This is a genomic window from Lysinibacillus sp. BPa_S21, from assembly GCF_023337795.1.
Classification (GTDB): domain Bacteria; phylum Bacillota; class Bacilli; order Bacillales_A; family Planococcaceae; genus Lysinibacillus.
The window spans coordinates 230687-288357 of record NZ_JALIRS010000003.1 but is presented as its reverse complement, the minus strand read 5'-3'; the positions used below and the strand labels follow the sequence as shown (position 1 = coordinate 288357).

The 57671-nt window shown below is 36.0% G+C and carries 56 protein-coding genes (2 of these 56 running past the window's edge); 45 read left to right on the top strand and 11 right to left on the bottom strand.

All coding sequences use genetic code 11. The annotated features are described in order from the left end of the window. A protein-coding gene (locus MOK21_RS07285; RefSeq protein ID WP_249073277.1) for a S8 family peptidase crosses the window boundary here: on the bottom strand, window positions 1-60 show its beginning. Its footprint begins 1371 nt before the window's first position; 60 of the gene's 1431 nt are visible here — the first part of the coding sequence; the start codon lies at window positions 58-60; its stop codon lies off the left edge, out of view. A 370-nt stretch (window positions 61-430) separates the two neighbouring features. On the opposite strand from MOK21_RS07285, the gene MOK21_RS07280 reads away from it, so the two are divergent. The 11 genes from MOK21_RS07280 to MOK21_RS07230 all read left to right on the top strand — a co-directional run bounded on the left by MOK21_RS07280 (window position 431) and on the right by MOK21_RS07230 (window position 12799). Further along, the gene (locus MOK21_RS07280; protein ID WP_249073276.1) at window positions 431-619 is read left to right on the top strand and encodes a class II lanthipeptide, LchA2/BrtA2 family; all 189 of its coding nucleotides are present in this window, start codon (window positions 431-433) and stop codon (window positions 617-619) included. 56 nt (window positions 620-675) lie between these two features. Next, window positions 676-864 carry a class II lanthipeptide, LchA2/BrtA2 family gene (locus MOK21_RS07275; protein ID WP_249073275.1) on the top strand — a complete coding sequence of 63 codons (189 nt, stop codon included), beginning with the start codon at window positions 676-678 and terminating at the stop codon, window positions 862-864. A gap of 56 nt (window positions 865-920) precedes the next feature. Then, window positions 921-1103, top strand: a complete 183-nt coding sequence (locus tag MOK21_RS07270) for a class II lanthipeptide, LchA2/BrtA2 family (RefSeq protein ID WP_249073274.1) — start codon at window positions 921-923, stop codon at window positions 1101-1103. A 32-nt stretch (window positions 1104-1135) separates the two neighbouring features. Continuing rightward, window positions 1136-4258, top strand: a complete 3123-nt coding sequence (locus MOK21_RS07265; RefSeq protein WP_249073499.1) for a type 2 lanthipeptide synthetase LanM family protein — start codon at window positions 1136-1138, stop codon at window positions 4256-4258. Then, complete coding sequence (locus MOK21_RS07260) at window positions 4259-6457, top strand: peptidase domain-containing ABC transporter (protein ID WP_249073273.1); 2199 nt, start codon at window positions 4259-4261, stop codon at window positions 6455-6457. Beyond that, entirely contained in the window at window positions 6399-6647 is a 249-nt protein-coding gene (locus tag MOK21_RS07255) for a plantaricin C family lantibiotic (protein WP_249073272.1), read from the top strand. Before MOK21_RS07260 ends, MOK21_RS07255 begins: the two co-directional genes overlap by 59 nt. A gap of 73 nt (window positions 6648-6720) precedes the next feature. Continuing rightward, window positions 6721-9852, top strand: a complete 3132-nt coding sequence (locus MOK21_RS07250) for a type 2 lanthipeptide synthetase LanM family protein (RefSeq protein ID WP_249073271.1) — start codon at window positions 6721-6723, stop codon at window positions 9850-9852. Between the two features lie 328 nt (window positions 9853-10180). Continuing rightward, entirely contained in the window at window positions 10181-11083 is a 903-nt protein-coding gene (locus MOK21_RS07245) for an ABC transporter ATP-binding protein (protein WP_249073270.1), read from the top strand. 9 nt (window positions 11084-11092) lie between these two features. Next, window positions 11093-12034 (top strand): ABC transporter permease, encoded by a 942-nt coding sequence (locus tag MOK21_RS07240; protein WP_249073269.1) that lies wholly within the window; start codon window positions 11093-11095, stop codon window positions 12032-12034. A gap of 246 nt (window positions 12035-12280) precedes the next feature. Beyond that, window positions 12281-12505 (top strand): helix-turn-helix transcriptional regulator, encoded by a 225-nt coding sequence (locus MOK21_RS07235; RefSeq protein ID WP_249073268.1) that lies wholly within the window; start codon window positions 12281-12283, stop codon window positions 12503-12505. Beyond that, complete coding sequence (locus MOK21_RS07230) at window positions 12506-12799, top strand: hypothetical protein (protein ID WP_249073267.1); 294 nt, start codon at window positions 12506-12508, stop codon at window positions 12797-12799. It begins immediately after the preceding gene. A 510-nt stretch (window positions 12800-13309) separates the two neighbouring features. Here the strand turns inward: MOK21_RS07230 and MOK21_RS07225 are convergent. Continuing rightward, window positions 13310-13513, bottom strand: a complete 204-nt coding sequence (locus tag MOK21_RS07225; RefSeq protein ID WP_249073266.1) for a YlaI family protein — start codon at window positions 13511-13513, stop codon at window positions 13310-13312. Between the two features lie 11 nt (window positions 13514-13524). Continuing rightward, on the bottom strand, window positions 13525-14025 hold the full coding sequence (locus tag MOK21_RS07220) for a molybdopterin-binding protein (protein ID WP_249073265.1): 501 nt from the start codon (window positions 14023-14025) through the stop codon (window positions 13525-13527). A 182-nt stretch (window positions 14026-14207) separates the two neighbouring features. On the opposite strand from MOK21_RS07220, the gene MOK21_RS07215 reads away from it, so the two are divergent. Genes MOK21_RS07215 through pyc form a run of 3 tightly spaced genes read left to right on the top strand, consistent with a single transcriptional unit; the run spans window position 14208 to window position 19175 of the window. Beyond that, the gene (locus MOK21_RS07215) at window positions 14208-14489 is read left to right on the top strand and encodes an Fpa/YlaN family protein (RefSeq protein WP_053483432.1); all 282 of its coding nucleotides are present in this window, start codon (window positions 14208-14210) and stop codon (window positions 14487-14489) included. Between the two features lie 60 nt (window positions 14490-14549). Then, window positions 14550-15728 (top strand): FtsW/RodA/SpoVE family cell cycle protein, encoded by a 1179-nt coding sequence (locus MOK21_RS07210; protein ID WP_249073264.1) that lies wholly within the window; start codon window positions 14550-14552, stop codon window positions 15726-15728. A 12-nt stretch (window positions 15729-15740) separates the two neighbouring features. Next, entirely contained in the window at window positions 15741-19175 is a 3435-nt protein-coding gene (gene pyc / locus MOK21_RS07205; protein ID WP_249073263.1) for a pyruvate carboxylase, read from the top strand. Window positions 19176-19403: 228 nt separating this feature from the next. Here pyc and MOK21_RS07200 read toward each other — a convergent pair whose 3' ends face one another. Continuing rightward, window positions 19404-20327, bottom strand: coding sequence for a COX15/CtaA family protein (locus MOK21_RS07200; RefSeq protein WP_249073262.1), 924 nt, complete (start codon window positions 20325-20327; stop codon window positions 19404-19406). 336 nt (window positions 20328-20663) lie between these two features. Between MOK21_RS07200 and cyoE the strand changes: the two genes are divergently transcribed. From cyoE to MOK21_RS07165, 7 genes are all read left to right on the top strand, one after another. Beyond that, the gene (gene cyoE, locus MOK21_RS07195) at window positions 20664-21581 is read left to right on the top strand and encodes a heme o synthase (protein ID WP_249073261.1); all 918 of its coding nucleotides are present in this window, start codon (window positions 20664-20666) and stop codon (window positions 21579-21581) included. 100 nt (window positions 21582-21681) lie between these two features. Next, entirely contained in the window at window positions 21682-22770 is a 1089-nt protein-coding gene (gene coxB, locus MOK21_RS07190) for a cytochrome c oxidase subunit II (protein WP_249073260.1), read from the top strand. 41 nt (window positions 22771-22811) lie between these two features. Further along, the gene (gene ctaD / locus MOK21_RS07185; protein WP_249073259.1) at window positions 22812-24695 is read left to right on the top strand and encodes a cytochrome c oxidase subunit I; all 1884 of its coding nucleotides are present in this window, start codon (window positions 22812-22814) and stop codon (window positions 24693-24695) included. Continuing rightward, window positions 24695-25321, top strand: a complete 627-nt coding sequence (locus tag MOK21_RS07180) for a cytochrome c oxidase subunit 3 (RefSeq protein WP_249073258.1) — start codon at window positions 24695-24697, stop codon at window positions 25319-25321. The genes ctaD and MOK21_RS07180 overlap by 1 nt, the downstream gene beginning before the upstream one ends. Before the next feature lies 1 nt (window position 25322). Next, a complete protein-coding gene (locus MOK21_RS07175; RefSeq protein WP_249073257.1) occupies window positions 25323-25667 on the top strand; it encodes a cytochrome C oxidase subunit IV family protein in 345 nt (114 codons plus the stop codon). A gap of 600 nt (window positions 25668-26267) precedes the next feature. Beyond that, the gene (gene ctaG, locus MOK21_RS07170) at window positions 26268-27191 is read left to right on the top strand and encodes a cytochrome c oxidase assembly factor CtaG (RefSeq protein ID WP_249073256.1); all 924 of its coding nucleotides are present in this window, start codon (window positions 26268-26270) and stop codon (window positions 27189-27191) included. 41 nt (window positions 27192-27232) lie between these two features. Next, window positions 27233-27694 (top strand): DUF420 domain-containing protein, encoded by a 462-nt coding sequence (locus tag MOK21_RS07165; RefSeq protein ID WP_249073255.1) that lies wholly within the window; start codon window positions 27233-27235, stop codon window positions 27692-27694. 33 nt (window positions 27695-27727) lie between these two features. Here MOK21_RS07165 and ytvI read toward each other — a convergent pair whose 3' ends face one another. Further along, entirely contained in the window at window positions 27728-28792 is a 1065-nt protein-coding gene (gene ytvI / locus MOK21_RS07160) for a sporulation integral membrane protein YtvI (protein ID WP_249073254.1), read from the bottom strand. A gap of 207 nt (window positions 28793-28999) precedes the next feature. After that, window positions 29000-29365, bottom strand: a complete 366-nt coding sequence (locus MOK21_RS07155) for a YugN family protein (RefSeq protein ID WP_249073253.1) — start codon at window positions 29363-29365, stop codon at window positions 29000-29002. A gap of 145 nt (window positions 29366-29510) precedes the next feature. Here MOK21_RS07155 and MOK21_RS07150 point away from each other — a divergent pair, with 145 nt between their 5' ends. Continuing rightward, complete coding sequence (locus tag MOK21_RS07150; protein ID WP_249073252.1) at window positions 29511-30635, top strand: CAP domain-containing protein; 1125 nt, start codon at window positions 29511-29513, stop codon at window positions 30633-30635. A 191-nt stretch (window positions 30636-30826) separates the two neighbouring features. Then, entirely contained in the window at window positions 30827-32302 is a 1476-nt protein-coding gene (locus tag MOK21_RS07145) for a UDP-N-acetylmuramoyl-L-alanyl-D-glutamate--2,6-diaminopimelate ligase (RefSeq protein WP_249073251.1), read from the top strand. On the opposite strand, the gene MOK21_RS07140 is transcribed toward MOK21_RS07145, so the two are convergent. Beyond that, the gene (locus tag MOK21_RS07140; protein ID WP_249073250.1) at window positions 32277-32783 is read right to left on the bottom strand and encodes a PaaI family thioesterase; all 507 of its coding nucleotides are present in this window, start codon (window positions 32781-32783) and stop codon (window positions 32277-32279) included. The two genes, MOK21_RS07145 and MOK21_RS07140, sit on opposite strands and share 26 nt — an antisense overlap. 87 nt (window positions 32784-32870) lie before the next feature. Between MOK21_RS07140 and MOK21_RS07135 the strand changes: the two genes are divergently transcribed. The 3 genes from MOK21_RS07135 to MOK21_RS07125 all read left to right on the top strand — a co-directional run bounded on the left by MOK21_RS07135 (window position 32871) and on the right by MOK21_RS07125 (window position 35361). After that, on the top strand, window positions 32871-33317 hold the full coding sequence (locus tag MOK21_RS07135; protein ID WP_249073249.1) for a YlbF/YmcA family competence regulator: 447 nt from the start codon (window positions 32871-32873) through the stop codon (window positions 33315-33317). 167 nt (window positions 33318-33484) lie between these two features. After that, complete coding sequence (locus MOK21_RS07130; RefSeq protein WP_249073248.1) at window positions 33485-34537, top strand: tartrate dehydrogenase; 1053 nt, start codon at window positions 33485-33487, stop codon at window positions 34535-34537. A gap of 527 nt (window positions 34538-35064) precedes the next feature. Then, window positions 35065-35361 (top strand): DUF1871 family protein, encoded by a 297-nt coding sequence (locus MOK21_RS07125; protein ID WP_249073247.1) that lies wholly within the window; start codon window positions 35065-35067, stop codon window positions 35359-35361. A 495-nt stretch (window positions 35362-35856) separates the two neighbouring features. On the opposite strand, the gene MOK21_RS07120 is transcribed toward MOK21_RS07125, so the two are convergent. After that, entirely contained in the window at window positions 35857-36756 is a 900-nt protein-coding gene (locus MOK21_RS07120) for a glycerophosphodiester phosphodiesterase family protein (protein WP_249073246.1), read from the bottom strand. A gap of 233 nt (window positions 36757-36989) precedes the next feature. Between MOK21_RS07120 and MOK21_RS07115 the strand changes: the two genes are divergently transcribed. Then, on the top strand, window positions 36990-37262 hold the full coding sequence (locus MOK21_RS07115; protein ID WP_132357596.1) for a YlbG family protein: 273 nt from the start codon (window positions 36990-36992) through the stop codon (window positions 37260-37262). 2 nt (window positions 37263-37264) lie between these two features. Here MOK21_RS07115 and MOK21_RS07110 read toward each other — a convergent pair whose 3' ends face one another. Continuing rightward, window positions 37265-37654: a DUF7147 family protein gene (locus MOK21_RS07110; RefSeq protein WP_249073245.1), complete on the bottom strand. Its 390-nt coding sequence runs from the start codon at window positions 37652-37654 to the stop codon at window positions 37265-37267. A gap of 56 nt (window positions 37655-37710) precedes the next feature. Here MOK21_RS07110 and MOK21_RS07105 point away from each other — a divergent pair, with 56 nt between their 5' ends. The 3 genes from MOK21_RS07105 (at window position 37711) to coaD (ending at window position 40413) form a co-directional block, all read left to right on the top strand. Beyond that, window positions 37711-39138, top strand: a complete 1428-nt coding sequence (locus MOK21_RS07105; RefSeq protein WP_249073244.1) for an RNA polymerase II — start codon at window positions 37711-37713, stop codon at window positions 39136-39138. A 157-nt stretch (window positions 39139-39295) separates the two neighbouring features. Then, window positions 39296-39856 (top strand): 16S rRNA (guanine(966)-N(2))-methyltransferase RsmD, encoded by a 561-nt coding sequence (gene rsmD / locus MOK21_RS07100; RefSeq protein ID WP_249073243.1) that lies wholly within the window; start codon window positions 39296-39298, stop codon window positions 39854-39856. A gap of 65 nt (window positions 39857-39921) precedes the next feature. Further along, window positions 39922-40413 (top strand): pantetheine-phosphate adenylyltransferase, encoded by a 492-nt coding sequence (gene coaD / locus MOK21_RS07095; RefSeq protein ID WP_249073242.1) that lies wholly within the window; start codon window positions 39922-39924, stop codon window positions 40411-40413. Between the two features lie 85 nt (window positions 40414-40498). On the opposite strand, the gene MOK21_RS07090 is transcribed toward coaD, so the two are convergent. Next, entirely contained in the window at window positions 40499-41416 is a 918-nt protein-coding gene (locus MOK21_RS07090) for a hypothetical protein (RefSeq protein ID WP_249073241.1), read from the bottom strand. Between the two features lie 101 nt (window positions 41417-41517). Here MOK21_RS07090 and MOK21_RS07085 point away from each other — a divergent pair, with 101 nt between their 5' ends. Further along, entirely contained in the window at window positions 41518-42564 is a 1047-nt protein-coding gene (locus tag MOK21_RS07085) for a SepM family pheromone-processing serine protease (protein WP_249073240.1), read from the top strand. A 685-nt stretch (window positions 42565-43249) separates the two neighbouring features. Here MOK21_RS07085 and MOK21_RS07080 read toward each other — a convergent pair. Then, a complete protein-coding gene (locus MOK21_RS07080; protein WP_249073239.1) occupies window positions 43250-44461 on the bottom strand; it encodes a nucleotidyltransferase in 1212 nt (403 codons plus the stop codon). A gap of 195 nt (window positions 44462-44656) precedes the next feature. Here MOK21_RS07080 and MOK21_RS07075 point away from each other — a divergent pair, with 195 nt between their 5' ends. The 14 genes from MOK21_RS07075 to murD form a co-directional block, all read left to right on the top strand. After that, window positions 44657-45190: a YceD family protein gene (locus MOK21_RS07075; RefSeq protein ID WP_249073238.1), complete on the top strand. Its 534-nt coding sequence runs from the start codon at window positions 44657-44659 to the stop codon at window positions 45188-45190. A 24-nt stretch (window positions 45191-45214) separates the two neighbouring features. Further along, window positions 45215-45388, top strand: coding sequence for a 50S ribosomal protein L32 (gene rpmF, locus MOK21_RS07070; RefSeq protein WP_010858320.1), 174 nt, complete (start codon window positions 45215-45217; stop codon window positions 45386-45388). 163 nt (window positions 45389-45551) lie between these two features. Beyond that, complete coding sequence (locus tag MOK21_RS07065) at window positions 45552-46319, top strand: enoyl-CoA hydratase/isomerase family protein (protein ID WP_249073237.1); 768 nt, start codon at window positions 45552-45554, stop codon at window positions 46317-46319. Window positions 46320-46429: 110 nt separating this feature from the next. Beyond that, a complete protein-coding gene (locus MOK21_RS07060; RefSeq protein WP_249073236.1) occupies window positions 46430-46807 on the top strand; it encodes a transcriptional regulator in 378 nt (125 codons plus the stop codon). A 348-nt stretch (window positions 46808-47155) separates the two neighbouring features. Further along, window positions 47156-48058 carry a ketopantoate reductase family protein gene (locus MOK21_RS07055; RefSeq protein WP_249073235.1) on the top strand — a complete coding sequence of 301 codons (903 nt, stop codon included), beginning with the start codon at window positions 47156-47158 and terminating at the stop codon, window positions 48056-48058. Continuing rightward, window positions 48055-48450 (top strand): DUF3397 domain-containing protein, encoded by a 396-nt coding sequence (locus MOK21_RS07050; protein WP_249073234.1) that lies wholly within the window; start codon window positions 48055-48057, stop codon window positions 48448-48450. Before MOK21_RS07055 ends, MOK21_RS07050 begins: the two co-directional genes overlap by 4 nt. Window positions 48451-48689: 239 nt before the next feature. Beyond that, entirely contained in the window at window positions 48690-50306 is a 1617-nt protein-coding gene (bshC, locus tag MOK21_RS07045; RefSeq protein WP_249073233.1) for a bacillithiol biosynthesis cysteine-adding enzyme BshC, read from the top strand. A 201-nt stretch (window positions 50307-50507) separates the two neighbouring features. Next, window positions 50508-50939 carry a division/cell wall cluster transcriptional repressor MraZ gene (gene mraZ / locus MOK21_RS07040; RefSeq protein ID WP_249073232.1) on the top strand — a complete coding sequence of 144 codons (432 nt, stop codon included), beginning with the start codon at window positions 50508-50510 and terminating at the stop codon, window positions 50937-50939. Between the two features lie 60 nt (window positions 50940-50999). Next, window positions 51000-51950, top strand: a complete 951-nt coding sequence (gene rsmH / locus MOK21_RS07035) for a 16S rRNA (cytosine(1402)-N(4))-methyltransferase RsmH (protein ID WP_249073231.1) — start codon at window positions 51000-51002, stop codon at window positions 51948-51950. After that, window positions 51951-52316 (top strand): cell division protein FtsL, encoded by a 366-nt coding sequence (ftsL2, locus tag MOK21_RS07030; RefSeq protein WP_249073230.1) that lies wholly within the window; start codon window positions 51951-51953, stop codon window positions 52314-52316. Next, window positions 52313-54508: a penicillin-binding protein gene (locus MOK21_RS07025; protein WP_249073229.1), complete on the top strand. Its 2196-nt coding sequence runs from the start codon at window positions 52313-52315 to the stop codon at window positions 54506-54508. Before ftsL2 ends, MOK21_RS07025 begins: the two co-directional genes overlap by 4 nt. 57 nt (window positions 54509-54565) lie before the next feature. After that, complete coding sequence (locus MOK21_RS07020; protein ID WP_249073228.1) at window positions 54566-56482, top strand: stage V sporulation protein D; 1917 nt, start codon at window positions 54566-54568, stop codon at window positions 56480-56482. Between the two features lie 125 nt (window positions 56483-56607). Further along, window positions 56608-57582 carry a phospho-N-acetylmuramoyl-pentapeptide-transferase gene (mraY, locus tag MOK21_RS07015; protein ID WP_249073227.1) on the top strand — a complete coding sequence of 325 codons (975 nt, stop codon included), beginning with the start codon at window positions 56608-56610 and terminating at the stop codon, window positions 57580-57582. Continuing rightward, window positions 57579-57671, top strand: the 5' portion of a protein-coding gene (gene murD / locus MOK21_RS07010; protein WP_249073226.1) for a UDP-N-acetylmuramoyl-L-alanine--D-glutamate ligase. It continues 1257 nt past the right edge of the window; the window shows 93 of its 1350 coding nt (coding positions 1-93); the start codon lies at window positions 57579-57581; its stop codon lies off the right edge, out of view. The genes mraY and murD overlap by 4 nt, the downstream gene beginning before the upstream one ends.

Here is a 57671-nt window from a genome sequence, read left to right as displayed (position 1 = left end):
CTCATTTCCAATAATAATAATCCCAAAAAACAGAAATAAAATACTAGCCAGTTTTCTCATAATTATATACCTCCCTTTTTGTTGATAATATAACATTTAAACTAATATTTGTAAAATTAGTTTAAGTAAGGTAATATATGGAATGCGTTGTAAAAAAGTATTTACTTATCGAATTTCATAAGTTATGATATTGGTAAATAAATGGTAGGGGAGGTAATAAAAGGTAATTTTGACTCTAGAACTTAAATGAGTAAACAGATGTACAGTAAGTGAAGTAAGTAGGTTATGGGAAAGACTATAACACTTTAGATTATCTCTGACTCAATTGATTTAAGAAGGTGCATCAAGATGATAAAACTATAGGTTGTAAATTTATAGTCTAAATGTTTTTTCTTAAGTACTAGAAATAAATTAAGGAGATGAATGGAAAATGGAATGTAATTTAAAATTTGATGCAATTGGCGAGATAGACGAAGCGGAATTAAAATCATTATCGGGTGCAGGAGAAGTAAATCCTCGTAGTTCATGGGGATGTGTAATAGACGTGACAATCTGGACTATCACTGACTCGATGAATTCATGTCCGTCTACAGCATGCTCAACAAGATGTGGTAAATAAAACGGAGAACATTTCTTAAAAATTATTCAATAATTAAAAAAGGAGATGAATAAAAGATGGAGTCTAATTTAAAGTTTGATGCAATTGGTGAGATAAATGAAGAGGAATTGAAATCATTATCGGGTGCTGGGGAAGTGAATCCTCGTAGTTCATGGGGATGTGTAGTCCAAGTGACAATCTATACGATCTCTGACTCGATGAATTCATGTCCGTCTACAGCATGCTCAACAAGATGTGGTAAATAAAACGTAGAATCATTTCTTAAAAATAATTCAGTAATTAAAAAAGGAGATGATTAAAGATGGAGTATAATTTAAAGTTTGATGCAATTGGTGAGATAAATGAAGAGGAATTGAAATCATTATCGGGTGCTGGGGAAGTGAATCCTCGTAGTTCATGGGGATGTGTAGTCCAAGTGACAATCTATACGATCTCTGACTCGATGAATTCATGTCCGTCTACAGCATGCTCAACAAGATGTTAATTTAATTTAAAGGGGGATCTTAAGTGTTAAAAATGAATGGGGACATCAACCAATTAAAATTAAATAAAGCAAACTACCTTTTTGAAAGAACACCCAATCATTTGAGTTCTGTAGAGATTGGATCATCAATTTTGAATTGGATGGAACAAACGGAACTAGGATTTGATGAATTCAAGGAAAGACTTATGCATAAAAAAATAGACTTCAATAATTTTGTTAAAATCATTAACGACCAAGATCCCCAACATTCTCAACAAATTTGGTGTGAGCTCTTTAAAAATATTTTTTCTTCTATCGATAATGAAGATTTTGAGAATATGGATGCATCATTAGGCTTTGGGATACCGATTATTCCATTTACTCGATACTTCAGAAAAAAATTAGAGGAGACGATAAGTGTAAGAGTTAAAGAGTATAGCAATTGGAACAGTGTACTCGATGGGTTAGAAGCAAATTTATATCAAGAATTAAAAACAGTTTCTTGTAAATTGTTTATATCTGATTTTTCTAACAAAAAAGAAATGATTGGAAATAATTCGGAAGAGAATCTGTTAAATACCTATATACGTGATTTTTTAAAATCAAAGATATATCTAACAAAAGTTTTCGAAAACTTCCCAGTTTTAACTCGATTATTAACAGAAATTACTGATCGATATTCTAAAAACTGTATTCTTTTATTAGAAAGATTTGCTTGTGATTATTTAGACATCAACAACACTATGGGAATTGGTAAAGAATACCCAAAACTAAAGGGGATATCACTTGGTGAAGGGGATACACATAAGGGTGGACAAACAGTAGCGATTTTCACCTTTGATAACGAGAATAAAGTAGTTTATAAACCAAGATCTTTAGATATAGATATTCAATATAACTCCTTTTTAGAGTGGGTTAATAACCATTCAACAATTAAACATCATCTACGTAAAATAATCACTATTGATCGAGAAACTTATGGATGGCAAGAATTTATTGAACATGCGGAATGCGAAAGTCTTCAAGATATAGAAAAATATTATTATAGAGTAGGTATTTTAATAGGGGTTTTTCATTTATTTGGTACTACTGATATGCATTATGAAAATCTTATTTCATCTGGGGAACATCCAAATATTATTGATTTAGAGACTTTATTTGCAAATCATATTAATGGCTCAGAAAGTTTTAAGTTTCCTATGGATCAACTTTTAGATTCAGTGCTTAAATCAGGATTATTACCAACAGGTCAACTATTTAGAAGTAATATAGATTTTGATTTAAGTGCCATCACAGGAATCCCAAATCAAAAATCAGATAACATGAAAGGATGGGTTCTTGTAGATGATAATTCAGACCAAGTGAAATTTGAAAATGTTAGTTTTATAACAACAGAAAGTAAGCATCTTGTTTTCAATCAAGGAGTGCTTATTGACCCTCGTGAATACATAGAATTTATTAATAGAGGATTAAAAGATATCTATATGGTATTTCTTGAGAACAAGGAAGAGCTAACTAATGTTCTAACAAAGTTATTCTCTAAGTGCGAGTGTCGAACAATACTACGTCCTACTTATATTTATGCCCGTTTTTTAGTTGCATCATATCACCCAAAGTATTTAAAAGATGGGTTAGATCGGGAAAAGTTGTTGGAAATGCTTTGGAATATGGTGAAAACGGAACCAAAGTTCGAAGGGATTGTAGATTTTGAAATAAATGAAATTTTGAATCACGATATCCCATTTTTTACATTTCGGATGAATTCAACTAGTATTTTTTCTAGTAACGGTGATGAAATCATCAATATTTTTAGAGAGACAAGCTTAAATAGGTTAATAATGAAATTACAAAATTTAAATCATGAGGATTTAAAACGACAATTACAATATACTGAATTAATGCTTGAAAGTAATCATATAGCTACAATGGAATCTTCTGAAGTAGAAGCACTTGAATATAAAATAAATATTCCTTCTTATCAAACAAATAATATTCATTTGGAAAAAGCTATCGAAATTGGTGATTATCTCATTAATCATGCTATTGGTAATAAATCAGACGGTCCTGTCACATGGATTGGAATGGATACAAATCCAGAAACTAATCGATTAAATCTTAAAATATTAGATCCAACTCTATATAACGGTGTTTTAGGAATTTCCCTTTTTTTAGCTCAACTTGGAAAGATAACAGGGAAAGAGATTTATACAGACTACGCTCGACGCGCTACTGTATATGTAATAGATATCATTGAAGAATTTGGAAATTCCCTACCGCCTTCAATGTATAGCGGATTAGGATCTGTTCCATATACATTACACTATCTTGGAGAGATATGGGACGATAAGTTTTTATTCGATAAAGGGTCTGAATATTTAAACGAAATCAACCAGCTGGATTTTACTTCTGAAGATGTTATTGATTTTCTAGGTGGGATAGCCGGATTTATTACTTATTATATAGAACTTTATAAATTAAATAATAATGAAGAGTTACTATACAAGATTAATGAATTGTGCACGATACTAATACAAAAATTACAAGAACAAGAAATTAAAATAAAAGATAATACTTTCCTTACAGGTTTTGCACATGGAACTTCAGGTATCATCTATTCATTATCACAAGCTAATAAATACATTCCTAACGCATTAGTGTCAAATTGGGTTAACAAGTTAATCCAATATGAAGATACTCATTATAATTCATTACAATTAAATTGGGCAGATTTAAGAGATAATGCGACAGATATTTGGAATTCTTATTATTGGTGTCATGGAGCACCAGGAGTATTACTTAATCGTTCAATTATGTCAAAGAACTTCGAAAAAAATGAAGTAATTCCAGTGAATATCAGTGATATTGTTGAATCTTTCTATACTCAGGAGAATTTTGACAATAGGATTTGTCTGTGTCACGGGGCTTTTGGAAATGTAGATATTATCTATTCGGTCTCGGAGAATTTAGGTAATAAATATATGCAAGAGCACTGTTTGAATCATTCAAATAGTTTGTTACAGGATGTAGAAGTCCTGGGTAAAATTGAGGGGATGAAAAAGAGCGGATTAATTGGCCTATTTACTGGTATTACAGGGGTAGGATACTCCTTATTAAGACTAATTGATAGAACAGTACCTAACATTCTTACATTAGAATTACCCAAGAGGGTGGAATAAATGAAAAAGGTTCCTTATATAGAGCAAATGAGCCAAACTGAATGTGGTATAGCTTGTTTGGCAATGATAGCTGCTTATTATAAATGTAATATTCCATTATATGAATTAAGGGAAAAGTTAGGTAACGGTCGGGATGGAAATACTTTATATGATTTGTATCAAGTTGCTAAAGAATACAAATTTGAAACTAAATGTTTAAAAGCTTCCGTTAATAATATTTCTCAAGTTGATTTACCGGTAATTATATTTTGGGAACATAAACATTATGTTGTATTAGAAAAAATAAAAAATAACCATTTCTATATAATAGATCCTTCTTTTGGTAGAAAAAAAGTGGATCAAATAGAGTTCGAAGAGAAATTTTCAGAGTACATTCTTCTATTATGTCCCGGAGAGTCTTTCCAAAAAAGAAAAGAAGAAAGTTTATGGAAGCCTTATTTAAAACTGCTTACTTTAAGACCGAGCATAATGTTTGGGTTACTGGGTATAAGTTTAATCTTGCAATTATTTGTACTCATTACACCTATATTAACCCAGAAGTTGGTTGATAACCTAGCTGGTAAAAATGGGGATATTTCGATAATCCTTGTAGGGATTATTCTCTCTTTTATTTCTTATTTTATATTTAATTTACTGAAGAGTGAAGTTTCTCTTAGGCTATTTAAATTCTTAGACTTTACTATGTCATGGGATTTCTTTAAACATTTACTCGACTTGCCTTATAGCTTTTATCAAGTAAGACAATCCGGAGATTTATTATATAGATTCTCTAATTTAAGAGCCATTCGATCTATTTTATCTAACCAAATTATGAAGAATATTTTAGATTTGTTCCTTCTTATCTTTATAGTTGGTTATATGTTTTATAAATCTTTCATATTATCTTTGTGGATCATTGGGCTTTCAATAATTATATATTTAGTTGTATTAGGATTAAGGCCGTTAATACATGAATTAAATAGAAGTGAACTGTTAAAGGACACAAATCTCTATTCTTTTCAAACAGAATCAATTCTAGGAATCTTAAATATAAAAACTTCAGGATCTGAAAAGCAAATACAAGATAGATGGAAAAAGTTTTATTTGGAGTTTGCGAATGCATTTGTGAAAAAGGAAAGAGTATTTAATTTTATGACCTCGTTTACAGGGTCTTTGACATATTTTGCACCTTTACTAATTCTTTGGATTGGTTCCCATAGTGTATTGAATGGAACATTAAGTATGGGAGAATTAATTGCATTCCAAACAATATCAACTTTTTTTATATCCACTTCTAATTCTTTCATAATGTCGATAGACTCATTTTTTCAACTAAAGGTATACTTGCGAAGAATTAGAGATGTAATGGATACTCCTACGGAATCATCTGACGATGGGAAAGAAAAAATTGATTTATTAGGAAATATATATTTGGAAAATGTAGACTTTTCGTACACTGAACAAGGTGATTCAATAATTCAGAATATATCTCTTCAAATTGAAGCTGGTCAAAAGGTAGCTATTGTAGGTCCTTCAGGGTCTGGAAAAAGTACATTAGCAAAAATAATTGTTGGACTTCATAAACCGATAAAGGGTGAAATCTTTTTTGAAAATATGCCCTTATCAAAACTTAATAAATCTTATTTACGTAGACAGATGGGAATCGTTACTCAAGATCCATTCCTGTTTAATCAATCAATTGCTGACAATATTAAACTTAATAGAGATGAGATTAATAACTATCATGTTGCCAATGCGGCTTCTATAGCACAAATTCATGATGAAATTATGAAAATGCCAATGAATTATGAGACTATCATTTCAGAAATGGGTCAGAATATTTCTGGAGGACAAAGACAAAGAATAGCACTTGCTCGATCATTAGTAAACCAGCCCAGAGTCTTAGTTTTAGATGAAGCAACAAACGCCTTAGATAGTCTAAACGAGAAAAGAATTGATGAATATCTTTCAGAAATTAAATGTACACGAATAATTATTGCACATCGATTATCATCAATTGTTGATGCAGACCAGATTGTTGTTATGGAAGATGGGAAAATAATAGGTATTGGAAAACATGAGGAATTGATAATCGAAAATGAATTTTATAAAAAATTATACGATACGAATAGTCAGTTAGACTTGAAAGGAGGTGAGAAATATGAAGAAATCGATGGTGACAGAGTGGAAGAACCCTTATATTCGAAGCAACAATATTGAAGGGTTCCCAATTGAAAATCCTGTACAAGAATTATCTGAAATGGACATGCTAAATGTCAATGGAGGAGTTCAAGAACGTTGGGCTGAAACGATTTTAACAAGCTTAGCATGTGCAGCTGCTAGTTATATCCTTGGTAATCCTGGCCACGTATGTACTCTGACAGTGGAGTGTCAGAAAAAATGTAACTAATTTATATTTTCAACCTAAAGAGAAAGGTTTTTCCTTTCTCTTTTTATTAGACTATGATGAACGGAGCGATAATATGCCAAACCTTTGTTTATATAGATCATATACAATTGAGGAAAGGAAAAAGTCGGAAACAAAATCTGAAAAAGAAAATTTGAATTTGGCAATTAATTTTTGGAACAACATAACTAATACTGAAAAGCCTCAAGACATAGAACATATGTTAAAAGACATGTACAAAATTGACTTAGATGATTTAAGTTGTATATTTGATACTGATAAATATAACAGTGATTTTTTGAATCATGAAAGTTGGACCCAATTTTTAAGTAATTTTATTTTAAAACCTAATAAAGTGAACGATAATTTATTTACCTCATTAAATAATTACCCGTTTTTTATGTTTTTTAAACCATTTTTAATAGGTTTTGTTAGTGAGTTTAATTCATTTAGTGAAAGAAACTCAATTAAATTAACCGATACAGCTTTACAAGAAATTCTTCTTCATTTATATCAGCTATTATTTAATATTGCTCATAAAACCTTAATACTCGAAATAAATACACTTCGACTAAAGGGAGAATTGGTAGGTGCAACATCACAGGAAAGATATAATTATTATCATACATATATTCTAAATGATAAAGAATACTTGTTTTCATTAATAAATGAATATCCCGTATTATTTAGGCTATTAATAACTAAAGTTTTAAATACAAAGAATTTTCTTAAAGAACTATTAATGAGAGTACAAAAAGATAAATATGAAATAAAAAGTTTATTTGATGTTGATATTCCGATTAAAGAGATACATCATATAAATTTAGGATCTGGTGATTCTCATAATAATGGAAAAACAGTTTGTGTTATAACATTTAGTGAGGGCAGACGTCTTGTATATAAGCCACGTTCATTAGAATTAGATGAAAAGTTCCAAAACTTTTTAAAATGGTATAACGATAAAAATGATACAAGTACAAAATTAGTACCATTTAGACTTATAAATAAAAAAGATTATGGTTGGGTCGAATTTATTGAAAACAGTAAGTGCATTAATAATGATGAAGTTTGTGCATTTTACCATCGTCTAGGACAATTGCTTGCAATTGTACATATATTTAATGCTACAGATTTTCATTATGAGAATATAATTGCATCCGGTGAATACCCATTTTTAATTGATTTAGAATCTCTATTTCATCATACAATAATGCCGGATCACCATGATTCTCAAAGTCCAGTTATTAATAAAGCTCTTAGAATTGTGCGGGATTCTGTTGTTTCTACAGGTGTACTTCCTTCAACAGCTAATATTAACTTGAATAAAAAAACTATCTTTGATTTAAGTGGGATAAGTGATGCAGATAATCAAATAACTCCATTTAAAGAAGGATTTGTGAAAAAAATTAATTCAGATGAAATTAGAATAGAAAAAGAAACCTTTAAAATTAAAGGAGGGTCGAATTTACCTAGGTTGGAAGGAAAAGATATATTTATTCTTGACTATCTTCCTAACTTTTCTGAGGGATTTGAGTGTGCATACACATTTTTTTACAATAATAAAAAAGGACTTATAGAAATTTTAGATGGCTTTTCAAACGTAGAGGTTCGAAAAATATTTCGTGATACGATGAAATACAATAAACTTTTAAATATGAGTTACCACCCAGACTTTTTAAGGAATCAGATTGATCGAGAGATTTTATTATCTCGATTGTGGGTTGAAAGCAAGAATGAGGAGAGTATAAAAAAGATTGTTCCTTATGAAATTAGAGATTTAGTGGAAGGAGATATTCCTTACTTTTCTTCTAGCCCTGGAAGTTATAATATTGTAACTTCTGATGGAACTAAACACATTCCTCTTTATTACAAAAGTGGTATGGATTTATGTAAAGAAAAAATCGGCAAATTGAACAAAGAAGATTGTCTCTATCAATTGGAAATAATACACTCTACAATATCTGCTGTTTATTCTAAAACTGATCTTAACTTAGTGGCTCTTAATAATAACGATGATCAAGATCCTAATGATTTAATATTCAAAGTAAAAGTTATTGGAGATTTAATAATTGAAAAAGCAATAAAAACTGGCGAAGGTATGGAATTAGAGTATTGTTGGACTTCTATGGTTCTTGACGGTAATGATGAAACTAATTGGAAATACTCTATTACAGGACCGGGTTTGTATGATGGTAATACTGGAATAGCACTGTTTTTCTGTTATTTATGGAAAATTACTGGGGATGAAAAATATAAAAAGGCAGCAGTTGCAACTATTACACCAGTAAGAAAACTAATGACAGAGTTAAACAATAGGGATGATATTAGTATAGGGGCGTTTATAGGAATAGGCGGTATCTTGTATACATTACACCATCTTGGAGAAGTATTGGATAATCCTGTATTTATTGAAGAAGCCCTTGCATACAGTAAGAAGCTCCCAAAATCTATCAAGAATGATCAATTATATGATGTAATAGGTGGTAGCGCTGGTTTACTGCATGTCATTATTAATTTATATGAGCATACGCATCAAGAATTTTTATTAGAGATTGCAAAAATGCTAGCTGATCATTTAGTTGAATCCGCAGAGCCTATCAAGAATGGTGTTGCATGGCTTCAGCCCTTTAAAAAGAGCGATGAAGCCTATATTGGATTTTCACATGGTAATGCTGGAATTATATCAGCATTAGCGCGATTTAATAAGTATGGTAATAATAATGAAATAGTTGAGTGTATAAAAAAGGGTCTAACCTATGAAAATTTTTATTATAATCCAGATAAGAAAAATTGGTTTAGTAAACATTTAGATTCTTATCCAATCGCTTGGTGCCATGGGGCTCCGGGAATTTTATTATCTCGAGCTATGTTATTAAGGGAGAATATTCATGAAGTCTGTGGGGACATAAAAAATTCTCTAGATTTCCTTTCCGAAGAAATTGGTGGAGATAATTATTCTCTTTGTCATGGTCAATTAGGTAATTTAGATATTTTATTATATGTTAGGAAATTGTTACCTGAATATTTTGTAGAATATGATTCTATCATAAATGATGTATATCAAAAAATTTGTTTGGAAAAGAATTTTAAAGCTGATTTGAATACAGTTGGAATAATGAATGGAATAAGTAGTATAGGGTACGGTTTATTACGATTAATTAATTCAGATTCTATTCCTTCTGTTTTAGCGCTTGAACCTCCTAGGTAGTAAAGCAATTTCATACCTATATAATCTTTTCGTTTTAGGCTTCCCTCGAAAATTTTCATACTAATGGTCTGAATTCGGCATTGTACCAGAATCAGACCTTAATCTTTTCATTCTATTGGCCTTAATTTAATATGTTAAAGGATTGTGCGTTGTCATGATTGTATTGTTCCTTTTACGAAGGAATAAAATTTTTTTAATACGCAACATTTTAATGGTTCGCTCCTATTTTAATAAGGGGCGCTTTTTTTTTACAAAAAGTAAAAAATAGTTGTCATTATGGAAAAAATATTTTATACTTGCTTTATAGAAATGTAAAGGAGTGGATTTTTTGGAAACTGTTTTACAAATACGAAATCTTACTAAGAAAGTTAATAAAAAAGTTCTTTTGGAGGATATTAATTTAGATTTATTTAAAGGAGAAATCCTAGGTTTAATTGGTCCTAATGGGGCAGGAAAGTCAACAACTCTTAAAACAATATTAGGTTTAGCCTCGGCTTCTGATGGAAGTATTATTCCTAAAAATTCTTTATCAAATAATAGGAGAGCTTGGTTAGGCGAAGTTGGTTGTATTGTGGAAAATCCCTCGTTTTATGAATATATGAGTGGCTATGATAATTTGTGGATGCTATCAAAACTTTATGGAAAAAGGACGAAAAAAGAAATTTTGGAAATAGCTGAACTTGTAAAATTGACTTCAGCGATTCATAAAAAGGTCAGCACTTATTCGCTAGGGATGAAACAAAGATTAGGGGTTGCTCAATCTCTTATACACAATCCTCAAATTTTAATTTTAGATGAACCGACAAATGGTTTAGATCCTCAAGGAGTTATTGATCTTAGAAATTTATTGATCTCTTTGGCAAAAGAAAAAAATTTATCTATATTAATTTCTAGTCATCAATTATCGGAATTAGATTTATTATGTGATCGCTTTGTATTTATTAACAACGGCAGAATAGTGCAAGTTCAATCAAAACATCAATGTGAAAATAAAAAAATTAGTTATACAATTTTGGTTCAACCTCTACAAAAAGCGTTGGATTTAATTAATGAAAAATTTCCTCATACGAATCCTACAATAAAGGATCAAAAGTTAATTGTTCAATTATTAGAGATCGACATTTCTGAAATAACAAAGTTTTTAATTTCCAATGATTTGAATTTATCTGAGGTTTATGTGAATGACGAATCGCTAGAAGAAACATATTTAAAATTAATAAAGGAAGGGTGAATGAATTAGATGACTCTTATAAAATTAGAACTTTATAAAATTATAAAAAAGAAATTTATAATGATATTTTTAGGTTTCCTTACTTTAATTGTTATAGGAGCCGCTGTTTACAACGTTTTCCAAATTCAGGAGTCAAACCAAGTGAATGATTGGAAAAGTGAATTAGAAAGTCGAAATATTCGTTTAGCAGAGGCTAATGAAAATCTTGCTGAAACATCACTTGCCTATGTAAGTAATAAAGAAAAAATTATATTAAATGAATATCGTATAGAAAATAATATAAAACCTGATCAAGAGCAAAATGTATGGACTTTTATAAAAAGCATTCAACCTTTATTATCGTTTTTAGGAATATTGACAGTTATGATTGCGTCCAGTATAGTTTCAGAAGAATTTGATAAAGGTACTGTTAAAATATGGCTGACAAGACCTATTTCCAAGAATGCGTTCCTTTTTTCAAAATACATGGCAGTTGTCATGTCTAACTTTTTAGCTGTGTTTTTTCTTTTGTTAATAGCCTTTTTAGTGGGAATAGTGTTCTTTGGTTTTGATGGACCTAAAGAACTTTTAATCATAAACAATAATAATGTTGACCAAGTGGAATATTGGTACTACATGTTACGTTATTATCTGTTTACAGCAATTGATTTAAGCATTTTTTGTACACTTGCTTATACATTGTCTGCTTTAATAAGAAATACCTATATTTCACTTGGATTAACTCTATTCGCTTATTTTACTGGTAATATTGCTACAAGAATTATTGGAATGAAATTTAGCTGGGCAAAGTTTATTCTATTCGCAAATACCGATTTTAATGTTTATGTTGATGGAACAGAAGTAATTGCTGGTATGACTCCTTTATTTTCAGCCATAATCGTATTGTTATATATATTCTTATTTTTGAGTATAACTTTCCTTGTTTTTAACAGAAGAGACTTATCTTTCTAGATAAGGGTTTATTGTTAACTTTAAATAGTTTTAGCATTAAGCCAAGTTTGAATTTCAGAGTAGGAAACTAAAAATTCCGTGATTTATGTGTTTAGTTGAATGAATCACCTGACTTCATACTATTAGATAAAGATAGCTTAGCATTAGAGGATCTAAAGCGCCTGTTGACGAAAAAAAAGTAATTTTTTTTTGACAAAAAGTTAAAAAAATGTTACCGTTTTTGTATTGAAATGGGGGGTGTTTGTTTTGCAAACAGAACTTACTAATACACTTCATATTCTTAGAGCTAAAAAAAAATGGTCACAAAAAGAGGTAGCTGAGAGATTGGGTGTAAGCAGACAAACAATAAATTCAATTGAGGCTAATAAGTATAGCCCTTCCTTAGTTTTAGCCTTTAAAATTGCCAAATTGTTTGATGTGGATATTAATGAAGTCTTCCAATATGATGTTTTGAGAGAGGAGAATGAATAAATGTATATGGTTGTCCTGACTCCTTTAGCTCTTCTTTTTTGGGGAGCAAGTATATTGTATTTCCGATTTGTCCTGCCTAAAGAAAAAGATGAGCGAATGGATATAATCTTTAAAGCAGCTTATAAAAATGCTTATTCTTTACTTTTAATTGGGATTGCTTTTCTTTTTTTAATAACTAAATTTTCTGCAATGAATGTAGATTTTGAAAATTTCAAAAATTATATTTTGATAATATTATTGATATCATCTGTAGCATTTGTGAGCACGGTTGTTTATCTAAATAAAAAAATGTAATTTAAAGAAAATCCAACTAGGGTATTATACCTATAAACGGTTAGAATCTGCTATTGAGAAATTCGTAAGCCTCCTAGATGCTAATACTGTAATTCAAGCATTAGTTTAAAATTGCTTCATTCTTAAAAAATAATTGCATAAACCTTGGTAAAAACTGCCCCATAAAAAGAGACACTAAATAAACATTTATGGGGTGTTTTTTTGACGACATAAATATAGAAGAAAGATTTTGGGATGATAATTTCTGATTTTTCATGGCAAAACATAAGTATTATGTTCCAACAACCTTTTTTCTTAAGAAGATAATCTAAAACAATGTTCTAATGCTACTACCGTTTACTTTCATCGCAGGAAAGCGAGTAGCGGAAATAAGTGTCTTCTGATTTATCTAGGTGAAAAAAATTGTTAATCAACACAACTGATGTTTTAAATAACTGTGGATTATAAATAAAAATCATTCCGAGCTTAAATTATGCTGCGGAATGATTTTTATACTTTTTGACTTTTAGGTTAAAATTCTTTATCCATTTGTGGTGAAGTACGATAAAAACGGAAATTTCCTGTTTCAATGCGTGCAACGGTATGTTCTTCAATTCGATCATGGCATGTACCACACATATACGTATGAATTGGTCGATTGCGTAATTTTTTTGCTAACGGTAAATTATCATCTAAATTGTTAATTGTATCGCAAATAACGCATTTTACGCGCATTGCATTCCCTCCTACTCAGCACGAATTGCTAATACATTTTTGATAGGGTTGTCTACATTTGAACCGTCTCTGAATAGCACATGAACAGGACCATCTTCTAGTAATGGCTTGCCATCTTGGCTATATTTTAAAATGAAAGTATAAGCCTCTTCGATTGTAAATGAATATTCTTTGTCATCTTCACATTCGATAACGATTGTTGTGGCTTCAGGTTTAATCTCAGCATTTTTCAAGAAGTGACTTAATTCAATTCCGAAAGTACCTGTTTCCATCCCTTTGCGGTCAAATTTTCGTTCTGATTTCAATGTTGGTGGGAAAGTAGCTCCTTCCATAATCTCACGTGACCAGTGAGCACCTACTTCACGCATATATTTAATATCCGAATCTTCCTCAACTTCTTTTGTGTCGAAGTATGTTTTTAAATCTAATTTACGATCATCGAAAATCCATACAGTGGGATCTAATGTTAATTGGAATGTAACTGCGCCCTTGATAGGAATTATTGTTTCCATAATAGAAATCCTCCTCAAATCTTGTATATCCATGAAATAGTATAACGCTAATGACCCGAGTTAATAAAGAAATATAATTTGATTTCTCTATTTTCCAATGTAGACACTTGCATTTTTAACGACTAAAAGATAAACTTTATTAAGATAGAATCGAAGAAATATCAGATAATGGGGGCGTCCTCATGGATACTAAATCACAAACTTCTTTTCAAGAGAAGGCTTTGGAGCTTTTAGTTGCTGATGCAGACAAAATTGCTCGCCTCATTCGAGTACAAATGGATCATTTAACAATGCCACAATGCCCTTTATATGAAGAAGTATTAGATACACAAATGTTCGGCCTTTCACGTGAAATTGACTTTGCTGTGAAGCTTGGACTCATTGATCGCGAAAAAGGCAAAGAAATTCTCGATTCACTCGAGAAAGAACTTTCTGTACTACATGACGCGTATACAGACAAATAAAAAGAAAAAACTCAAACGCAATTTGCGATTTGAGTTTTTTTTCTAGAATGAGGTTTTCCAATGAAACAATACTTAAAACGTTATGCACAAAATTTTGATTACCCGTTATTTTTTACTTTTCTATTGTTAAGCTTATTTGGATTAGTCATGATTTATAGTTCAAGTATAATGGTAGCAATTCAAAAAGGACTTGAACCAGATAACTATTATCACAAGCAAGTAATCAATTTAATTGTAGCTTTTCTTGGGTTTTTAGTAGCAGCATTTTTCCCGTATAAGCATTATGCGAATAAAAAAGTTATGTTGTTACTGACGGCTGTGCTAGTTGTCCTTTTTACTTGGGTAAAGGTTGCTGGTAATGATGAAGCAGGAGTAGGGGCAAAAAGTTGGATTCATGTCCCTGGTTTGGGTAACTTCCAGCCTTCTGAATATGCGAAGCTATTTATCATTTTATATTTTGCGGCTGCTTTTTATCGTAAAGCGCAAAAGTATACGTTTGAAAAGCTACAACCAACAGAAATTTTTTATCCAATATTCCTCTGGATTCTTGTTGTTGCTGGTGTAGCATTTGAAACCGACTTAGGAGCAAGTATTATTCTATGTGGAATTGCTGTTTGTGTTGTAGCAGCGAGTGGCATTCCGTTTAAAACATTTTGGAAGTTTTTCGGGTTGTTGGGTGCGTTTGGAGGCGTCATCTTTGGTATACTAATGCTATTTAAAGGGGATATGTTAACTGATAACCGTAGGGGGCGTCTTAAATCATTCATAAACCCGTTTGAGTATGAAAATGGTAGTGGCCACCAAGTTGTCAATAGTTATTATGCCATTGGCGGAGGCGGCTTAGAAGGAAGAGGTCTCGGTCAGTCGATTCAAAAATTGGGGTATTTGCCTGAACCACAAACTGATTTTATTATGGCGATTATTATGGAGGAACTCGGAATTTGGGGAGTTCTGATTGTTTTAGGTGGTTTAGGATTTATTGTATATAAAGGATTTTCGATTGCATTGCGCACGAAAGATCCACTAGCACGTATGATTACGGCTGGTATTGCGAGCTGGATTGGCTGGCAAACGTTTATCAATCTTGGGGGTGTAACTGGGTTAATCCCGTTAACCGGTGTAACGTTACCTTTTATTAGCTATGGCGGGACATCTATAATTATTCTATCTTTAGCAATGGGAATATTAATCAATGTTTCTATGTTTGAAAAGGTAGAACGGAGAAAGACACAATCATAAAGGGGGATATCAATGGAGTCAATCAAAAAAATTCTCGTAGCCAATCGAGGAGAAATTGCAATTCGTATTTTTCGTGCATGTACGGAGTTGAATATCCAAACAGTAGCCATTTATTCACGGGAGGACAGTGGTGCATTTCATCGCTTTAAAGCAGATGAGGCCTATTTAGTGGGGGCTGGCAAGAAACCAATTGATGCTTATTTAGATATTGAGGGCATTATTTCGATTGCTAAAGATGCTAAGGTTGATGCGATTCATCCAGGGTACGGTTTTTTATCGGAAAACGTAGAATTTGCACGTCGATGTGAAGAAGAGGGGATTGTCTTCATTGGGCCGACATCTCAGCATTTAGATATGTTTGGAGATAAGGTGAAGGCGCGTGAACAAGCAATTGCTGCGGGCATTCCTGTTATTCCTGGTACAGATGGTCCAGTAAATAATTTAGCAGAGGTAGAGGCTTTTGCAAACGCATATGACTATCCAATTATGATTAAGGCAGCATTAGGCGGCGGTGGTCGTGGAATGCGTCTTGTTCATACAGCAGAGGAGCTAGCTTCCTCCTATGAACGTGCAAAATCAGAGGCGAAGGCAGCATTTGGCTCTGATGAGGTATATGTAGAAAAGGCTATTATTAAGCCAAAGCATATTGAAGTCCAAATTATTGGCGACCAACAAGGTAATATCATTCATTTATATGAACGTGATTGCTCGATTCAACGTCGTCATCAAAAGGTTGTTGAAATCGCGCCATCTAATTCAATTTCGGAAGATTTAAGAAGCCAAATTTGCGATGCAGCAGTTCAATTAATGAAAAATGTCTCATACATAAATGCAGGGACAGTAGAATTTTTAGTTGCAGGCGAGAATTTTTATTTCATCGAGGTCAACCCTCGAATTCAAGTAGAGCATACGATTACTGAAATGATAACGGGTGTTGATATTGTGCACGCCCAAATTAAAGTAGCAGCGGGCTACGGATTGCATAGTGAGGAAATCCACATTCCACAACAGGCGGATATTCCAATGATCGGCTATGCAATTCAAGCACGTGTCACGACGGAAGATCCGGCTAATGACTTTATGCCAGATACAGGAAAGCTTATGGTGTACCGTTCAAGCGGTGGCTTCGGGGTTCGATTAGATGCCGGAAATGGCTTCCAAGGGGCTGTAGTAACACCGTATTATGATTCACTACTGGTGAAAATTTCTACGACGGGAATGACTTTTAAAGAAGCCGCGGCAAAAATGGACCGAAATTTAAAAGAGTTCCGTATTCGTGGGGTGAAAACGAATATTCCATTCTTAAATAATGTCGTAACGCACGAGAAATTTTTAACGGGTGCATTTGATACAAGTTTTATTGATTCAACACCTGAACTATTTATTTTCCCTGAGCGCAAGGACCGCGGGACAAAGCTCTTAAGTTATATTGGTAATGTGACGCTAAATGGCTTCCCAGGAGTAGAGAAGAAGGCGAAACCAATTTTTGTACAGCCGAGCATCCCGAAAGTCGATAAACTAATCGTTCCCCCGGCGGGGACGAAGCAAATTTTAGATGCCCGAGGAGCAGAAGGGCTTGTGAAATGGATTCTAGAGCAAGAGGACGTGCTATTAACGGATACAACTTTCCGCGATGCACACCAATCACTTCTAGCGACTCGTGTACGTTCACAGGATATGTTCGAAATTGCAGATGCCACTGCACGTATGATGCATGATTTCTTCTCACTCGAAATGTGGGGAGGCGCGACGTTTGATGTGGCGTATCGTTTCTTAAAAGAAGACCCGTGGGAGCGACTTGCCAAGTTGCGTCAACAAGTACCGAATGTGTTATTCCAAATGTTATTGCGTGGTGCGAATGCAGTCGGCTACACAAATTATCCAGACAATTTAATTCGTGAGTTTATCGCTGAATCAGCGGCATCAGGCATTGATGTTTTCCGTATCTTCGATAGCTTGAACTGGATTAAAGGAATGGAAGTAGCCATTGATGCTGCACGACAATCAGGTAAAATTGCAGAAGCTGCGATCTGTTACACAGGAGATATTTTTGATGAAACAAGAGCGAAATATTCAGTTCAATACTATAAGGAAATGGCCAAGGAGCTAGAGGCAGCAGGAGCGCATATTTTAGCGATAAAAGATATGGCCGGATTATTGAAACCGGAAGCAGCATATCGCTTAATTTCCGAGTTGAAAGAGACGACAAATCTGCCAATCCACTTGCATACGCATGATACAAGTGGCAATGGTATTTATTTATATGCCAAGGCGATTGAAGCGGGAGTAGACATCATTGATACAGCGCTCGGTTCAATGGCAGGTTTAACGTCACAGCCAAGTGCAAACTCCTTGTACTATGCAATGATGGGCAGTGAGCGTAAGGTTCGTGCCGACATCGATGCACTAGAAAAGTTATCGTATTACTGGGAAGATGTACGTAAGTATTATAAGGATTTTGAAAGTGGTATGATTAGCCCGCATTCTGAAATTTATGTCCATGAGATGCCAGGTGGCCAATACAGTAACCTGCAACAGCAGGCCAAAGCAGTGGGTCTTGGGGACAGATGGGAAGAAGTGAAGCGCATGTATTCTCGCGTAAACCTTCTATTTGGTGATATTGTCAAAGTAACCCCATCATCGAAAGTAGTCGGTGATATGGCGTTATTTATGGTGCAAAATGATTTAGATGAAAATTCTGTACTGACAAAAGGGCAAACTATCGATTTCCCAGATTCTGTGATTGAGTTCTTCCAGGGCTATTTAGGACAACCGCATGGCGGTTTCCCGGAGGCTCTACAAAAGGTTGTGTTAAAGGATCGTGAAGCAATTACGGTACGCCCTGGTGAGCTACTGGAGCCTGTGAATTTTGAGCAACTAAAGGCGGTATTAGAGGAGAAATTAAATCGTGCCGTAACGAAACAGGATGTGCTAGCGTTTGCTTTGTATCCAAAAGTGTTTGAAGAGTATGCAAAAACAGTGAACTCCTTCGGCAATATTTCGGTATTAGATACGCCAACATTCTTATACGGGTTAAAACTAGGTGAAGAAATCGAAGTAGAGATCGAAAAAGGTAAAACACTAATTATTAAACTTGTTTCCATCGGTGAACCACAGCACGATGGCACGCGTGTTATTTACTTTGAGTTAAACGGTCAATCTCGTGAACTAGTGATTCAAGATATGACTGTAGAAGTAGATGGTAACCTAGCGTTAAAGGCGGATCCAACCAATCCAAATCAAATTGGTGCAACGATGCCAGGTACGGTCTTAAAAGTAGTTGTATCAAAAGGAAGCCATGTAAAACGTGGGGATCACTTATTAATTACCGAAGCGATGAAAATGGAAACGACCGTCCAAGCACCAAAAGACGGTATCGTGAAAGAAGTATACGCTAGTGCGGGTGACGCCATTTCAACAGGTGATTTGTTAATTGAAATTGAATAACTGATTATAAAGAAGGTTATTAGATAGCTTTTATAGCATACTAATAACCTTTTTTATTGGTTCATTATTAAATATCACAGGATGTGATGGTTATCAATCTATCCACTGTTTTATCGCCCAACTTTTGAATTTTATCGACATTTGTCGATTTTTTGAAATTACTTAAGTAGAAGCGTTTGAAATGAAAAAGATTCGCCATCGAAACAGAAGGCGAATCTTTTTCTACTATTATTTGTTTTTTTCATTATAATTGCTACGCGCAACTAGCATTACCATATAGCAAAGTAGACCAAATAAAATTGAAATAAATAATGAATGAAGTAATGCGACTGTTAAATTCAATTTAGTTAGGACTACTAACATGCCAGCAATCACTTGTAAAATGACTATAGTAAAGGCAATAATCCAGCCATAGTAAATTACTCGTTGATTTTTATATTCTTTTACAGCGTGCCAAGTTATGTATGCAATCCAAATGAAAAAGATAAGAACAGCTAGACGATGCCCCATTTGCACCCATTCATACATATTATTAAAAGCTGCGAATGGTGTTTCGTTATAGCAAAATGGCCAGTCAGGACATATTAAGCTAGAATCTGTATGGCGAACAAGCGCCCCTGTATAAACGACTAAATAAGAATAAATTGTGACAGCAATTGTATGCCAACGTAGTTTTTTTCCAATAAAAACGTTATCGGCATCAAATTTCCGATCAACTTCAAATACAATCATAGAAAGAAGGAGAACAGCAGCAAAGGAAATAAGAGAAATCCCAAAGTGGAGCGCTAATATGAAATCACCTTGTCCCCACAACACTTGAGCTGCTCCGATAAGAGCTTGTGCGATTAAGAAAAACATCGCTAAGAAACCTAATAATTTTACTTCACGAATATGACCGAGTTTACGCCATGTCCAAACTGTTAACGCAAGAATTGAAATAGATACGACCCCAGTTACAAGACGATGTGAAAATTCAATTAAGACTGCTGGTGTAATTTCTTTTGGAATAAGAGAACCATTGCAATCAGGCCAGTTTCGACCACAGCCTAAGCCACTATCTGTTTTGGTTACAAGTGCTCCACCTAGTAAAATAAGGAGCATCCCAACTGTAGCGGCAACAGCAAACCATTTCAGATACCTGTTGTGTTGCATAAAATGAGTCACCTACTTTATCTATGAACATTACATGAAAGTAATGTTTCTGCTACTAGATAATATCGAAAAAACAGGTAAAAAACAACTTGTAAAGAGTAGGGAGTATTAGATGTTGATTCCATTTCACAAATTGTTCATAATTTCGTGCTCTAACCTTCACAATTCATTTTAGAAAATGTTTTACTATAGATATGTTGTTTTATTATATATTTCTAGACAAAGCTAATTTTTACAACTTCATCTAAATTTCACTTAATGTCTAGAAATCAATCGCAAATTTCGCTATAGTAATTGGTAGCGGAATATGCTTACAAAAATGAAAGGAGAGGTATCATGTCAAACGGTCGTGCACTGACGGCTACTAGAAATAGTGGATCAGCACCAACATCTGTTGTGAAAGATTTCTTAGCACTAATAAAAATCGGAATCGTCAACTCGAATCTTGTCACAACGTTTACAGGGATGTGGCTGGCATTTCAATTTACTAGTAGACACTTCTTGCAAGAGCTTGATGTCATATTGTTCACCATGCTGGGTGCGGCATTCATTATAGGTGGCTCAGGCGCAATGAATAACTTTATTGATCAGGATATTGATCCAATCATGAAAAGAACAAAAAGTAGACCGACAGTAACAGGTAGATTTAAGCCGAATTTTGTATTGACCATTGCCCTCTCATTTTTAATTGTAGGTGAAATTTTGTTATTTGCGGCATCGTTTGCGGCCGGCATGTGGGGACTAGCAGGAATATTTGCTTATGTCGTTCTGTACTCAATGTGGTCAAAGAGGAAGCATGTTAGTAACACGGTTGTAGGAAGTATTTCAGGGGCAATCCCACCTGTTATTGGGTTTGCAGCTGTTGAACCTACATTAGGTCCTGGAGCACTTGCCTTATTCCTTATCATGTTTGCATGGCAACCACCGCATTTTTATGCGCTTGCTATGAAACGTACTGAGGAATATCGTGCAGCTAATATACCAATGCTACCTGTAGTAAAAGGATTTAAACGTACGAAGTACTCGATGTTATTCTGGATTCTTTTATTATTACCATTACCATTCCTTTTACCGGAGCTTGGGGTTGGCTTTATAATTCTTGCCACTGCATTGAACTTGGGCTGGTTGATTCTAGCTTTTAAAGGCTTTACCACAAAAGATGATATGAAATGGGCAAATAAAATGTTTATCTATTCTTTGAATCATATGACCATATTATTTGTGTCCATCATCATTTTTGCGTTGTTTAGCTAAATTTAGGAATTCTTTCTTTTTCTAAAGAATTCATATAGACAGAACTTATGTCCTAGGTACACATGAAAATACAACAAAGAAAGAGGGGTTTAATTAAGCTATGATGAAAGGGCTTAAAAAATGGCGTCTTTTTTCACTACTAGCAGTGATGATGGTTTTCCTTTCTGGTTGTGGTGAAGATTATATTTCTGCACTTAAACCATCTGGTCAAGTAGGTAAAGAACAATTCAACCTATTAATGTTAGCTACTGGAATTATGACGTTGGTTGTAGTAGTAGTATCCGTTATCTATTTACTTGCATTCTTAAAATTCCGCCGTTCAAAAGTTGGCGAAAACGTTATTCCTAAGCAAGTAGAAGGAAGTCACACTCTTGAAGTGATTTGGACAGTTATTCCAATTATTTTATTATTAATCTTAGCTGTACCAGTTGTTACGGCTACTTACAAATTTGCAGATGTTGCTGCGATGGACGAAGTAGATGAGAACGGTGACAAAACAGCACTTACAGTAAATGTAACTGCAAAATTATATTGGTGGGAGTTTGAATATCCTAACCAAGGTATTGTAACTGCACAAGAATTAGTTGTACCAACAGGTCAAAAAGTTTACTTTAACTTAAAAGCTGCCGATGTTAAGCACTCATTCTGGATTCCTGCTGTAGGCGGTAAAATGGATACGAACGTTGATAACTTAAACAAGTTCTATCTAGAATTCGATAAAGAATCAAAAGACCTTAAAGACGGCGTATTCTATGGTAAATGTGCTGAATTATGTGGTCCTTCACATGCTTTAATGGACTTCAAAGTTAAAGCATTAAGCCCTGATGCATTTGATGCATGGGTAGCTTCAATGAAAGCAACAGATAAAAAACTAGCTGATAAAACTTCAACTGATCTAGGGGAAGCAACATTTGCTAAGAGCTGTATGGGTTGTCATGCTGTATCGGGTACAAGCGCTCCAGGTACACCAGGTCCTAACTTAACTGCATTCGGTGACCGTAACCGAGTTGCTGGTTTCTTAGAACATAACGAAGAAAACTTAAAAGCATGGATTAAGGATCCTGGGCAGTTTAAACCAGGCAACTTAATGATGAACACAGAAGGTACTGCGCCAGTTTATGGTGATTTAACTGACGAAGAAATTCAAGCTCTAGCAACTTATATCATGGGCTTATCTGTTGAGAAATAATTTTAACTTTTATGTAACAAACTTTGAGGGAGGTAAAAGTTGTGAGCTCATACACACAGAAAAAGGGCTTTGGAGCAACTGTCTGGGAATACATTACAACTGTTGACCATAAAAAGTTAGCCGTAATGTATTTATTAGCCGGTACATTGTTCTTTGCTATCGCTGGTTTTGAAGCGTTATTAATGCGTATTCAATTAATGCAGCCAAATAACGATTTCGTATCAGCTGGTTTTTTCAATCAATTATTAACAATGCACGGAACAACAATGTTATTCCTAGCTGCGACTCCATTACTATTTGCATTTATGAACATGCTTGTACCATTACAAATTGGTGCGCGTGACGTAGCATTCCCGTTCCTTAACTCTTTAGGGTTCTGGTTATTCTTCCTAGGTGCAGTATTCCTTCACCTATCATTCTTTATGGGTGGTGCTCCTGATGCGGGCTGGACTTCTTATGCATCATTATCTTTATATTCTCCTGGACATGGTATTGACTTCTATGTTCTAGGTTTACAAATATCAGGGGCAGGTACATTAATTTCAGGTCTTAACTTTATCGTAACGATTATTACAATGCGTGCTCCAGGTATGACATTCATGCGTATGCCATTATTCACTTGGACTGCGCTTGTATCAAGTGCATTAATCCTATTCGCATTCCCTCCACTAACAATTGGTTTATTAATGATGTTATTTGACCGCATGTTCGGTGGTAACTTCTTTGACCATTTAATGGGTGGTAACACAATTATTTGGGAACACTTATTCTGGATCTTCGGACACCCAGAGGTTTATATCTTAGTATTACCGGCATTCGGTTTATTCTCTGAGATTATTCCAGCGTTCTCTCGTAAACGTTTATTTGGATACTCTTCAATGGTATTCGCAACAATTTTAATCGGTTTCTTAGGGTTCATGGTTTGGGCTCACCACATGTTTACAGTTGGTCTTGGGCCAACAGCAAACGCAATTTTTGCTGTTGCAACAATGGCAATTGCCGTTCCAACAGGTATGAAAGTATTCAACTGGATCTTAACTATTTGGGGCGGATCTATTAAAGTTACAACACCAATGCTTTATGCACTTGGTTTCATCCCGTCATTCGTTGCGGGTGGTGTTACAGGGGTAATGCAAGCATCTGCACCTCTTGACTACCAATTACACGATTCTTACTTTATCGTTGCTCACTTCCACTACGTAATCGTTGGTGGTATCGTAACAGCGTTATTCGGTTCAGCGCACTTCTACTGGCCAATTTTCTTCAACCGTATGTTAAACGAAACACTTGGTAAAATTACGTTCTGGGTATTCTTTATCGGATTCCATTTAACGTTCTTCGTTCAACACTTCTTAGGTTTAATGGGTATGCCACGTCGCGTATTCACGTACATGGAAGGTCAAGGTTGGGATCAGTTCAACTATATCTCTACAATCGGTGCATTAATGATGGGTGTAGGGGTTATCTTAATGGTAATCAACTGCTTAATGTCTATCAAAGGCAAACCAGCAGGTCGCGACCCATGGGGCGATGGACGTACATTAGAATGGTCAATTCCACAACCAATCCCATTCTATAACTTCCGTCAAACACCACTTGTTCGTGGTTTAGATCCATGGTGGATTGAAAAGCAAGAAGGTAATAAAGAAATTACATTTGCTGAGCCAATCGGTGATATTCATATGCCAAACAACTCAGCTATCCCATTTGTTATTTCTGTGGGCTTGTTTATCGCAGCATTCGGTGCTCTTTATAATCAAGATCCTGATAAACCATGGTCAATTTATGTGTTAATTGGTGGTCTTGCAATTACATTTGGTGCTATGATTTTCCGTTCTGTTAAGGACGATCACGGCTTCCACTTACACAAAGAAGAAATTCTTGAAATTGAAGAACATCTTTACGGCAAAGGAGGAAATAAATAATGGATTTCAATACTAAATTTACTCCTCATACTTGGCCAGATCATCCTGAACAAGCGACGATGGAAGGGAAAAATAAAGTTGTTGGTTTCTGGATTTTCCTTGCCTGTGAAGTTGTACTTTTCGCAAGTTTATTCGCTACTTATCTAGCGCTTAAGAACAAAGGGCCTGCTGGCATGGAGTTCACAACACAAAGTTTATTTGAATTACCTTTAGCTTTCGCTATGACGATGTTATTATTAACATCTTCACTAACGTCTGTTTATGCCATTTACCATATGCGTAACTTTAACTTTAAAGCTATGCAAACTTGGTTTGGTATTACATTACTTTTAGGTCTTGGATTCTTAGGTCTTGAAATCTATGAGTTCTACCACTATGTACACAAAGGCTTTACTTTTGACCAATCTGCGTTCTCAACTGCGTTTTATTCATTAGTTGGTACACATGGTTTCCACGTAACATTAGGTCTTGTGTGGTTTGCTACGTTAATGCTACGTAATGCTAAGCGTGGTCTTAACCTATACAATGCACCTAAATTCTTCGTGGCTGCTTTATACTGGCACTTTATCGACGTAGTTTGGGTATTCATCTTTACAGTAGTATACTTGATGGGAGTGATCGGATAATATGTCTACACACGATACACCTATAGTTGCTAAGACTCAGGCACAATACGAGTATGATCGTCATCATAATGCCGTTCATATGCGTAAACAAGTTATCAACTTTGCGATTATGATTTTCTTTACGTTTATCGCATTCGCAGTAGTTGCTGCTGATTTTTCTAAATACTTAGTATTACCGCTTATTTTATTGCTTGCTAGTGTTCAAGTTGTCCTTCAACTTTACGCTTTCATGCACTTAGAAGACAAAAAAACACACTTCGGTGGTGTAATTGGCTTCTTCATGTGGATGGGTATACTAATCGCATTTACATTCTTCTTAGCATTTTTAACAATTATTTGGTGGTAATCACCAAAAAAAGCACGTTCCCTACTTTATGTAGGAACGTGCTTTTCTTTTTGGGTTCTATTCACGATATAGTGTTGAGCAGGTAAGAACTAATATAATTCATGTGAAAGTGATTTCTGTTCTAGGCTCTCGCTTTTTCTATGGTCGAGAGTCCTCCGCTACATTACCGCTGCCGCTTCACTTTTTCACAGACAAACCCTTTCCTAAAGATACGTTTTATCATTTAAATTATAGTGACAGGTAGAAAATACATACTATGTGAATAGGTTGATTGGAGTGGAGACTGGGCGACTCCTTGGGGATTAGCGTCACAGATGAGACCCTGGAGCGAGCAACGCGAGTGAAGCGGCTCATCGGACGCCCCCAGGAAAGCGCCCAGTCGGAACGGAAATCAACCCCCACGTTATTGGTGAGGAGCTTATAAGAAAAAATATAATTCATGTTGGGTTTTTATACTTCGAATATTTTTTCTATAAATATGATAATCCTGTAAGAAAGGTAAACTATAGATAGATAGTAATTTGTTCACCTTTCGTTCATTGCAGAATAAGTGTAAGCGTTCTATAATGGGAGTACTGAAGTTAAAGGAGTGCGTTTTGTATGCCACTTAGTATATTTGGTTTCCAAGCTTTATGGAGCCCGTATTTAATAGGGGTTCTTGTTTTCATAACAGTCATCTATTTTTTAGTCACAACAAAGTGGCGCAAGGATTTTAAAGTAAGTGAGCCTTTAAAAAAAGAAGAGGCTATTTATTTTGTACTGGCAATGGTAACGATTTATATTATTAAAGGATCACCAATAGATTTAATGGCGCACATTATGTTTACGATGCATATGGTGCAAATGGCTATTTTATTGTTACTTGTACCGATTTTCATTATTAAGGGAATTCCTTGGTGGGTATGGAAGGTTGCTATTGAAGCACCAGTAGTTAAAACTCTATTTAAAACATTTACAATCCCTGTCGTTTCGGTATTTGTATTTATTGGTTTATTTTCTTTCTACCATTTACCTGCAGTTTTAGACTACATTAAATTAAACGAAACTTTGCATGGTACATATACATTTGTATTATTTGTTTCTGCTGTCTTAATGTACTGGCCTTTGATTCAAAATATGCCGAATCGTGCGCAAATGAAACCTTTGCATAAATTAGCCTATATCATTGCTAATGCGGTATTAATTACACCTGCGTGTGCATTAATTATTTTTGCGCCAAATGCTATGTATGAAACATATACAAATGGTGATGCGTGGCTGAAGGCAATGGAACTTTGTGTACCGGCTTCTACATTATCTAGTTTATCTCTTTCAGGACCAGAGCTCTTTACAAATATGACGGCTGTTGCCGATCAGCAACTAGGCGGCGTTTTGATGAAGATTTTACAAGAGCTTATTTTTGGTGTATTACTTGGAGCAATCTTCATTAATTGGTATCGTTCAGAACAAAAGGATCCTGATAAAATTACTGCAGATGCATTAAAAGAACATCAAAAGAAATGGGAAAGCCAACAGCAACATTAGTTGTAAAAAAAGAAATTTATTTTGTATAAGGGGTTTTGTGAATGGAATTGCAAATTTTGCCTACTATAAGTACATCATTCATCGTTATTAGTGCTGTACTTGTAGCTATTGGTTGGGGCTTAATTATAAAAAGAAAAGTAGAGGCACATAAAAAAGTAATGCTTGCTGCAGGAGTTGCAGCACTAATCTTCTTTATTATATATGCTTCGCGTACAATCTTTATTGGGAACACAGCGTTTGGTGGGGGAGAAGATTTAAAACCATATTATACGTTCTTCTTAATTTTCCATATTACGCTTGCAACAACTGGCGCTGTGTTTGGTATTGTTAGTATTATTTCAGGTCTAAAAACGAATCTCAAACTTCACCGTCGCATTGGACCAATTACAAGTATTATTTGGTTCTTCGTAGCTATTACCGGAGTTTTAGTATACATTCTACTATATGTAATGTTTGAACCAGGTGAAACAACATCTGTCATTAAAGCTATATTAGGGTTTTAAGTTATTTCAGTAAATAATTAAAAATCTCCCTCCTTATTTTTGAGAAGGTGGGAGATTTTTTATGGATGTCTGCTTAAATAAGGAAACGACAACAACAACGAGTAAAGGACCAATTAAAATACCGAGAAATCCAAACATTTTAAAACCGATAAACATGGCAATAAACGTTGTTAAAGAGGAGAGTCCAACTTTATTTCCAATGACTCTAGGCTCAATCATACGCCGAACTAAAAATTGTGCGATCGTAAGTACGACTAGCACGACCGCAAAGAAATATTCACCTGTAAAGGCTTTGTAGATTGCCCAAGGAATCAGCACGATAAATGAATCTAAAAAAGGAACGAAATCTAAAATGACTAATAAGAGTGATAAAATTAGTGGGAACGGGGCTTTAAGAAAATAAAAGGTTGCAAAAGCTATCGCAAAAATGCAAATACCAACAAAAAATTGTGCTTTCAAAAAACCAAATAAAGCAAGTTTTACGCGCTGTCCAATAAATAGTATTTTTTGATGATGGTGAAACGGAATAGGCGCTAACATTTTACGATTAATAGTCGGCAATTCTAAAAGAAACATATATAATACTACCCAATAAACAAAAATATCAAACAAACGAGAAGTTATATACGTAAGTAAAGATGACCAAACATTCAAATTTGTTAAAGAAAGAGCATATTTCTCGATTGAAGATATGGCCCGTGCTATCGTATCTTGAATTTGTATAACAAGATCTAAGGGCAAACGGTAAGTATAGTTGGAAAGCTTGGATTGTATTTGAATCCATAGTGCTGACAGTTGATTGAGGTACTCAGGAATATGAATAATAATTGTTGAAAATTGCTTCCAGCCTATAAATATAATGAGAATACATAATAGTAATGTCATGCTTGTAAAGAGCATGAAAAAAATGGATGCGATTATTTTGCGTTTTTTTCGGAACCGTTTACTCATTCGTATGATGACAGGTTCCACTAATAATGCAGTTACGTAGGCAAGTAGTATGGGTAATGACAGGGATATAAACCAGAGAATTGCAATTCCGGTAGCTATAACGATGATCGGATGGCGAAAAAAGGGGTGTTTTAAAAATTGTAACATTTATCTCACCTACATCCTGTAAAAGATATAGTTAGTATGAGAAGAAATAAAATTTTTACTCAAAATAAAAAAGACTGGACCACCAGTCTTTTCAGATATAGCTATTGCACTGCATGCTGTTGCCAATTTATTGTGAATCCTAATAAAAAAATAAAATAATTTCGATGTTTAATCGACATGTATGCAACGTGAAATAACTATCTAAAATTATGCACGAATTTCAAAAGCTTCTAGGTCAAGTTTAACCTTTTTTAAGATTTCTTCACATTTTTTTACAAGATGAGCTGGATAAACTTCATCGTCACCATACTCTACACCGTGTGGATAGTAGTACTTACCAAGTACTGGTTTCATTAATGTTAGGATGGCATCGTGTGCACCGACATCACCAGATTTTGCATATGAGAATACACGTAGGTAATAACGTCCTTCACGAGTATCGAAGCGCTTATCAAATGTCATACGCTCGTAATCCCAGCCGCCATCACATTCTAAACCATTTTTTTTCATGACGCTTACAATAAGTTCTTGATCAGCTGTTAAATTTTCAAGGTTAGTATTTTCGAAATACATCTATAATCCTCCTTTAGGTTCTCGTACAAAGTATACGCTCATTTTTATAATAGAGCATATTCGACATTGTTGCAATGACAACATTGTGTCAACCCAATTACAATTGATATAATAAATAGAATAATGTGATAAGAAGGAGTCATGTATGAAAGCTTTATTTCGCATTTTTATGGCATGTGCTGCAGTTGCGTTGATTGGCTTTATGTTTTTTAATACAGCCCCACGTGAAAACGAGCCACTTAAAGGCCCGAATGCCAATTCAAATATTATTCCCAAAACTGAATTAAAGCAGCCTGAAATGGGGGCAACGACACGTCCAAAAAGCGGAATGTCGACATTAATAGGTAAAGAAGCAAAGGTAGTCTTGGAGAGATATGGTAAACCAGTACGAAAGGAATCTTCCTCATTCGGATATGATTGGTGGATTTATAATGCAAGTGCTTCTACATTTTTCATGGTAGGTGTTGACAATAATGTTGTGACACAAGTTTATATTGCTGGTAAAGACTTAGATGCTTCTCCTTTTAAGATTGGTCAGAAGCGCGACGATATATACCGAATGACCATCATTGATTATGAAGTAACTGCAAATGTTGGTAAAAATATTTTCGTTTTCTCGATGAGTGAAGAAGATATGCAGACACGACTGCTTGTAAAATTCGATGGGCTTTTTGCACAACTATATATAGATAGAGAAACAGGAGAGCTACAAGGAATACGCTTTACGAATAGTAAAACCCTTGTTCTACATCAACCTTATGAAATGACTTATCAAGGTGAGCTAGTTATACCAACACCACCATCTTCTTTTTTACAGCAGGAAATTAATGAAGCAAATGCCGCACAGCTTGATGATTTAATAAATATCACAAGAGTTCAACATGATTTAGCTCCATTAAATATCGATCAATCGTTAGAAGAAGTTGCAAAAATGCATTCTGAAGATATGAAGGTTCAAAATTTCCTTGGTCATGAATCACCAATAAATGGAGATTTAAAAAAGAGGTTAGGAACACATGGAATCGAATATAGTGAAGCGAATGAAAATCTTGCAACTGATTATTTTGATGCAATCGAAGTCATGCACGGCTGGCTGAATTCACCTGAGCATCGAAATGTCATGTTAAATGATCGATATACAACAGTGGGATCTGGGGTATTTTTAAACTATTATACGCAAATATTTTTAGAATCATCTTCTCCGGAGCTGGATAAAGAGAATAAAGACTCCGAGGAACCGATGGAACATATTGATGAATCATCACCATAAAGTGATTGGACGACTTTGTTAATGTGGGATATATAGAAATTTAAGACTGAAGATAAACTTGGCGAAATCAAGTTTGTCTTCAGTCTTTTCGTCTTTAAACGAAAAAAGGTAAGCGCAATGACCGCCTATATTTTTCGTCACACCGTTACATACGCCGTCATATGATAGAGAACCGAAAGGAGGAATGGAGCTTGCAATTAGCTGAACTATTAAAAGATTGGCCATGTAGTGTAACCGGAGGATCCATTCGCACAACTATTACAGGCGTCGAGGATTATGCTCAGGCAGTAAAACCAGGGGATATTTTTATTGTACGTAAGGGTAAGAAAACATCGGGAAGTCGTTTTGTCAAAGAAGCAATAGCTCGGGGTGCTGCCGCTATAGTATCAGAGGAAAGTATTTCATTACCCATTACTGATCAAAATATTCCTTTTGTTTGGGTTCCGAATACATCCCTATTTTTATCATATGCGAGTGCAAAGATTTCAGCCTTTCCCGCAGAAGCATTAACGGTCATTGCGATTACAGGTACAAATGGTAAAACAACAGTGAGTCATTTTGTGAGCCAATTATTAAGAGCCTTACATAAAAACGTTGCAGTTATCGGAACTGTAGGATTTTTTATCAATGAACAGAAACAACAAACAGTGTATGAGCAATTAACTACATTACAGGCAAAAGAGTTACATCCAATTTTAAAGCAATGTGTACGAAATGGTGTTACACATGTTGTTTTAGAAGCTTCATCAATGGGATTACAGCAACATAGACTTGATCATTGTGATATCGATTGTGGTGTTTTTTTAAATTTATCGGAGGACCATTTAGAAGATCACGGAGGGCTTGAGGCATATAAGCGTGCCAAAAAAAGGTTGGCAGATTTATCGAAAAAATTAGTGCTAAATGGAGATGATAATTTTTGCCGTTCCGTCGGTATTTATGATAAGAAAAAATCCTGCTCATTTGGCTTTGATAATCATAATGATTTACATATCCAAATTGTCAGTGAATCAATTGGAAAAACAGTACTTTGTTTACAAACGTCATCGAGTGAACACATTGTTGAAATACCATTTATCGGTAAATATCATGTGCAAAATGCAGTAGCAGCATTGATGACATTATGGCGCCTAGGCTTCTCCATTGAAGAGATAGCAGAGCATATGTGGTTGTTAAGGCTACCAGAAGGAAGACTGGAGAAAATAGACAATCCATTTGGGATTGATGTGTACGTAGATTACGCACATACTGCAGAGGCATTACAGGCTGTTTTGCAAACTTTTGATCGCTCGAAAACCCTTTACCTTGTTTTTAGCTGTGGGGGAAATCGAGATAAGGCAAAGCGTTTTGCAATGGGAGCGGTGGCTAGTAAGCATGCAGATATCATTTTTTTAACGACTGATAATCCACGTGATGAAGATCCGATTTTAATAAACGAGAGTATTATTGCTGGTTTTACTGAGCAGCAATATTATGAAATCTATCTAGATCGAAAAGTTGCTATTCATCAAGCATTGGCAAAAGCACAAAAAGGAGATATTGTACTTGTTGCCGGAAAAGGGCATGAACAGACGCAGCAAATAAAAAATCAAAAATTCCCTTTTTCCGATCAACAATGTATTCGAGATTACTTTTTAAATCTTATGTCTGAGGACGGCGTTGAATGACAAAGAAAGAACCAGTCGCAATAGCGAGTTTTCGTCCAGTCTCATCCTCTATATCACATTCCATTACAAGTGTCTGTCGCCCTTTATGTACGAAACGTCCACGAGCAATTAGTTCTTTGTTGGTTGTTGTAGCAATATAAGAGATATTCATGTTTGTTGTGACAACATTAAAGCCTTCTGGTACTGAACGCGAAGCAAGTCCTCCCATTGCTGCATCTGCAATTGTAGCAATAATCCCACCGTGCGGTACCTTAATGGTATTATGGATGACGGGTGTAATGGGAATACGAACTTCACTAACTTCAGGCTCAAATTTGCCAACCATGTGTAAGGCAGCATTAATATAGCGTCGATGTATACCTTGTTGTTTATCGCGCAGGCCAGACAATAAATGTAGTAACACTTCCTCATCTTCAGCTGTGCTATGTTGTAAAATTTCTGCAAGTAATTGTTCTATTTGTCCTTTAGACGATGGTACCAATGTAAAAACTCCTTCATTTAAAAATATCATTAATGTAAAATTACCATAAAATCTGTTATGATGGGTAAGAGATTGGGGGAATTAAAAATGATGATGACCTCTGACTGGGCAATCATTTTGGATGAGGCCGATGCGCTTTGTGAGATGATTCTTTCCTCTGAGCCTGCGAAAACGCTACAGCAAGCGTATGATGCTGTATATAGCGATGTCCAATTAGTTGAAGCTATTTACGCATTTAATCGCATGAAGGAGCAGTACGAAGATGTACAACGTTTCGGAAAATATCATCCGGACTATCATACAATTATGAAATCGATTCGTCAGCAAAAGCGCGCACTCGATTTAAATGAAAAAGTTTCAGCTTTGAAGATTGCTGAGAACGATTTTCAAGATTTACTAGACGAAATAAGCTTACTTGTAGGGAAAACGGTTTCAGAAGCGGTAAAAGTTCCTGTAAGTAATCCGTTCTTTGCATCAGGTTCTTCATGTGGTGGAGGATGTGGGTCAGGCGGTTCTTGCTCTTGCTCTGCATAAAATAAGGTTATACTTTTTCTTAGACTATATACAAACTCGGATGAGTTTATATATAGTCTTTTTTAGCATTATGCTAAATCGTCATCCGTAAACAACAGGTGTAAAGATTGCGGGAAAATTGTATAGTAATTGCATAGGCGTTATAGAAATTAAAGGAGGATGAACAGATGAAGACTTATCGAATTGCCGTTATACCGGGAGATGGGATTGGTAAAGAGGTTGTACCAGCGGCGATAGAAGTGCTGAATAAAGCCGCTCAATTAGATGGCAGCTTTCAATTTGAATGGACAACATTCCCGTGGGGTTGTGATTATTATTTAGAGACAGGTAAAATGATGCCTGATAACGGTATTGAAATTTTGAAAGGCTATGATCAAATCTTTTTAGGTGCTGTAGGCATGCCAGATTTAGTACCGGATCACATTTCATTATGGGGGCTACTTATTAAAATCCGTCGTGAGATGAAGCAATCTATTAATGTACGTCCAGCAAAGTTACTCAAAGGTTTGCCTTCGCCTTTACGCAACCCAAATGATTTTGATTTTGTTGTTGTCCGTGAAAACTCAGAGGGAGAGTATGCTGAGAGTGGTGGTAGAATACATAGTGGACAGGATGAGGTGGCGATCCAAAATGCTATTTTTACAAGGAAGGGAACAGAGCGTGCAATGCGATATGCATTTGAAATGGCGAAAACTCGTCGCCAGCATGTTACAAGTGCGACAAAATCTAATGGCATTACGTACAGTATGCCTTTTTGGGATGAGGTATTTGCACAAGTAGGTAAAGATTACGATAACATAGAACAAGTATCTAATCATATTGATGCCTTAGCTGCCTTTTTAGTGATGAAGCCTGAAAACTTTGATGTAATCGTTGCATCAAATTTATTTGGTGATATTTTAACTGACTTAGGTGGTGCAATTATGGGAAGTATCGGAATTGCACCAGCTGCAAATTTAAATATAGAACGACATTACCCATCCATGTTTGAACCAGTCCATGGCTCCGCTCCTGATATTGCAGGTCAAGGAATAGCAAATCCACTTGGACAAATTTGGACAGGTAAAATGATGCTTGATTTTTTAGGATATCATGAGCTAGGTACAAAAGTGCTAAACGCGATAGAAGCAACATTAGCAGAAGGTATTAAAACGGGCGATTTGGGAGGAAAAGCGACATTGCGTGATGTTACGGATGCGGTATTAAATCATTTGCAATAGTAAAAGGTATAAACAGTGGGCTTTTCTTTACACCGCTTGAAGAATTTTGTTTAATCTAAACAAAAATGTTATAATTAAGTTTACAAAATAAAGGTTTAAAGGGTGGTCGGCATCCTATCTTCTTACTTTGCTTTTGCAAAGAGAAAGGAGGTGGTGTCGATGACGGTATACGAATCATTAACACTTTATATAGACTATAATTACGAGCAGTAGTTAACGTATTCTACGTTAACCTACTGTTCTTTTTTTATGGTTAAATACTATATATGTTGATGTGATTTTTATAGTTCTTATAGTTTTTAATGAAACAGAGGAAGATGAAGGTAATAGAAATTGGATCAAACGAGGGAACTAAGGGGCAGGTTTCTTCAATAAGAAGAGATGGATTTTCGATAATTTAAATTGTTAAAATTATTCATAATTGGAACTTTTGTTAGTTTTGAACGTTTTAAAGTAAAGGAACAGGTTAGTTGAATAATGGAGTGGTATAGATTACCAAAAATACAATATTTCAAAAGAGGGATATTATGAACCACTATAAAATTGTTAAAGAAGTAATTGATGATTGGGATCCGAAGCAATTTTTACATCAAACACCTGAGGATGAATATAACCCAGAAATAAGATATATTGTAGAGCTTCTACCAACAGCAACATCTGTTGAAAAATTAGCAGTAGTGATACGGGAGGTCTTTATTGAAATGTTGGATGAAGTATATTCGATTGATACTTGTTATCCAATTGCTTTAAAAATTTGGAACAATGTCAATAACAGTCAAATTCCGAAAAATGAAAGTGAACAGAACTTACTTGAAGATCATTGAGTAGCCTCCCGCTTAATTGAGAGTAGATCCTAGTTGTTTCGCTTTTCTCATGCCCCATAAGACTTTTAGTTTTTCTTCATTAGTCGTGTTAGTATTTTCGATGTGATTTACTTTTACGAAAAAAAGTAAATCACCCCTTGAATACCTTGGCCGGTTAGGGAATGATTTACTCTCTCAGTGCCAATCGCCTTTGAAGCGATTTATTTTGTTCTAGGACTGTACAAGCGTTGCGAGCGCTGTACGGTCCTTTTAATTATCTGTTTTATTAAGTAAACTTTACCATGTTATTTACAATTTTCAAACGATGTGTATGACAAAGTAGTATGCTTATCGTTAAAAAATTTACTTATTCGTAAAGATCTCGTTAGTACCTTGGTGATTATAATGGTTAACATACGTATCATTGCCGCTAAAGGTTAGGGCTGTTTGAAGGGGCCCTTACCAATCAATGTGTTAACCATAATAAAATGGAGGGAATCCTCCATTTCTTTGTTCTTATTTTTGTAGTAACTCTACAGCAATATCAGGTCGATCTGTAATGATTCCTTTTGCACCATTGTGAATTAATTTGTTCATTGTTGCTACATCATTGATAGTCCAATAATGAACGGGGATGTTTAAGTTGTTTAAAAACTGGATAAACTTCGGAGATTCTAGTGTAATTACTCCTGACTTAGGTGGTATCTGGAATACGTCTACTTTTGGATGATATAAATGTCCGAACTGACTTGAGAAAGAAGCGAATGCTTTACGAACATCTGATTCACCTGCACCAAGTGCTACTTGATTTTGTGCATATAAATTAAAGCGATCGATCTGCTCACCGTAAAAGCTTGTGACAACTACTCGATTTTCAACACCAAGCTCTTCAATTAAACGCCATAGTTTAGATGGCATTAAACTTCCTTCATACGTATCCGGTGCATCTTTAATATCAATATTTACTAACATGTTTGGATAAGTTACTAAAAGTTCACGTAATGTTACTACGTCTATTTTTTCATCCCGATAAGGAAATTCCCCATCCAAATCTTCAAATTGATAACCGTGGTTTAATGCGTTTATTTCTGCTAAAGTCATGTCTGCCACAAGTCCATAGCCGTCTGTCGTACGATCGACAGTATCATCGTGGAAAACAATAATTTCCTCATCTTTGGTTAAGCGAATATCTATTTCAAAGCCGTCAACACCTAACTGTGCGGCTTTTTCAAAAGCTGGCATTGTATGCTCAGGCGCTAAATGAGCACCACCACGATGTGCGAGAATAATTGGGTGATCAAATTGTAATGCTTGTTTACCTTCTCGTTGTTGAGGTTTAGAAATAGCTTTACTACCTGCCCAAGCCGCTGCACTTGCCGCTGCGATTGCAAGTGCAATCTTTGTTTTCTTACCCATATTCGTCCTCCTTAACAATTAAATTAATATAAATAGTACCGGCAATTTCACTTTTTAATTTTCAGTGAGCAATAAACTAGTATTCTATAGTTTGCATAAGTAATGTAAAACGCTTAGTCAACGTTGTATGCTTTTCCATTATAACGGAAAATCGAGCGTTCTGTCAGCTAAACTCTGTTGCTATCATTTTCCGGTCTATGGTATTCTTTTATGTAAGAAATGAGGGGAATACTATGAACGAACGCCAAGGACTAATCGTTTACGTCCATCAATTAAAACATGCGAAATCTCTTCGAAAATATGGTCATGTTCTTTATATTTCTCGAAGGCAAAAATATGTAGTCATTTATTGCGAGCGAGAGGAAATTGAATCAATGACAACAAAACTACAACGCCTTCCATTCGTGAAAGACGTTGTAAAGTCTTATCGTCCATTTGTTAAAACTGAGTATGAAAATGCAAAACCAGATAAAGCGAAAGAATATGACTATAAAGCAGGTCTATAATATTATTTTAACGCCGGGATATAGTGATGAAGTCTCATTATTCCGATTAAGTATTGATAAAATAGTTTTGGTTCCGAAAATATAGAAGAGTGCTTTATTTCTACAACAACCGCTTTTCTATCTAGTCGTTTAATACTTTCTTCAAACATTTTTTGTCGTTGTGAAGGCTGCTCTTCATGATAAGGGATGCCTTCTCGACAAATATAAATCGGCATGAATTTACTTTCACCGACTGGTTTTAAAGCGACTGCTAAAGAGGCAACCTTTTTTTCTTCTTTAGTGGATGTTAGTATAAAGGCTTGGTGGAAGCGATCTTGATTAGTTCTCACGATTTCAAGCAGCTCGTAAACATCACCATAGCCCTCACCTAATTCTATAAATTGTTGTGGCATAAAAATTGCACATCCTTTCCAATACACATAGTATCATGCTGCGGGAGGTCAAGCACATGAAATTTGCAATGAGTTTTTTTTCCATTCTAGTACTAATCATTACCGGAACGTTATTTTTTCAGTACCATGCTTATTCGTCTGACTTAGAAACAGGCAATGGCGAATTCAGTTATTCGCAAGAGATAGAAATTGTCTATCGAGAAAATAGTCTGGATATTCGTCAACATTTTAAAAATTTACCCAATCAAAAAGTGAAAATCAAGTGGCCAGAAAATGCCGTACATCCTAGTTGCTTTATCGATAATGAAAAAAGCTGTGATCGCTTATCAAAAGAAGTCTCATATTTTAAAAAAGGAGAGACTAAATCACAATCTGTTTCATACATAATTCCGATTAAGGGTGGCTTAAAAGATAAAATGCTCATCCAAAATGTTTTCGCCACATTAACGAATGGGGAATCATCTTATTCTGTTGTACATATTTCAACTGATAGTAAAATTGTTGGTCAATGGATAACAGGCTTGCCTTTAGTAGGTCAGCAAAAACTATCACTTGTAAACTATACAATGTTTAGTGGGTATGGTACAGTTCGTGATATTTATTGGCAAACGGGTAATTTAAAAGTACAAGAGCAAACTCCGGTGTTATCTATTTATGCCCCGGGTGCTATTTCAAAAGATTTCTTGAAATCATTGGAGAAGGGTAAGTTTTTGAATGATCAACATATAGCTATTATTCAAGAAAAGAATCCCGTGAAAGAACATGATGACCGACTTTTATTTTTGCCAGAGCTAACTGAACAAGCCGTTGAACAGGAAGTTATAATGTCGCAAATAAAGTCGCAATATAAGTTTAAAGATTCACCAACTTGGTTGCCGGAAGTTATGGCATCCTATTTAGTGAAGGATACGATTGGCTCAGATAAAGCACAGAAAATCGTGAAGACGTTAAAAGAATATATGACAACTAATCAAGAGACGGCATGGCAGGAAGCCTTGGAAAAGCTTGGAGAAGAGCCAATTTCCCCTGCGTCAATGGACGATCTTTTATCCGAAGTGTTAAATGTAAAAACATCCTATTTTAAGTTGAACGCAGCTCAAGAAAAGGGCACATATCCACTATTATTTGAAGATGGTCGAAGTGTTTACGTTAATGACGTTTTGAGAGAAGATGTTCATGTAATACTTTATGAAGGGCAAGTATTTTATAATGCTGATAAATTGTTACCTTATCTAGGCTATACAGCTGGTGAAGGTAAAAATGGCTATTATATCAATAGTGATAATCGTACCTTCCGATTCCCGAAAGAACCTGGATTTTATGTATTCAATCAACGTAGATATTCGACTATTTCAGAACCAATTATTAAAATTGCCAATAATTATTATGTTGAAGAAGCTTGGCTACAACGATTATTTTTAGTAGAATTACAAAAAAGTGATGATCGTATCGATATTAAAATGTTAACTCAAGAACAAGAATAAATTTTTTTGCAGCGGAGGTTCGTCCTTCGCTGCAAAAATGCTTTTATCTTCAAACAGTTTTTTGTAGTGAGGGTGAAGCAACAGCACATACAGCAATAACAACAATTACGCCAAGGCGAAATTGATAGATGGAATAAGAAAGTACGGTGATTTGCCTATGAGAGTTGTAGCAGGAGAACGAAAAGGGATGCCGTTAAAGGCAATTGCAGGGAACACGACGAGACCTACGACTGATAAAGTAAAGGAATCCATATTTAATATTATTGGTCCATTCTTTGATGGAGGTACAGCGCTCGATTTATTTGCGGGGAGCGGTGGCTTAGGTATCGAATCTTTAAGTAGAGGAGCTGAGCATGCCGTTTTTATCGAAAAGGATGCAAAGGCGTTCCAAATACTTCAGGAAAACATAAAAAAATGTCGTTACGAGGATTGCTCTGAGCTTTTTCGTATTGATGCGAAACGTGCTGTGAAAGCGTTATTAAAACGTGATATTACGTTTAAATTAGTTTTTTTAGATCCACCATATCATCAAAAAGAATATTATGATTTAGTGCAGATTCTTGTAGACAATGATAAAATTCAACATGATGGCATTATTTTATGTGAACATGCAAAAGAAGTAGAATTACCACAGAGATTCGGGGATTTCGTATTAAAGAGACAAGAAACATATGGCGGAACGATTATATCCGTTTATCTTCATTCAATGAGTGTCTAAACAACCACTAAATGAAGATGCACAAGGCGATATTAATCGTTGCATAGAGGAAGAGGGAGAATAGGTTGTCAGAGAAAGTTGCTGTAGTTCCTGGAAGTTTTGATCCGGTGACATTTGGTCACTTAGATATTATTAAACGGGCGGCAGATGTATTTGACACAGTTTATGTTGCTGTTTTAAATAATTCATCCAAGCAGCCGTTATTTTCAGTAGAAGAGCGTATGGCTTTAATGGCTGAAGTAACTAAAACATTGCCTAATGTGCGTATTGAAAGTTCATCGGGGCTTTTAATAGACTATGCTAAGGAAAAAAAAGCAAAAGCGATTGTTCGTGGTTTACGTGCTGTTTCGGATTTTGAATACGAAATGCAAATCACTTCGATGAACCGTTTTCTTGATGAAACCATTGAAACGTTTTTCATTATGACGAAAAATCAATATTCATTCTTAAGCTCAAGCATTGTCAAAGAGGTTGCGAAATATGGTAGTGATGTCAGCGAGCTTGTTCCTACTTGTGTGGTAGAAGCGTTAAAAGAAAAATATAATTTTGGAAAATAAAAGTAAAAGGATGTCTTGTTTTAAGACATCCTTTTTGTTTGGATAAAAAATGGATATAAGAATTATTGTGGAAGCAAACGTTTATTTATTTTAAGAAAAAAAGAGCATAAATAGTGGGTACAATGATTATGCTAAGTAGGCGGAATTTTAGATATGGTCGAACGGACAGCTTGGCTGATTTTGCAATGACGAAAATTTGTAAGTGAATGCTTATACTTTGCATGGTCAACAACATAACAACTAGTAATGGTAAATACGAAAAGTTTGGAAAAGCTGAGACGGTCATTTTAAGACCATTTGTCACTTCAAGAATTGCAGCTATGGAAAGCTCAGCTGTATAGGGCAGTTTAGGTAGCAATGAATCTAAGCCTTGCTGGACAATCGTCTGGATGGTAGTGAAAAAAATTATTGTAGTGCCAACTAATAGTATTGTTGGTGCTGTTTCTTTAATGCTTTCAGAAAATGGCGCTGTATATAAAGGCGTATTGTGTATGGAGATGCTAGGAGGATCCGTTTTACGAAATAAGAAGTAACCTGTTATTAAACAACATATATTAAAACTATGTAGTAAACATAAAAACATCCATCCAAACGTATTACTGTGTAATAAATCAAGGCTTACAAAGCCTAGTACGAAAAGAGGGCTTGGTGCATGACATACGGCTAATAAAAAATTTGCTTCTTTAGGATGTAATTGCCCACTATTTTTTAAATAAACAATTGTTGTTGCTCCAGATGGATATCCCCCAAGTGCGCTAATGATATAGGCTTGTACGTATAAAGAAGCTCTTTTTGTTTTCGTGCGCATAGGAGCCGTTAAACGTAGCAGCCATTGCGTTAAAATAAGGTAAGGTAATAAATACGGGAAAAGGGCATCCATAAAAAGATTTAAACCTAAATCAGTACCGTTATGAGCAGTTTGTGGGAATAACAAGAGTAATAGAATAAGAACTATGCAAATCGCTATTTGAATTATCGCATACATGTTATCATCTCGTTTCAACTTTTTGTCATTCACATAGGCAAATGCTAAAATCAATATATGTAAAAAAGGCAAAAACATGAACGTATGGTTTTGCAAGCGTCCTAGGAGGTGTTTTTCTTTTGAAGAAAAAAATTAGTATTTATGCAGTGTTATTAGTCGTGATTTGTTTTTTAATGTTATACCGACTAGACGCTTATATCATGAAGCCAGGAAGTGCTTATGATGTCAGTAAATTTGTTAACGTTGACAATAGCCATACCGATGAGAAAGGATCCATGAGCTTAATGACGGTGGCTATGCAGCAAGCTACTCCTTTTTCATATTTATGGGCAAAAACTCAAAAATATCAAAAACTAATGGATATTAGTCAAGTTCGAAATCCATTAGAGGATGAAGAGGAATATAATGTTCGGCAGTTTAAATTGATGTCTGATTCCCAATTTAATGCGAAGTATGTAGCTTTTCAGAGAGCGGGCCTCCAAACCAAAGTTCTCTTTAACGGTGTTTTTGTATTAAATGTCCTAGATGGCGGTGCTTCGGATAGTATATTAAAAGCTGGTGATGAAATTATTGAAGTTGATGGACAAAACATTAAAAACCAACAAATGCTTGTTGACCTTCTGAAGCCAAAGCAACTTGGGGATAAAGTGACCATTAAATATATACGAAATGAAAAAGAACAAGAGGTAACGATTACATTAAAAGAAATCCCTGCAGCAGAAGAAAAAAGAGCGGGGTTAGGTATTACTTATACTGAAAGTAAGTCGATTGAAACAAATCCTACGGTGTCTATGAAAACGGAGGATATTGGAGGTCCATCTGCTGGGCTAATGTTTACCTTAGAAATTTTAGACCAACTTCTTGAAGAAGATTTAACGAAAGGCTATGCTATTGCGGGGACGGGGGAAATGCTGGTTGATGGCTCTGTTGGAAGAATTGGTGGCATAGACTATAAAGTCATTGCTGCTGATCGTGATGGTATGGAAATCTTTTTTGCACCAGATGATGAAATTACCCCAGAGATGAAAGCTAAATATCCTGATTTGGAATCTAATTATGCTACAGCAGTAAAGACTGCGAAAGAAATTAAAACAAAAATGAAAATAGTTCCGGTTAAAACGGTAGATGATGCAATTGCATATTTAAAAAAGTTACAGCCGAAATAAAGTTTTATCCGTAACTCCGCGCTTTCGAGGGGGAGTCACCCTAAATTAAGGTGATATCCTGGGCGGGATAATAAAGTAAGGATTCACACATAGTTTTGTGTTGAATCCTTTTTTTGCCCTTTGGAAGGTGGATGTCGATAAAAACTAAAAGTTGGGTGATAAAACGTGAAAGTTGGTCGATAAAATTCAAAAGTTGGGTGATAAAACGTAAAAGTTAGTCGATAAAATTCAAAAGTTGGCCGATAATTCCTAGAAGCGTTCTGATAAAACTAAAAAGTTGGACGTCATTTTGTCACTGATATAATTTGTTTTCTAACAGCAAAAAGGATGCTAGAAGAATTTCTGGCATCATAATTAATATGACTCTTCGCCAAAGCGAGGGATTGATTTCCGTTCCGGCTGGGTGCTTTCCTGGGGGCGTCCGATGAGCCGCTTCACTCGCGTTGCTCGCTCCAGGGTCTCGGGCCAGCAGGATGTTGGTCACGAAGGCGTTATCACAGGATGTGATGGTTTTAGCCTTCGTTCCTCTATCGCTGATCCCCGAGGAGTCACCCATCCTCCACTCCAATCAACCACTTTACTCAGCATGTATCCTTTTGGTCTCTCTAATTGTGATCATTTTTTACAACAACATAAAAGGATGCTAGAAGAATTTTCTCTGGCATCCTTTATATTCTTATATTACTTAAAACCGAATCGGTGGTGTTTGATAATCTTTTGGGAGACTGTGCTCTTTTGCTCTTTGTTCAATACTTAAATTGTATATCTCTGCTGCATGAATATCTACAGCAAGCATAGCGTCATCCGTTGCTGCAACACGACTGATTAAAGGTAAAGGGATATCTTTTTTATGCATGCCTAAATAGCTCTGTCCCTTCTTACTCATCCCCAGTAAACGTATACTAGATGGTGTGTCAAAGCTTTGCAACTGTTCCTTTGTAAACCCGGTATAAATGTGTGTGAGCATACGTTGAAGTCGCGTCCATGTATAACGTTTTGATTTGATTTTCTCCATAAAGCTACTGAATGAATGACTCGTTTTCGCTGCCTTAATTAGAGCATTCTCAATGCCTTCTGATACTTCAGCGTAGCGCGTAAGTTCATGTGGTGTGTGGCGAATAAGTGTAAACTGTAAAAAAGGCCAAAAAGTTTCCCAACTTGCAAATTCACCATATTTCCCATGCCAATCAGCTAAATAATCAAATGATGCTTTAGGGAGAAAATCTTGCACGCTTTGTAGCGTATTGTTTGTTGCTAAAGCCTTGCGTATTCCTGTGGCACTAGCAATGGATGCCCCTTCTTGCAAAGCGTCATGGTAACCTGCAACAATGCGAGGGATCGTTAAAGGTTTAATATCACTACCTAGTGACATGGCAGCCTCAATATAATGAAAACCAAGTATATTGTTTGGTTGTCCTAAATCAATGTATGTGGCAGGGAACTTTTGAGAAAGCTGTTCATAGGCATAGTGTAGACTTTTAGGATAGCTTGCACCCGTTTTAAGGCTCTCTTTAATAAAAGCGTTATATTCAGTGCGATGACTATTAATAAGCTGAAACGTATTCATAAAGGGTTGAATGGAACCATCTTCACTTCCAAATGCAAAAGAATCGCAACCAATGGCAGATAGTAAGGAAATTGCTCCTTTTGCGAAATCAGTTGCAGGTGCGGTACTATAAACGTAGGGTAGCTCAATGACAATATCCACACCACCTGCGAGAGCCATTTTTGTGCGTGTCCATTTATCGACCATGGCTGGTTCACCGCGTTGCAAAAAATTCCCACTCATGACTGCGATGACAATATCCGCGTGTGCTACTTTTTTTGCCTGTTCCAAATGATAGGCATGTCCGTTGTGAAAAGGATTGTATTCAACAACTATTCCGACTGCTTGCAAATTTAAGCCCCCTTTATTAATATCATTTGCTTTCGTTCTTCTATGGAGCTTTTTCTTACTAGAACGGTTTGGAGCAAATATACGATTTATAATATTTAATTATAGGTGGGTTTTATTGTGGTGACAAGAAATTATCTTGACATCTATTTTTACACATTATATAATCAACAGTGTTGTCTCGAGGTGATTAAACGAATGAAATGGTCAATTCATCAATTATCTAAGTACCGCCAAGACGGGATGCCAATCGATGCCTATGTCCAATTGGACGAGGTGATGGAGCGAAACCAGGATATTCGAGCAATTTCGCCCATTCATGTAAAAGGGCTATGTACTTTCGGTGCATCGCAAATGACATGTCAGCTAACTGTGACAGCGACGTTAACATTACCATGTGCACGCACGTGGGAAGACGTTGAGTTTCCTATCGAAGTTGAGACAGTTGAAGTTTTCAGCTGGATTGACAAGGAAAAACGAGAGGAAGATGACGGAGATATTCACTATCTCGATGGTGAAGTAATCGACATGAAGCCGGTTATTGAGGAGCTAGTGCTTCTTGAGGTACCTTTGCAAGTGTTCAAGGAGAATTCTGAAGGGCAAGTGCAAGGTGGCAAAAACTGGTCTTACGCAACGGATGAAGACGTTGAACTACACAAAAAAGCTGATGAACAAAAAGTGGATCCAAGACTTGCTACATTAGCTAAGTATTTTGATCAAACAGACGAATAGACGATCTGTAAGGAGGTGCCATCAATGGCTGTACCATTTAGAAGAACTTCTAAAACTGCAAAAAGAAAGCGTCGTACGCATTTCAAACTATCTGTACCTGGTATGGTAGCTTGCCCAAACTGTGGTGAAGCTAAATTATCACACCGTGTTTGCAAAGCTTGCGGACAATACAAAGGTAAAGAAGTAGTTAGCAAATAATACAGTGTTTGCTCACTTAAAAGGCTAGTAGAGAGACCATGGCTCTTTACTAGCCTTTTTGTTGACTAGAAAAGACGGAATCTTTCGGCAATAATGAAAAGATATATAGTACTATAATAATTGTATGATACAATTTATCCATCGGGACAAAGGGGGAAATGGTATGGCGTATCTAATTGATAACAAAGAAGGTATTATGACGTTTACGATTAATCGAGAAGAAAAACGGAATGCAGTTAATGATGAGGTTATGGATGGGCTACAAGAGGTCATTACATATATTCGAAATCATGATGATGTACGTTTTTTAGTCGTAACGGGTGCAGGGGATAAATCGTTTTGCTCGGGAGGCGATTTATCTGAATTCCATTCACTCGAAACAGAGGATGAAGCATTTGGTATGTTAGGTAAGATGGGTGAAATATTATATGACCTTGCGACATTGCCTGTGCCAACGATTGCGTTAATCAACGGAACGGCAGTTGGTGGAGGCTGCGAAATTGCAACAGCTTGCGATTTTCGTCTAGTAGCAAGTCATGCGAAGTGTGGTTTTATACAGGGGACATTAGCGATTACGAGTGGCTGGGGAGGCGGTACATACTTATTTGAACGAGGGTTACGCCATGATCGTGCGATGAAGATGCTAGTCGATGCGAAGCCTTATCCGGCTGAATTACTATATGAGATTGGTTGGGCAATGCGTGTTTTTGAAGGTTCAAAAGAATCGGCGTTGAATGATTTTATCGAACATATGCGTAAAATTCATCCTTCTGTTCATAAGGCTTATAAAGAAATTGAACTTCGTAAATGGCGTGAGCGTAATATGTATGAACGTGTTATGGAGGAAGTTCGTACATGTGCGAAATTGTGGGAAAGTGAAGCTCACCACGAGGCAGTTGCTAATTTCCTAACAAAGAAAAACAATAAATAATGTATAACGGCAGTGATTATAACGAAACATAGTCACTGTCTTTTTTATTTCGATGATTCTATTTTGCTCGCTCATGCATATAGTAGTAAAAAATGCGAGGGTGATAGATTATGGAATTGAAAAAAAGAAAAGATCAATGGACAAAGGAAGACGATGAAAGATTAGCAGAAATTGTGTTGCATAATGTACAAAATGGCAAAACACAGCTAGAAGCTTTTGAGTTGGCTGCTACTGAACTAGGTCGAACAAAACAAGCATGTGGTTTCCGTTGGAATAAAACTTTACGTAGTCAATATAGTCAGTCACTACTAGCAGTACGGAATCAGCCGCAACAATCTATGCGAAGCCATTTGAAATTGGCGTTAACAAGCTTTGATGAATTAACAGAAGCCTATCAAAGTCTTGAAGTAAGGCACCGCGAATTACAAAATGAGCATGATAAACTAGTGAAGTGGTTGCAACAAGGGTATTCTTTAATGAAAGATTAAAAAAGGAAGCTGACGAAAGTTAAAAGTGCTGTAGAGTAATACTTAGAAAAAATATAAATTTGAACTAAAACATAATGATGCGCAGTTTCCGATTGGTGAAGATTGATAAACATCATTGCGAAAAGCCACTGATTTAAGTTTCAATTTTTTTATATTATCGTAAACATTTAGTCAATCCTGTATAATAAAAGAACCTGCATAGGAGGTGCCTTAGAGATTATTCTAAGGCACCTCCTTCTGTAGAAAGAGAGTCGGATAATGGGCTATGGTGTCCTTGCGATAGTACCGTTTAGGAGGGCGTTCTCTTATGTTGTTTGTCCGTTGTAAATGTGGGAGGTGTAATGTATTGTGAATGTAGCAATTATTGGTGCAGGGGCTGTTGGTCAGTTAACGGCAAGTTTTTTAGCGGAGTCTGGAGTGTCTGTAACGTTGGTTGCGAGAAGGCAGGAGCAGGTAGATGAACTGAATGCGAAGCATTTAACGCGAGTGAATGTTGATGGAACGAAAACTTTACAACAAGTTACATCCACTACGAAATTAACGGAGCTACCACAGCAAGATTTAATGGTAGTTGCTGTGAAGTACGGTCAATTACAAGAGCTTTACGGACAATTGTCTGCTTTACCAAGTACAATGTCGTTGTTGTTTATGCAAAATGGTTTAGCGCATTTTGACGAAGCATTGCGTTTGCCACAAAAAAATATTGCCTTTTGCTCTGTGTCATTTGGTGCTCAAATGATAGATCAGTCAACCGTGCAACATAGAGGTGTAGGTGTTTGTAAAATTGCGATAGAGCGAGGGGATACTGTTGCGTTTAACGATTTCTTACAATTGAAAAATCCCTTGTTTCCAGTTAAATTGGTTGTTAATGCTGAACAAATGTTATTTGAGAAAGCTGTATTCAACTGCTTAATTAACCCGTTAACGGCTATATTGCAAGTGAAGAATGGCGAGTTAGTAACGAATAAGCATGCGTTTTTATTAATGCAAACGATCTATCAAGAATTAACGGTTGCTTTTGAAGGCATAGAACAAATCATACCTTTTTTCAAGGTGATAGAGTTATGTGAAAAAACAGCAAGTAATACCTCATCCATGCTAGCGGATCGGATGCAAGGAAGGAAAAGTGAAATTGACACGATTGTAGGGGTAGTGCTAGAAAAAGCTCTAGCAAGAGGTCGTGATTTGCCTACTTTACGCACTTTATATCACCAAGTACTTGCGATAGAGGAGAGCGGTGGAAGACGTTGAAAGAATTTTTACATATAATTATAAGTAGCATCATTTTTTGTCCAATTCTCCTTTTTGCGATGGTCTATTTAATTGGTCGAAAGATTAAAATTCGAGGCACTCATGCTTTTGGAATGGCATCGGACGTGACAACATTGTGTTTGTTTTTCTCGGTGCCACTAGCAATTGGTGTACTGTGGAAGGTCAATGTTAGTGTGATATTGGTAACATTGGCGATAATGATGGCAATGATTTTTACATATATTGATTGGCGAACGAAAAAAGAAATTGAAGTGAGATCGTTACTTAGGAAAATTTGGCGGTTTCAATTTTTAGTACTAAGTACGGCGTATATTGGTATCTGTATAGTGGGTATTATTCGATCTGTTATAGACTATCTACAGGCCGTCTAAGCATTTTCTTTTCATGTTGAAGCCATAAGCGTTAAAATAATAGCATTAAATATTGTTTTTAAGTAATCGCTCTATATGCAAAAAGTTAAATATAATTCCAATGTACGACAACGTATTACGTTTTTACGAATCTAGGGATGTGCATGTTGAATAAACGTTCTAATGGTTAAAGGAATTATTTTATTTAGGTTTGCTTATGAAGAGTAAGAAGATGATTTAGGTAGAGGAGTTTGTGTTAAATGAAACTGGAGTCAATCCAAGTACCCATAAAAAATCGTTTGCTAGCGGATTATTGGTCGCCAAATACTGCCATCCATGAGTTTTTTGAATACGAATTTAACGATAAATCTTTTGAAAAACGAGCGCAATATTTAGATCAACATGCATATGATCAAAAAGAATTAACAGCCATTATACGTCAATTTATGGAGCCGCTCGGTTTATCAAAGAAAGCGAATGAACATTTGCAGCAATTGGAGCAAGGAGCTGTTGCAGTTGTCGGTGGGCAACAAGCGGGTATCTTAACAGGCCCTCTTTACTCGGTGCATAAGGCAATTTCGGTCATTGCGTTAGCGAAAGAGCAAAGTGTAAAACTTCAGCGACCGGTTGTTCCTGTCTTTTGGATAGCTGGTGAAGATCATGATCTAGAGGAAATTAACCATACGTATACAGTACGTGGTGAAGATATTAAAAAACGTGTTTACGGCGAACGTTCAAGACGTAAAACGATGGCTTCTAAAACAAGTATAAACAAAGAAACAATGACGCAATTAATAAATACGATTGCGAAAGATATGGGCGAAACAGAATTCACTGAAATACTTATTAAACAACTAATGGAAACACTTAATAAGTGTGAAACATTTACGGACTTCTTTGCGCAACTTATGAACCAATTGTTTAAAGATGAAGGTTTATTAATGATTGATGCAGCGGACTTTAAATTCCGTCAATATGAGCGTGAGCATTTTACACGTATCATTCATAAAAATGAAGAAATTGCTAGAGTGGTAACAGAAAAAGAAGCAGAGCTAGAACGTGCGGGCTATGGCAATCCTATTTTAGCAACAAAAGAAGCGGCGAATTTATTCTATGTAGAAGATGGGGAGCGCCATCTTTTAGAAAGAAAAAATCAGCAATTTGTCAATCTAGCTGCAAATATTAAACTATCCCGTGAAGAAGTTTTAAAAATTGCTGAAAAGCATCCGGAGCAGTTAAGTAATAACGTTGTGACGCGACCGCTAATGCAGGAAATGACATTGCCTGTACTAGCATTTGTTGGTGGACCGGGAGAGCTTGCGTACTGGGCGACATTAAAGGATGCATTCGCGGTGTTAGGCTTACAAATGCCGATTTTTGCTCCTCGTCTTCATATCACGATTATCACGCGTCACGTAGAACAACTTTTACGTGAATATCGTTTAAATGTTGTAGATGTTTGGGATGGGAAAGCGTTACAGCTGAAAGAACAGTTTATTGCTGAAATACAGGATGCTGAAGTGAAGCGTCAAATTCAGATGATGCAGCAAGAGTTGTTGGAAAAGTATGATGCCCTTCAGCTTTATTTAGAAGAGCAACATCTATTACTAGATAAAATTCTTGTGAAAAATAAAGAGAATCATCTTAAGCAATTTGATTATTTACAACAAAAGGTAGAACAAACGGTTCTTCAAAAGCATGAAACGACGATCCGCAAATTTATGACACTACAAAATGAGTTGTATCCAAATGAAGGATTCCAGGAAAGAACTTATAATCCATATCAATATTTTAATGAGTTTGGACCAATGCTCATTACTGAACTGCTAAAACAAAATTATAGCGTTGGTAATCACCATTACTTCATTTATTTATAGTTGGTGAATAATGTCGATTTAAGTAGTAAATAGAGGGCTATCCTACTAAGGGTAGCTCTTTTTTATGTCATTTAGCATAGGTGTAATAACTTTTTAAAGGTCTATTCACGCATTAATTAGTAAAATGTCAAGTTTTTTTTAAAAAAAGTGGAGGAAAGTGGGGGGATGTGGTACATTATTTAATAAAGTGGGGTGAATAGCATGTTCATGGGAGAATATCAACACTCTGTTGATGCAAAAGGACGATTAATCGTGCCCGCAAAATTTCGTGAAGCTTTAGGCGAAACATTTGTTGTAACACGCGGACTTGATAATTGTTTATTTGGCTATCCTATGAATGAATGGCGAAAACTCGAAGAAAAATTAAAGGACTTACCGATGACCAAAAAGGATACACGTGCTTTTGCAAGGTTTTTCTTTTCTGGCGCAACGGAAGTAGAGATAGACAAGCAGGGGCGCATAAATATTCCTTCGACTCTTATGCAGCATGCACATCTATTGAAAGAGTGTATCGTCTTAGGAGTTTCGAATCGAATTGAAATATGGGCGAAAGATGCTTGGGAAGCTTACTTTAGTGAGTCGGAACAATCCTTTAATGAAATTGCAGAAAATATGATTGGCTTTGATTTTTAACTTTTTTTAGACACTTAAGTGTCAATTGTATGAAGTTAAGGCCTGAAGGGAGCAAGTGGTATGTTCGATCATACAACCGTGCTATTAAAAGAAACAGTTGATGGGTTGAACATCGATCCTGATGGTGTGTATGTGGACTGTACGTTAGGTGGCGCAGGACACAGTGAATATTTAGTACAACAATTATCTGAAAAAGGGCGTTTAATTTGCTTTGATCAAGATATGACAGCTATTAAGAACGCAAAAATTCGATTGGCGCCATATATTGAGCGTGTGACATTTGTTCATTCGAATTTCCGTTATTTAAAAGAAGAGCTATTAGCGCTCGGTATTGAGCAAGTAGATGGTGTTTTATATGATTTAGGCGTATCTTCACCACAACTAGATACACCAGAGCGAGGTTTTAGTTATCACCATGATGCACCTCTAGATATGCGCATGGATCAAACAGCGACACTTACAGCATTCCATGTTGTGAATGAATGGGCGTATGAAGATTTAGTACGTATATTTTTCCGTTATGGAGAAGAGAAGTTTTCAAAGCAAGTTGCTCGTAAAATCGAAGAGGCACGTAAGGTGGCACCTATCGAAACAACCAGCCAACTTGTAGAACTTATTAAAGAGGGTATTCCAGCAGCGGCCCGCCGTAAAGGTGGACATCCAGCGAAGCGCATATTCCAAGCAATACGAATTGCTGTTAATGATGAGCTAGGCGCGGCAGAGGATTCATTAGTCGATGCGATTGATATGATTAACGTAGGTGGACGCGTTAGTGTCATTACGTTCCATTCATTGGAGGACCGCCTATGCAAGACTATTTTTAAGGAAGCGTCATCATTACCGGAATTACCACCAAATTTACCAGTGATTCCTGATGACATGAAGCCAACTTTAAAGCTTATTACGAGAAAGCCAATTGTTCCTTCTGAGGAAGAATTAGCTGTAAACAATCGTGCTCGTTCAGCAAAGCTTAGAGTGGTTGAGAAAATTAACGACAAAGGGCGTGAGTAAATGGCAGCAGTTCGTGTAAGGCAGCAGCAACAACAAGTGCAACAACCGATAACACCCCCTAGTCCACAACCCACTATCATACGTCGTAAAAAAACGAACCAGAAGTTTGAAAAAACAATGCTAATTGTTTTAGTTAGCATTATTGCTGTATTATCGGTACTAGTTTTGAATAAGCAAGCAGCAATTCAAACGACTAGCATGGACATTCAAAAAATCGAAGCTGAAGCAGAAGAGATTACAAAAAAGAATGTTGACTTGACAGTTCGTGTGAGTGAACTTTCTACATACGAAAACATTTGGAAAAAAGCTAAAGAACTCGGTTTAACTCAAAATGAGAAAAATGTAAAGGTAGTGCCGGGAGAATGAAAAAAAAGAGATTTCGATTCCAGTGGGGAGCCTTTCTATTATTAATTTTTTATGGAGGGCTCTTTTTTCTATTGTTCTCAAGAATGTTTATGTTACAGGCGACAGGTGAAGTGGAAGGACAAGAGCTTGCGGCAAGAGCAGCTGCGAAGTATAGCAAAGAAAGTGTAATAGCAGCAAATCGCGGGAAAATTTATGATACAAATGGACAAGTCATCGCGGAGGATACACTTAGTTATCGACTAATCGCAATCGTCAGTGAAAAGGCTACGACGGATGACAAAAACCCTCGACATGTAGTAGATCCAAAAAAAACTGCGAAAATATTACATGAATATATTCCTGCTATGGACGAAGAAAAAATCTATAAACAGCTTACTAGGGTAAATAATAAAGGGGAAAAGCCTTATCAAGTTGAATTTGGAAGTGCGGGCCGAGGAATAAGTCATGAGATTATGAGTAAAATTAAAGCGGAGAAATTACCAGGGATTTTATTTGTAAACGATTTAAAACGTTATTATCCAAATGGAATATTTGCCTCGCACTTAATTGGCTTTGCAATAAAAGAGGAAAATAAGGATCGTACGTTCACGACAAAAGGGAAGATGGGTCTTGAGCTTACTTATAACAAAGAGCTTACAGGAAAAGATGGTAAGGTTGAATATGAAACAGATGCGTTCCATTATTTATTACCAAATAGCGAAAAAATGGTGACACCCGCCAAAAATGGCGATGACATTTATTTAACGCTTGATAAAACAATTCAAAGCTTTTTAGAGGAAGCCATGACGTCGGTTGAGAAGGAATATAACCCTGAAGCGATGACAGCTATTGTGGCAGATCCGAAAACTGGTAAAATTCTAGCAATGTCACAGCGACCTACGTTTAATCCTGATACACGTGAAGGGAATAATATGAAATGGCTAAATGAGGCAATTGAAGAGACCATTGAACCAGGTTCGACGATGAAAACGTTCACGCTCGCTTCGGCTATTGATACCGGGGCGTGGGATCCAAATAAAAAGTATATGTCAGGCCAATATAGAGTCCTTGATCGTACGATTAAAGATTACAATAAAGTTGGTTGGGGTACGATTACTTATTTACAAGGCATCCAACGTTCATCTAATACTGCAATGGCACACTTATTAAAGCTTATTGGTGAGGATGTCTTTTTTGATTATCTAGATCGATTTGGGTTTGGGAAGAAAACAGGTATTGATTTACCGAATGAAGCATCGGGAAAACTTTTATCGAAATATCCAATTGAAAGAGTGACGACAGCGTTCGGCCAAGGTTCTACGGTAACGCCTATTCAGTTAATTCAAGCAATGACAGCGATTGCGAATGACGGGAAAATGATGCAACCGTATGTGATAGATCGTATCGTTGATCCTTCAACAGGAAAAACGATTAAAAAGCATGAGCCGATTGTTAAGGGAAAACCAGTTTCAGCTGACACGGCGAAACAAGTAAAAGAAATTCTTGCATCTACGTTAACAGCTGAGTTAGGAACAGCGGTGGACTTTGCCCTTGATGAATATGTAGTTGCAGGGAAAACAGGTACTGCTCAAATTCCACTAGGAAATGGTGATTATTTTGCAAACGAGTATCTTTATTCATTCCTAGGAATGGCTCCAGTAGATAATCCGCAGCTCATTATGTATGTCTCGGTAAAAAGACCAAAGACAAAAACCGGCGCTGTACCAGTTTCAAAAGTATTTAAACCAGTTATGTTAAATAGTTTAAAATATTTAAATGTTAATCCAGAAGATGTAAAGCATGTTGACGATACAACAATCCAAGATTATACAGGTAAAAGTGCTGAAGCTATACAAGTAGAGCTATCGAACGATGGGCTAAAGCCAATTATTGTTGGTAGTGGCGGTAAAATTATTGACCAATATCCAAAAGGTCCTCAAAAACTTGTTAAAGGTAACTTGGTGTTTTTAAAGACAGAGGGTGATGTGACATTACCAGACTTCACCAATTGGTCGTTGCGTAATGTACTTGCCTTTAAGACAATGGCAAATTTAGAAATTGAAGTTGTTGGAGAAGGCTTTGTTGCGAATCAGAGCGTCTCGGCAGGTACCGTAATTACAGATCGTTCACCGATTGTGGTGAAGCTGAAAACGCCAGCGGAAAGCTTTAAGCAAGATGTAGAGACCCCATCCGAGGGTGAACCAACTGAATAAATCTGAATAGAAGCCCACTTTATTTCATACGTTGTAAAAAACAAGGTGTGATGTCGAATGAAGTGGATTTCTATCCATTCCAAAAAGCGCTTACGTATTTTATACGTATTGTTTATGTTTGTAGCTGTTGCGATTGTTATTAGGCTTTTCTTCTTGCAAGTTTTAGATCAAAAAGAACTGACACAGAAAGCCGAAGAGAATTGGGACCGAGAAATTCCATTTGCCAATGAGCGAGGACATATTACTGACCGTAAAGGGAAAAATATCGTCACAAATAAGCTCGCGCCAACTTTATATTTTATGCCTTCTCAAAGTAAGGATATTGAAGGGGCTGCGGCAAAAATTGCAAAAGTTTTGGGTGTAGATGAACAAAAGCTTTTGGAAAAAATGAAGAAAAAAGAATACTTAGTAAAGCTGGCACCTGAAGGGAAAAATATTCCCTATGAAAAAGCCGTAGAGTTACAAGGTATGCAGATTGAGGGATTATATAGTGGTGTCGATTATTCAAGGGATTACCCATACGGTACCCTATTATCTCGTTTTTTAGGTTTCACAGGCTATGATGCACAAGGTTTAGCAGGGATTGAATATGAATACGATAAATTGTTACAGGCTAATTCTTCTGCAATACGGATCTTTACAGATGCGAAAGGGAATAATTTACCGAACGTAAAAAGTGCTTGGAAGGCTGGGGAAGATGGTGCTACGGTCGAGCTAACGATAGATGTTGATGTTCAACAGGTCGTTGAGCGTGAATTGTCACAGGCGATGGAGCGTTATGATGCTGATCAAGCAATGGCGATTGCTATGAATCCAAACAATGGTGAGATCTTAGCATTAGCTTCCTATCCAACCTTCAACCCAGCGGAATATCAAACGGTAGAACCCGCTATCTACAATCGGAATTTACCAGTTTGGATGACATACGAGCCCGGATCAACGTTCAAAATTATAACGCTTAGTGCTGCTTTAGAAGAAAATGTTGTGGATTTAGAGAAGGATACTTTTTATGATCCAGGCTATTCAATGGTTGCTGGAGCAAGATTGCGTTGTTGGAAACGTGAGGGTCATGGCTCTGAAACCTTCCTTGAAGTTGTAGAAAATTCTTGTAACCCAGGTTTCATAGAATTAGGTCAGAGAATCGGCAATGAAAAACTACTACAATATGTTAAAGATTTTGGCTTTGGTAAAAAAACTGGGTCTAATATCGCTGGAGAAGCTTCAGGGATTTTATTTTCCAAGGATGCTTTTGGACCTGTTGAGCAGGCCACAACTTCATTTGGCCAAGGTGTTGCTGTTACACCAATTCAACAAGTGCAAGCAGTAGCCGCTGCAGTAAATGGGGGCAAGCTTTATACGCCATATGTTGTGAAGCAAATTATTAATCCTAATACTGGAGAAGTTATAGAAGAGACTAAACCGGAAGTTAAAAAGCAGGTTATTCGCGAGGAAACGTCTGCAAAGGTCCGGGGTGCATTAGAATCTGTTGTTGCAAAGGGCTCAGGACGTCAAGCTTACCGAGATGGATTACGAATCGGCGGTAAAACAGGTACAGCACAAAAGGTAGAGAATGGTCGTTATAAAGACGGCGAATATATCGTATCGTTTATCGGCTTTGCACCAGCGGATAATCCGCAAGTCGTCGTCTATGTAGCAGTAGATAACCCGAAAAAGGCAACCCAATTTGGCGGTGTGGTAGCAGCTCCAATCGTTGGTCAAATTATTGAAGATATTGCACCTTTTGTTGGCATTGAAAAATCGAAGGAACAGCTTGAAAAGGATTATCGTTGGGGTGACCCAATCACTGTGAAGGTTCCTAATTTTATTGGTCAAACGAAGGACGATATTGCCAAGCAACAATATCCATTCCGGATTGAATGGCATGGAGAAGGAACTAAAATTGGCAATCAACTGCCTGAAGTGGATAGTGTTATCAAGCAAGATGGCACCATTCATCTTTATTTAGAAAACTAATATAACTTTACCTTTAAAAAATGGGAAAGAACCACTATTATTATGAAGGGTAGTAATAAATACATGAAAGTTTGTGCTTTTTTCTTTAAGAAGAAAGTGAAACAAGATTTAAAGGAGATTTTTCAATGAAACTCGCAACAACGCTTACCATTTTAGCTCTTGCTTTTATAGTAACAGTTATCCTGGCACCAATTAGTATTCCACTTCTTCGCCGATTAAAGTTCGGTCAAAGTATTCGTGAAGAGGGACCACAATCCCATATGAAAAAAGCTGGTACACCAACAATGGGGGGCATTATTTTCTTACTTGCCATTATCCTCACTACTGTTGGTGTAGGTAGCTTTTTAGATTTATTTACAACACAAACCGTCGTACTGTTAATCGTATTAGTAGGGTTTGGGTTAATCGGCTTATTGGACGATAGCTTAAAAGTTGTTTTTAAACGTAATTTAGGATTAACATCGCTTCAGAAACTGATCGGTCAAATTGTCATTGCGGTCTTGGCCTATTTCTTATTACATGTAGGATCGTTTGACACAACACTTGCAATACCATTTACAGATTGGACGATTGATCTTGGCATTTTCTATGTAGCCTTTTTAATTTTCTGGTTAGTGGGCTTCTCGAATGCAGTGAATTTAACAGACGGATTAGATGGGCTTGTGGCAGGTACTGCATCTATTGCCTTTGCGGCATTTGGTGTTATTGCTCTGTTCCAAGATCAAGCGGATATCGCCTTATTTACATTTGCGGTAACAGGTGCATTATTAGGGTTTTTACTTTTTAATGCGAATCCTGCAAAAATATTTATGGGAGATACGGGTTCACTTGCATTAGGTGGAGCTTTAGCCATGGTCTCTGTTTTAGAAAAAGCAGAATTCTTATTGTTATTAATTGGATTGGTGTTTGTTATTGAAACATTATCCGTTATTTTACAGGTAGGTAGCTTCAAACTTCGTAAAAAACGTATTTTTAAAATGAGTCCTATTCATCATCATTTTGAATTATCTGGTTGGTCAGAATGGAAGGTAGTACTTGTCTTTTGGTCAACTGCTTTAGCAGTAGCATTGATTGCAGTTTTATCGGAGGCGTTCTTATGAGAAACTTTTCAGATTTACAACATAAAAAAGTCCTTGTTTTAGGTTTAGCTAAAAGTGGTGTGGCTGCAGCTGAGATTTTACATGAGCTT

Coding starts and splice junctions, on each gene's coding strand:
- MOK21_RS07200 (WP_249073262.1), bottom strand. CDS start 20,327: ATGCAACACAACAGGTATCTGAAATGGTTTGCTGTTGCCGCTACAGTT.
- MOK21_RS07230 (WP_249073267.1), top strand. CDS start 12,506: ATGTATATGGTTGTCCTGACTCCTTTAGCTCTTCTTTTTTGGGGAGCA.
- ctaG (WP_249073256.1), top strand. CDS start 26,268: ATGCCACTTAGTATATTTGGTTTCCAAGCTTTATGGAGCCCGTATTTA.
- MOK21_RS07135 (WP_249073249.1), top strand. CDS start 32,871: ATGATGATGACCTCTGACTGGGCAATCATTTTGGATGAGGCCGATGCG.
- coxB (WP_249073260.1), top strand. CDS start 21,682: ATGATGAAAGGGCTTAAAAAATGGCGTCTTTTTTCACTACTAGCAGTG.
- MOK21_RS07025 (WP_249073229.1), top strand. CDS start 52,313: ATGAAAAAAAAGAGATTTCGATTCCAGTGGGGAGCCTTTCTATTATTA.
- MOK21_RS07220 (WP_249073265.1), bottom strand. CDS start 14,025: ATGGAAACAATAATTCCTATCAAGGGCGCAGTTACATTCCAATTAACA.
- MOK21_RS07280 (WP_249073276.1), top strand. CDS start 431: ATGGAATGTAATTTAAAATTTGATGCAATTGGCGAGATAGACGAAGCG.
- MOK21_RS07065 (WP_249073237.1), top strand. CDS start 45,552: ATGGCGTATCTAATTGATAACAAAGAAGGTATTATGACGTTTACGATT.
- MOK21_RS07255 (WP_249073272.1), top strand. CDS start 6,399: ATGAAGAAATCGATGGTGACAGAGTGGAAGAACCCTTATATTCGAAGC.
- MOK21_RS07105 (WP_249073244.1), top strand. CDS start 37,711: ATGAAATTTGCAATGAGTTTTTTTTCCATTCTAGTACTAATCATTACC.
- mraZ (WP_249073232.1), top strand. CDS start 50,508: ATGTTCATGGGAGAATATCAACACTCTGTTGATGCAAAAGGACGATTA.
- cyoE (WP_249073261.1), top strand. CDS start 20,664: ATGTCAAACGGTCGTGCACTGACGGCTACTAGAAATAGTGGATCAGCA.
- MOK21_RS07175 (WP_249073257.1), top strand. CDS start 25,323: ATGTCTACACACGATACACCTATAGTTGCTAAGACTCAGGCACAATAC.
- rsmD (WP_249073243.1), top strand. CDS start 39,296: ATGAGAGTTGTAGCAGGAGAACGAAAAGGGATGCCGTTAAAGGCAATT.
- rsmH (WP_249073231.1), top strand. CDS start 51,000: ATGTTCGATCATACAACCGTGCTATTAAAAGAAACAGTTGATGGGTTG.
- MOK21_RS07075 (WP_249073238.1), top strand. CDS start 44,657: ATGAAATGGTCAATTCATCAATTATCTAAGTACCGCCAAGACGGGATG.
- ytvI (WP_249073254.1), bottom strand. CDS start 28,792: ATGTTACAATTTTTAAAACACCCCTTTTTTCGCCATCCGATCATCGTT.
- MOK21_RS07270 (WP_249073274.1), top strand. CDS start 921: ATGGAGTATAATTTAAAGTTTGATGCAATTGGTGAGATAAATGAAGAG.
- MOK21_RS07215 (WP_053483432.1), top strand. CDS start 14,208: ATGGATACTAAATCACAAACTTCTTTTCAAGAGAAGGCTTTGGAGCTT.
- mraY (WP_249073227.1), top strand. CDS start 56,608: ATGAAACTCGCAACAACGCTTACCATTTTAGCTCTTGCTTTTATAGTA.
- MOK21_RS07250 (WP_249073271.1), top strand. CDS start 6,721: ATGCCAAACCTTTGTTTATATAGATCATATACAATTGAGGAAAGGAAA.
- bshC (WP_249073233.1), top strand. CDS start 48,690: ATGAAACTGGAGTCAATCCAAGTACCCATAAAAAATCGTTTGCTAGCG.
- MOK21_RS07155 (WP_249073253.1), bottom strand. CDS start 29,365: ATGTATTTCGAAAATACTAACCTTGAAAATTTAACAGCTGATCAAGAA.
- MOK21_RS07110 (WP_249073245.1), bottom strand. CDS start 37,654: ATGCCACAACAATTTATAGAATTAGGTGAGGGCTATGGTGATGTTTAC.
- MOK21_RS07020 (WP_249073228.1), top strand. CDS start 54,566: ATGAAGTGGATTTCTATCCATTCCAAAAAGCGCTTACGTATTTTATAC.
- MOK21_RS07265 (WP_249073499.1), top strand. CDS start 1,136: ATGAATGGGGACATCAACCAATTAAAATTAAATAAAGCAAACTACCTT.
- pyc (WP_249073263.1), top strand. CDS start 15,741: ATGGAGTCAATCAAAAAAATTCTCGTAGCCAATCGAGGAGAAATTGCA.
- ftsL2 (WP_249073230.1), top strand. CDS start 51,951: ATGGCAGCAGTTCGTGTAAGGCAGCAGCAACAACAAGTGCAACAACCG.
- MOK21_RS07225 (WP_249073266.1), bottom strand. CDS start 13,513: ATGCGCGTAAAATGCGTTATTTGCGATACAATTAACAATTTAGATGAT.
- MOK21_RS07120 (WP_249073246.1), bottom strand. CDS start 36,756: ATGGGTAAGAAAACAAAGATTGCACTTGCAATCGCAGCGGCAAGTGCA.
- MOK21_RS07275 (WP_249073275.1), top strand. CDS start 676: ATGGAGTCTAATTTAAAGTTTGATGCAATTGGTGAGATAAATGAAGAG.
- MOK21_RS07180 (WP_249073258.1), top strand. CDS start 24,695: ATGGATTTCAATACTAAATTTACTCCTCATACTTGGCCAGATCATCCT.
- MOK21_RS07125 (WP_249073247.1), top strand. CDS start 35,065: ATGAACCACTATAAAATTGTTAAAGAAGTAATTGATGATTGGGATCCG.
- MOK21_RS07060 (WP_249073236.1), top strand. CDS start 46,430: ATGGAATTGAAAAAAAGAAAAGATCAATGGACAAAGGAAGACGATGAA.
- MOK21_RS07150 (WP_249073252.1), top strand. CDS start 29,511: ATGAAAGCTTTATTTCGCATTTTTATGGCATGTGCTGCAGTTGCGTTG.
- rpmF (WP_010858320.1), top strand. CDS start 45,215: ATGGCTGTACCATTTAGAAGAACTTCTAAAACTGCAAAAAGAAAGCGT.
- MOK21_RS07210 (WP_249073264.1), top strand. CDS start 14,550: ATGAAACAATACTTAAAACGTTATGCACAAAATTTTGATTACCCGTTA.
- MOK21_RS07165 (WP_249073255.1), top strand. CDS start 27,233: ATGGAATTGCAAATTTTGCCTACTATAAGTACATCATTCATCGTTATT.
- MOK21_RS07115 (WP_132357596.1), top strand. CDS start 36,990: ATGAACGAACGCCAAGGACTAATCGTTTACGTCCATCAATTAAAACAT.
- MOK21_RS07240 (WP_249073269.1), top strand. CDS start 11,093: ATGACTCTTATAAAATTAGAACTTTATAAAATTATAAAAAAGAAATTT.
- MOK21_RS07260 (WP_249073273.1), top strand. CDS start 4,259: ATGAAAAAGGTTCCTTATATAGAGCAAATGAGCCAAACTGAATGTGGT.
- MOK21_RS07130 (WP_249073248.1), top strand. CDS start 33,485: ATGAAGACTTATCGAATTGCCGTTATACCGGGAGATGGGATTGGTAAA.